Genomic DNA, 57,671 nt, shown 5'->3' on the forward strand with positions numbered 1-57,671 from the left:
TATTGGACTGCCATTGAAAGTCTGAGCAGGGATAGCATCTAGCGTTAAATCTTCGATTGATTTAGGTAGTATTTGGAACTCTGTTGAGATGGAACCAGTATAGTTGCCAGTTCCGGAGATAAGCACAGTCGCATTGCCTGCATTGGTATTATTGGAGAAGACGACAGTGAACTCTGTTCCGTTGTTCAATACCTTTTGCCCATCTCTGACAGTGATAGATGGTGTTATTGGACTGCCATTGAAAGTCTGAGCAGGGATAGCATCTAGCGTTAAATCTTCGATTGATTTAGGTAGTATTTGGAACTCNAGTGATAGATGGTGTTATTGGACTGCCATTGAAAGTTTGGGCAGGGATTGATTCTATTGGGAAATCTTTAATAGACTTGGGGAGGATGTTAAATGAAGTTTCAATTTCTCCAGAATAATCACCAATTCCATTAATTATGACAGTTGCTTTTCCTGCATTGATATTGTTTTTAAAATAAACTGTATAATCTGTATCTAAGGTAAGGACTAGACTTCCAGATTTAACAACCAGTGATGGTTCTATTTCTTTACCAGTAAATACTTGATCGTCAATCAAATCAACGTCGGTAATTTCTGGATCTGGAATCAATTCAAACCTAACTTTTACAGGTAAGTGATCTGATGTTGTAGTATTGTAATTAGGAATCAAATCATATGGGAAGTAGATGCGTTCAGAATTAAACAGCCAACTATCATTCATTTCATTGCTGATGATCATGTGATCGATAACATTTTCAAATGAAGGGAATGTTCTCAAACCAGCGTTACTCAAGGAAATGGTGATAGGGTTGTAGTTTTCAGGATCGTTGATGTAGTTGATGAAGGATGTCTCTGTAGTGCCTACAGTTGGCGCATTGGAATCTGCCACCGTTTCATCTAAGTCATCATTAAAGTCACCAAGAATGATCAATGGAACATCGGCAAATTGTGCATCCAAGGTATCTTTCAATACATTGACGTCAAATTTTCTCATGGCATACCGTGGGTTGGCTGCGGATTCTCCACCACCATTCGAACGAGTATGTACATTGATCATATTGATTGTTTTTCTCACCCCATTTTTCTTGGTTTGGATTTCCATCAAGAATGGTAGTCTACCGGATGCCCAGAATCTATTTGGCGTAGATGGATAATCTACCAAAAGATCAGGAGTCACACCTGTCAACAATACTTTGGTTTGTAGCGTGTCAATTGTCTCCAGTTTGAAGAGGTAAGTCAATTTTTGAGCTTCTTCTGCGAAATCTCCTCCCGCGGAAGCTGCTGGAGATACTACCCCTCCATATCCTGGAAGTGCATCCAATAGTTGATTAAATCTGCTTAAGGAAGCAATTTCTTGGAAGGCATAGATGTCAGCATCTAAGTCTTCGATGACTTTCTTCACATTCTCTAACTGAAGATTCACGTTGCTTGGTCCGTTGCTGGTAGAGCCAAACCATTCGATGTTCCAAGTGACTACATCTAAGGTCTTTGATTGTTCGACCGTTGCACCTGTTAGAAATCCTCTTCTTACTTGAATATCTCCTGAGTTGAAGAAAATCGGACTGCTAAATGCCCCTGCGCTCATAGGACTGAAGCGAATGGTTACGGTTTGTGTTTTGCCGCTTTCAGAAGGACTGTAAGTTAGGGAAGGGAAGAAGTTTACTCCATCTTTGGAGAATTCAAAACCTTCACCGGCAGTAATTGTCAAATCGTTTACTGCATCACTCAAAGAAAACTCGAAGCTACGTGTTTCAGTGGAAGTACTTCCAACAGGAAGGATGCCAAAATGCCAATAATCAACATTTCCAATGCTATTAGCCAAGAAAGGAGCTGGTGCAACATCAGAATTCCTCAAAGAGAAGTCATCCAAAGTCCAACGAGCAGCACCTGTTTCAGGCGAAGAAGTGTATACAAATGCAATTCGAACGTTAGTAGCTCTGAATTCTGAAAGGTTAATTTCTCCGGAACTAGTCCAAGCATCTGCCTGAGTAAATCTATCAGCCAATTCGGTCCAAGTAGCCAAGTTAGGATCCCCATCCACATAATCTGTGGAAACTTTCAGTTTCAAGCGAGGACCACCAAATGCAACTCTGCTCCAAAACTCTAATAATGGAATATCAAAAGCACTTAAATCATAGGCAGGAGAGATTAACCAATCTTCATTTAATCTCGCTGAACCAGCAGCAAAGCCATTGATTTGAACACCAAATGGTGCAGATGCCGTAGCAGAAGTTCCTGCCCTACCAAAATTGCTGCAAGACCAAATCTGATCACCTTCCACGCTGATTTGATTCCAGCCACCTACAATTGGGCTAAAATTCGCTACACAGATGCTATTGAAATCCTCTACAATATTGAATGGATCAAAGATAGTTGCTGTAGCTCCTAATGTCACTGGTAAAGTACCTTGAGTAGTGTGTACAATGGAAGCATTGATACTTCCAGCGTCAGCTGTTGACACTTGTACAAATACAGTGCTGGTAGTCATTACATCAGCAGCAGGGATGATAATTTCTTGTGAGAAGGTCGTGCCATCAAGGGAAACTTGGATGCCAGCTGGGGCAGTAACTGTTACTCCGCTGCTTAAGTTAGTTCCATTGATTTGATAGCTTAGGGTAGGGGAAGTGGTATTTAAGGTTACCTGTCCAAAATCTAAGTTTTCAACATCCAACTCAATTCTAGGAATAATAACCCCAGCTGCATCTTTTACAATTCCTACAAATCGGGTTGCGCCCGTGTTAACACCTTCAAAATAATTGGTAACTCTTGATGTTCCACCAGATGCAACTGTTCCTCCGTTTGCAGAAACTCCCGATGTGCTGATAATTCTGAATTCCACATCGCCTGAAAGATTTTGTAGCGATGAAAGGTCAATGATTTGATTCAAGAAAGTGTTGGGTTGTGTCCATTCTGCCAAAGTACTTGCAAAATTGTCACCACTGTACACAAGTGCCATATCCCGAGGGCCTGTATTGGAAGCACTCGTTCCAATTTGAAGTGCTGTTAAATCTACCAATTGACCTGGAGCTACTGTGAATCCAAAGGTGAAGAATCGATCATCTCCAGCGTTCCAGCCATTGGAGTTGATTGAGTTTACACCGGCAGCAGTGGCCAAACCTGCACCTCTGCTGATGCTTCTTCCTTCTACTCTTGGGTCAAGAGATATGCCAGGGGTCGATATTTGATTCCCTGGTTCTCCAGTAAAGCGGTATTCTATTAAAGATACTGGTGCCGGTGTTACTTTTACAGAAACGTCCGTAAGGCCGATCACTTTGCTTGCGCCAGTTGGACCACCCCTCTCAGAAGACCAGCTGATAGTAAATGTTTCATCAGGAGCTATTGAAACGTCAGGGACTGTTGCTGTAAGCGTTTGATCAACACTTTCCAGAGTTGAATAAGCCAGTTCAGGAATTTCAACCCCATTTAGTGTGACCGTGTAAGCTGGACTTCTTCCCTGAGTAGCTCTTTCGACTCTACCTACATAGGAAATATCCAAGCTTGTGATGATATTACCAGTATTGTTGACCAATGTCAAGGTTTTGATGAATGTACCTGTAGTTCCAGTATGCTGGTATCCAAGGACGTTATCATTACCTCTAAAGCCACCTGCTGTGAGCGTGCTCACAAAATTACCTGAATAATTAAGGTTTGAACCAGTGAAAGACCACTCCTCATCTGTTCCAAAAGTTGAAATGACGGTATTTGTAGGGAATACAAAATCTCCAAAATTTTGACTGTATGGCAGTGACGCAGCAGGAACTGCTGGCAGCTCAATGTTAAAAGTGGTAGTACTGATAGTACTCAAAGAAAATCCATCAGCCAATGCTACTGCTGCAATTGTACCGCTTTCTTCTAAAGTGATTGGACCAGTGTACAAGGTACTATTGATGGATGGCGTACTTCCATCGATTGTGAAGTAAATTGCGGCACCCTCTGTTGCAGAAGTAATGCTTACACTTGTTTGTCCGGAAAATGTTCCTCCATTTGGATCAAAAACCGGACTTGCAGTTGGATCGAGAGGGTTGGATGTATCTCCAAATGAATTCCAGGAAATATTATCGATTACTAATTGGCGGTTTTGTGTTCCTCCCAATAAGTGTCTAATCTCTAAAGTAAAGTCGCCTTCAATATTGATGTTTTCAACTTCAAATGAGAAAACCTCATCACTTCCTCCGGAAAAATTACCAAAAGTAATGGAGCTTGCTATTAACTGTTCATTGATAAATAAACCAATTTGTCTGTCACCTGCACCAGTAAATGCTTTTCGCATATCCACTTTGAAGTTTTGGATACCACCACTAATGACAGATGATTTGATAGAGCTATTTTCTCCTGATCTTCGAAGTAATATGCCTTCTTCGTTAATCGGATAAGTTTGTTCACCTGTGACATGAATGTATGTCCAAGTAATTCCCTTAACACCAACAAATGAACCATCCCTGTAGGAGTTTCCTGTCAGTCCAAGAGTTTCGAATGTCTCTACGAATTGATAAGCAGTAGAGCCTTGAGAAAAGGCATTGACCACCATCATCAAAAGGATACAGGCACTCAAAGTCATTTTGAGTAATGTGTGTTTCATGAAATATTTGATTAAGTATTTGATTGAAGACAATTTACTTAGGGTGAAATGTAAGTAAATGTAAATCATTTGCTCCAGTCTAACCAAATATTATTGTTAAATGATTGTTAATTGTGATGAAATATGGAATTTTGATATCAAAAAGAGGTTTTTTGTAAAATAAAATTTTAAAACCGCATAAATAAAAAAAGCAGCTGTAAAGCTGCTTAGTTGACCGACTAGGGCTCGAACCTAGACTCTTCTGAACCAAAATCAGACGTGTTGCCAGTTACACCATCGGTCAGTTTTTATCCCCTTTTTCTTAAGGTGTCACAAATGTAGGGGGTCTATTTTTTTTATGCAAATCTAGCCCCAAAGTTTTTTACACAAAAAATATAATTCACTTACTTTCAGTCGAAAAAAATCCATCATTTATCTCCTTTATGAAATGTCTAAACGGTTAGCATGCGCAAAATACCTATAAAATGACATACGGTGCCACCTAGTACAAACACATGCCAAATAGTATGGGCAAAACGCATCTGAGGTCGGGCGTAGAAAATTGTACCTAACGTGTAGGCAATTCCTCCTGCCGCAATCATGGTCAGGATAGTAATGTCCAAGGTTTCCATCAATGGTTTTACAAGAAAAACGCCCATCCAACCCATACCTAAATACAAGACTAATGACAACCGTTTGAATCTATGGGTGTAAAAAATTTTGTAGATCGTACCTATTAGCGTAAGGCCCCAAATAACCCCAAAGTAAATCCATCCTTTTGTGCCACCCACAGCTATTAATAAGAAAGGTGTGTAAGTGCCTGCAATTAGAAAATAAATACCAATGTGGTCAAAAGTCCGCAACCAAGATTTGACCTTCTCTTCTTGTACGGCATGATACAGCGTTGAAAATGTATAAAGGAGTAGGATAGAAGCTCCGAAAATGCTACAGCTTACAACATGTATTGTAGAGTCTTTTAAAATAGAGAAGGTTACCAAAAGAGCAATGGCCACAATACTAAAAAGAATGCCAAATCCATGGGTGATGCTATTAGCAAATTCCTCTTCTAAACTTTGTTTTCTGCTTACCATAATTTGAATTACTTGATTTTATAGGAAAATATCATTCGTTGGCTCCTGAAATTTTATTCTTTTTTGTTGAGCGAAATCGATTGAGCTTTAGTTTGCTTGTTATAATTCGCTGATTTTTTTGCATTTATAAAATTTAATCTTTTGTTTTGTTGCGTAAAAGTCAATGATTACGAAAAAAACAAACCAAACATACAAAATTATGTCAGTTAAAATTTCAGAAAAAACCATTGTTTCAACTCTTGAGAAACTTGAAAAGCTAAAGTTGGACGAAAAGCTTCATGCTGAATTATCTTGGTGCTGGAACAGCTTCCAGGCTGATCAAAATCCGGTAGGGGTAATCGAAAAAAGTAAACAAGCACTGGCGCTTTTTAAAGAGAAAAGAGAGCAAAATGCAAAAGCTGTTGCTAAAAAATTGATCGATGATCTAGAGAAAGTAGCAGCATTGTAATCCAACAAATGTTAGCCAACTCTTTTTGTTTATAAACCGGCTTTGCTAGTGATTTGAATGAAAAGAGTTGGTTTTTTTGTGCACAAAAAAACCGTCAACAAGTGACGGTTTTTTATTTTATGTAATGGGGATATTATTCTCCAACTACTACAAATTTGATTGCAGTTTTTACTTCTCTGTGTAGATCAGCTTCTGCTTCGAATTCTCCTGCAGTAGCGACTTCCATGTTGATGGAGATTTTCTTTCTGTCAAGAGTGATTCCTTTTTCTGCCAAGGCATCAGAAATCTGAAGTGTAGTAACTTTACCGAAGATTTTACCAGAGTCACCTACTTTAGCTTTGATTTCCAACGTTAAGTTTTCAAGCTGAGCAGCAATTTCTTCTGCATCCTTCTTGATTTTATCTGCTTTGTGAGCAGCTTGCTTGATGTTTTCTGCCAAGATTTTCTTGTTAGATGCTGTAGCAAGTACTGCATAGCCTTGAGGGATAAGGTAATTTCTACCATATCCTGGCTTTACTTCAACAAGGTCATTTTTATAACCTAGTCCTTTTATATCTGTTTTTAGAATAATTTCCATTGTCGTGCAATATTATTGATGATAGAACTGAACAATAACGGATTATTTCAAACCGTCAGTTACGAAAGGCAATAAAGCCAAATGTCTAGCCTTCTTGATTGCATTGGAAACTTTTCTCTGGAATTTTGCAGAGTTACCAGTCAATCTTCTTGGAAGGATTTTACCTTGCTCGTTTACAAATTTCAATAAGAAGTTAGGATCTTTGTAATCGATATACTTGATGCCATTCTTCTTGAATCTGCAATATTTTTTTCTGTTCTCAACTCTGTTGATAGGTTCGTTCTTAAGTGTCATTAGGCTTGCTCCTCCTTAGCTTCTGCTTTTTTGTTAAATTCACCTTTTCTTCTCTTGTCAGCATAAGCAACTGCATGCTTATCCAATACAGTAGTCAAGAAACGCATTACTTTTTCATCTCTTCTGTATTCTACTTCCAATTTCTTGATCAACGTAGGCAATGCCTTAAACTCAACCAATACGTAGAAGCCGGTGCTTTTTTTCTGGATAGGGTAAGCCATTTTTTTCAAACCCCAATTCTCAACGTTGATGACGTCTGCTCCCTCTTGTTTCAACAAGTTTACAAACTTGTCTACGGTATCCTTCATCTGAACATCAGACAAAACGGGAGTAAGGATGAATACCGTTTCATAATTTTTCTGGAACATGTGTTAAACTTTTTTTGTGTTTACAATAAACAGAGCGCAAAAGTAGAATATTATTTGGGTTTTTCCAAAGAAATGTCTCAATAAAAATCTCGCCTAGTTTAAACCATTTTTCGTGGAAAGCTATACAAAATGAGACAATTAATATTGTTTTGGTTTCAAAGTTCGTAAATCAGATAATTTGAATTATTTAACCTCAAATGTCTTGGTACCTACTAAATAATTATCGACATAAATACGGACTTCATGAATTCCAGACGCGTAATTACTCCCTTTTTCGTAGAAAAAACTTAAAGATTGCTTTGAATTCATAAAATTAATATCCCGATGTGCGGTGAAAAACTCTTCTTTTCCATTTAAATTAAATGTTCCTGAACCTTTCGCAATATCAAATATCGGTTGATTGTTTGGTGCGATCACTTGAACATATACATCTCTTGGGCCTGCCTCTGCAATTTTATTATCTGCAAAGTTGAATGTTACTTTTAATTTTTCAATTTGTCGGTTTCTGAAACCGTCTTCACGTTCCCGTCCTCTAGAGTTGACCGCCGCAATTACTATATTTTCAGCTTTTAACTGTGCTGCAATATCTATTTTTTGCTGAAGCTCCTCTTGACGAATATTTAATTGACTAACTTCATCTTGAATTTGAGCCTGTGTGTTTTTCAAGTCTTCATTTTCTAAATATAACTGTTGATTGATTTCTCTAAGACGAATTATTTCCTGATCTTTTTCATTGAGGGTTTTGGCGTAGTCATTGATTTGTCTATTCAAAGCAGCTATTTCATCGACGCTTCTTTTTCTGTCAATTGCACGCTCTCTAATCAATTGTTCCCGGATTTCATTCAATGAGCTAACCTCTCCTCCTAACCTTTCAATTTCAGTAATGCGTAGATCAAGTTGATAAGTCATCGAATCTAAGCGTTTATTAAGTTCATAGGTTTCCTCAGATAAAAGAATAATTTCTTCAGATTTTCTGTTTTTGTCTTTGCTGTCAGTGTATAATTTGATTCCACTTAAAAACACTAAAATTGCCAATACAATAATTAAAACATTTTTGTTTTTATCATTTCTTTTTGGCTGTTGGAATGGTTTATTTGCTTCCATTGTTTGGATAGAGTAAATAGAAATAAGTATTAAATGAAAACCTTTCTTTCTTCAGAATATTGGACAAACAGGTACCTCAACCAGCAAATTGGATGGGATGTGGGTACTCCTACGACACCTCTTAAGCAATATTTGGACCAAATTCTTGATAAAGACTTGAAGATTTTGATACCAGGTGCTGGCAATGCTTATGAGGCACAGTATGCATACGAATTAGGCTTTGAACAGGTTCATGTATTAGATTTTTCTGAAATCCCACTAAATCAATTCAAAGTAAACTCCCCAAAGTTCCCAATCTCTCAGTTACATTGTCAAGATTTTTTCGAACATGAAGGTAAATATGATCTAATTCTAGAGCAAACTTTTTTTTGTGCATTGAATCCTTCATTCAGGCAAGCCTATGTGAAGAAAATGCACAGCCTTCTTAAACCTTCAGGAAAACTAGTAGGGGTAATGTTCAGTAAAGAGTTTGAAATCCCAGGACCTCCATTTGGCGGATGGCCAGAGGATTATAAAGGGCTTTTCCAGGAATATTTTAATCACGTGAAAATCGAAGAATGCTATAACTCCATAACTCCTAGAATGGGATCAGAGGTCTTTGTATCTATTGCTTTACCTAAGTAGGTTAGATATCGAGTATATAGGATTCCTTTGGAAGATTAGGATCAAAGTAAAGTATTCCACATTCAAAAAAATCAAAAGATAAACTTACTTTAGGGTGGTTTATAAGTTTTACCCATGCACTTTCCATACACCTTGACCAGTGTATATCAGCTACAGCAATTATACTATGATTTTGTAGATAGGGTAATATACTCTCAAAATAATGCAAAGTGGCAGGTTCCGTGTGTGTGGCATCTAGCAAAGCAAAGTCAATATGTGAGGATTTTGCCAAAATAGCAGGCAAAGTTGTTTTAATCTCTCCAAGATTGAATTGTATGTTTTCAGACTTATGGTATTCTTTAGCTTTTTTCCATAAAGCCTCGCTCCCTTCAAATGAATGCACCACTCCTTTAGTGACTTTAGATAAGTAATGGGCGTTAAGGCCTGTGCATGTACCTAATTCCAATACATACTGTGCGGGTGTTTCCTGACAAAAGAATTGATAAAGTTTATTAAATTTTAGTTGACTTGTGCTGTATTTGGTAATGTCGGATATTTTCCGGGTATTTTTTTTTAATTTTTTTGAACCAGCTCCAAAGTCTTTTATGATTAATAGTTCTTCGTCTTGTAAAAGTTGTTGACGAATAAATTCAAGTTCAGCTTCATAAGAATGCTCTTCTTTCAAAAATCCCTTAAGTCTAGTGTAAATTTCGAAAACTTTCGGTGATTGAAGGGAGTATTGATCCAATTTAAAAAACCAGTATTTAAGATAAGGAAGTACCAAGTAAAATTAATTATCAAATATTGTTGCAATTAATTGGAATTCAGGAATTTGAACTTCAATTAGTTTGCCTGTTTTAAGAATTTCCATCAAATAAGTTCCTTTCATTTTACCTAAACCGGACTTTAAATTACATCCTGAAACATATTCGTGGTGTTGCCCTGACTCTAAGATTGGTTGACGCCCGACTACACCTTCACCTTGTACAATTTTTAAATCATCACCAGCATCATGAATTTCCCAATATCTTTTTAGTAACTTAACAGTTGTACTACTATGATTTTCTATAGTTACTTTGTAAGTGAAAACATAATGATGTTGCTGAGGATTTGAAAAATCAGCTTGATAAGTGGTGTCTACAGTCACCTTAACTCCTTCGGTCGTAGCAGATACCATTGTTTTTCTTATTTAATTAAATACATGTGACGAAATTATACATAAAATCTTTAATTGATACGGAATCATTAAAAAATGGATGTAAAAATTGAAAATAGTTGGAAAATTAAATTGAAAGAAGAGTTTGAAAAGCCCTACTTCAAGAACCTAACATCATTTGTCAAGATGGAATATCAATCACAATCGGTCTATCCTAAAGGAAAAGAGATTTTTAATGCATTTGATGCATGTCCTTGGGATGAAGTGAAAGTGGTTATCTTAGGCCAGGATCCCTATCATGGTCCCGGTCAAGCTCACGGGTTATCTTTTTCAGTCCGCGAAGGAATTCCTTTTCCCCCGAGTTTGCTTAATATATTTAAAGAAATCAATAAAGACTTGGGAAAATCTATACCTGCTCATGGTGATTTAAGCAGATGGGCAAAACAAGGGGTGCTGCTCTTAAATTCAACACTAACTGTCCGTGCTCATCATGCAGGATCCCATCAAGGTAGAGGTTGGGAAGAGTTTACAGATGTAGTTATTCAGCGCATTGCTTCTCAGAAGGAGCATGTGGTGTTTATGCTTTGGGGGGCTTATGCTCAGAAAAAAGGTGCATTTATTGATTCAAAAAAACATTGTGTTTTAAAAGCACCTCATCCCAGTCCATTGTCTGCTCATCGAGGATTTTTGGGGTGCGCTCATTTTTCTCAAGCAAATATGTATTTGAAAAATAATGGTAAAGCGGAAGTAGAGTGGTGAGCTAATTCTTCCAGACTTTAACTACCTACAAAACCTTCTCTTTTATACGTCGTTCCATTTAGTCAAAACAATATTTTATGTTCAAAAACATTATCGCCGTACTTATTTTTCTAAATGCAGTTTCAGTAGGTTCCTTTGCGCAAAAAGTGCTTCAGGATCGCTTGGAGCAGCATGTGGAAGTTTTAGCCTCAGATTCCTTAGAGGGAAGAGGTTTGGGGACAGAGGGCCATTACAAAGCTTTTCAATATATTCTTTCCCAAATGAAAGCCATTGGTTTGGAGCCATTCGAAGGAAATTCCTATGTACATGAATTTTTCTACAAAGCCCAGTTGGTTCATGTCAATGGAAAAAATATTGTCGGGATAATTCCAGGGTTTGATCCTCAACTCAAAGATGAAGTCATTGTCATTGGTGCACATTATGATCATGTAGGCTTTGAGATACTACCATCCGGGACAAAACGAATTTTTCCAGGTGCTGATGACAATGCATCAGGGGTGGCCGGCATGCTTGAAATTGCCAGGATGATTATTGAAGGGGAGGAGCGACCCAAGCGAACCTTGGTCTTTATCGCCTTTGATGCAGAAGAGTCTGGATTGATTGGAGCGGATCGTTTTGTGAAAGCTGATAAACCATTTGATAACTCCGCTATTAAGGCTATGTTCAGTTTGGATATGATCGGAATGCTGGGTAAGGCAAAGGGCTTAGAGTTGAAGGGATGGGAAACGCTTGCGGATGCGAAAGACCTCATGGCAAGAGCTCAGGCGAGAGAAGAAATGACTATCAAAAAAATGGATGCAAGCATTGAAATGCGTACCGATACTTGGCCTTTTGGCAAGATTGGTATTCCTGCCATTCATGTGTTTACAGGATTGATTTCTCCTTATCACAAACCAGAAGATACTGCTGATTTGTTGGATTATGAAGGCATGGCGAAGGTTACACGGTTCGTAACTGCCTTGACTTTGGAGGTGGCTAATACGGCAGAACTTTTACCAATCCCTTCCTTTAGTTTAGAAAAAGTTATTGGTGGCAAAGCGTTTCAGTTTGGTGCACAAATTGGTTTAGGGAATTCACACAACAGACATGTGCAAGAGTCCTTTCGTGCCAATGGTGTGTTTGCTTGGGAGGCAGGTCTATATGGAAACTGGAATATGACTAGGAATTTACAATTGGTTGTAAGCTCATTGATTGATTCCAATGGAAGCACTACTCCGTACTTTGAAGAGGATAGATTGAGAAGGTATTCTTTAACCATACCAGCTTTAATCCGTCTGACAACAGGCCCATCGGAAGATGGTGTTGGAAGGGCTTTCGTAGGCGCTGGGGCTTATTTTCGCCATCATTTAAGTCAAAGATTACCAGAATTTGCCGGTATTGATTTTGTTGGGCCCGCTTGGGAGTTTCCAGATCAGGAGTGGGGAATAAACTTGCAGTTTGGCTTCCAAGTAGAAAAGCTTACGCTCACTTTTGACTGGAGAAATGCCCTGACGCAGCCTTTCAGTCTCGAATCCAGACCGGATTTGGAAGTATATAATCGCAATTTCAGAGTTGGTTTAGCCTCTGCCTTCGGGAAGTAAGCAGTTGGCAGTGAATAGTGAGTAGTGAAGAGTGAGCAGTTAGCAGTGAACAGTGATTAAGTGATTAGTAATTAGTAAACAGTTAGTTGAAACTTTCGTTTGTGGGTTTTAACCCAGTAATGAATTGAATGTTATTGTCTCAAATTCAGAGGCTTTAAAAAGGAATCCGCCAATCAATTGCCGTGGCTTTCAAGCCCCGGCATTGGCAGGGAATAGTTGAATTGGGAATGAGGAATGAATAATTAAGAATGAATTGTTTAATCTTTCGTTCGTGGGTTTCAACCCAGTGATAAATTGACTGTTATTGTTTGAAATTCAGATGTTTTGAAAAAGAATCCGCCAATCAATTGCCGTGGCTTTCAAGCCCCGGCATTAAAGGAGGTATTAGTTTTGAAAAGTGAGTAAAAAACCTTCCTCCTTGTCTCTTCCTGAAAATACTTGACACTTTTTTAAAGCATAATTCTCTTATCTACAAGCCATCAATATTTTGCCGTAGGCATATTTCAACTTTATTTCGCGCAAGCATATTTCCTTTCACCCCTGTCTTGATTCTTGTGTCAATCGCTTCTGCTTGAGTCTAATCTCTCGCTTCTCGCTTCTAGATTCTATTGATCCTTCATCCTTCATCCCTCATCCTTCTTACCTTCACCCTTTCATTCCTCAAATCCCGGCTTGATATTTTCCCAAAAGCGGTCCAAGGCCATGATTCTTGGTTTGAGAAAGGAGATGATAGCTGGCCAATGGTCTTTGTTGAGTACGTTTAAATTTGCTTGATAGCATTGGATGTAGGAGTACGTTTGCCCAAAATCATCGCTTGCATGCAATTCCCAATCCCACACTTCTTGGGTTTCTGCTTCTAATAGTTTTCGAAACTGTTCGAATTGCTGAAAAAATAGCGCCTGCAATTCTTCGTCTTTATGGGTGATTTCTATGCCTATGGAAACAAACTCCCGTTCTGCCTTCATACGAAAATAGATGTCTTTGACACCTGTTTTGTAATTCTGCCAATTCATACGGCTGTGTCCAAATGCAGAAGGTACAGGTTTCATATACAGCCCAAATGTCGTCCAAAATTCCTTCCGTATGTTCGCTAACTCAGCTTTGGAATACATACTTGCTTAATAACTTTTGGGTATGTCTGTAGGTGTGACGATAATAAAGTCCGCACTTTGCCTAGTGCGCTCATCAATACTGGATAAATCAGCCTGTTCTACCGTATTGATGGTAAGGATTGGAAGGTTAGGAAATTGTTGGCGAACATACCAAACAATGCCTTCATAGAAATTGCTATGATAAGAGCCGTTTATATGCAAAACTTGATGCCCTTTTTCTAAATACTCTTGCATGGAATAAGCCATTGTCGCATCCTTGATAGCTTGGGCATCGATCATGAAGTCCAAATTCATAGAACTACCATGCATCATCTCCTTCATGGCAGCATAAGCAGGCAATGTCCTGTCCACTGTGACAGGAAGTGGCGCAATAAATCGTTTGGCATCTTCACTGAGTTTTTCCAGTCCTTCTAAACCTTCTCTGCTGACTAAAGAAGCATATTTTCTTGGTATGTTAGACGCAATAAATGGGATAGTATTGGTTTTGGCAAAAAGCATTAAGGGTTTGTAATCCGTCGCATAGTTATTCCATAGCTTGGATTCTGTTTCAAAGGTTTTGTCGGTCATCCATCCTGCCATCCACTCATCAATAGTCAATTGGTCATCCCGCTCAAAAAACTCCCCTGCAAGCATCAGTTTTTCGTTTTCTGGCTGTAATGCTTTCAGCAGTTGTAACTGAAGCCAATGGACCATGGTATTGTTATGCAGTTCGCCGAAAAATATCAATTGAGCAGATTTTGACTCCTCAATAATCGCTTCGAAGTTTACTTGTTCTCCCTTGTTATTGAACACAGTAAAAGGTGTAGTCTGTGCCTGCGTAGTCCAAATCGAAGCCATATAGGCCAAGAATATCATCGAAAATTTATGCATAGTCTTCTGGATACTGTACCGTTACGGAGGAAAAGTTGACCAAGCCTCCCACAGCGGGTTGTTGTTTTTTTATCGTGATAGCTATTGTTTGTATTTGGGGATATACTGCTACAGCATCTTCAATGATCAGATGTGCAAGATGCTCTAAAAGTTTGACAGGTGTTTGCATGCGTTTGGCAGTGATTTCATAGAGTTTACCGTAATCTACCGTGCCTTCCAAGTCATCCTCTGTCATAGCTTTTTTAAACTTATAGTTTACCGTGATGTCCACCAAAAAGAGATTGCCAAGTTTGTTCTCTTCTGGAAATACCCCGTGGTAAGCATAAAATGAAGCACCCTCTAAGCGTACAATTCCCATTAGTCAAACTGATCAAAGAATGATCCCCCTTTTTTCTTTTTATCCTCCGCTGGTTCAGACGGAACTTCCGCTATTGGCTCTTTTTTCTCTTCGGGCTCGAAATTCTCTTCCAGTTCCTCTGTAATGACCTCTTCGATTTCTTCTGTAATTGAATCTTCAGAAGCAGTTAATTCTTCTGTTTCTTCGGTAAGAGTTTCTGGCTGGTTTAGTTCCTCTTCCGAAAGCTCACTACTCACTTCCAAAGTTACTTCTTGTGAAACTTCCTCTTTTACAAAAACAACAACTTCCTCTTTTTCGACCAATGTTTCATCAGGTAGGATGATGGCCGTTTTTGGTTTAGCAAAGTTTTGGACCATTTCCTCGTAAACCGATAGATTTACTTTTTTAAAAGTCTCATTGGAAACTGTGATGTTATCTTGGATATCATCCGTGAGTTTGTGGAGGTTTCTTAAAATTAACTCACGCTGGCTTATCAAATGCTCATAATTACGTATGAGTCCAGTCACGTCTGCCTTGACTCCCTCCAAGATTTGCTTAGCTTTCTTTTCTGCTTCTTCTACGATTGTATGTGCTTTGCGTTGTGCATCGATGAGCATACCCTCAGAATTTTCTTTGGCAGCACCCATGATTTCGTCAGCAGCGCTCGTTGCTTCTTCAATGATACTGGCACCAGTGTCTTCAGCAGTTTTTAAGGTTCGGAAAAGGGATTCTTCCACCTGCTTGAGTTTATTGGCTTCCGCTTGAGCTTTGGCGAGTTCTCCTTCCAACTTGGATTTTTCTTCCAAAAGACTCTCGTAATCCTTTGCTACGATAGCTAAAAAGCTGCTTACTTCATCTTTATCGTATCCTCTGAAGATTTTTTCGAAGGTTTTATCTTTGATTTCGGCTGAGGTTATTTTCATGGTGTTTTTAAAGTTCTACTTGCCAGATTGAAATGGTGCGGTCATCGCTGATAGAGACGATGGATTGGTTGTAAGTACTCCAGAGTACTTTGTTGATCGATGTGCCATGTCCTGCATAGCGGGCTTTGTCAATCACTTTGAGTAATCGATGTGTTTCGGCATCCCATACTTTGATGGATTTGTCCATGCTACAGGTTACATAATACTTCCCATCTTCTCGGAAGGAAATGTAATTGATGGCGAACATATGGGCAACGATGGATTCTTGCAGATAATATTTTTCTGTATCCCAAATATTCATGTAAGCATCCCGTCCACCCGATACCAGCATGGGTTTATTCGGGGCATACGCTAATCCAAATACGGAATTATTATGCGCATCCAAGCTGTATATGGGGCTATGGTCAGCCAAATTGATGATTTTGATACTATGATCACTGAGTCCCGCGGCTAGTTGTCTCCTGCTTGGATCGATAGCCAATATACGAACACTTTTTTTGCTGATTTTTATATGTTTTTTTACAGCACGCTGCTCTATATCAATAATATGAATAATCCCATCACCTGTTCCGACATAGAGTTCATTTCCAATAGCTTTGATATCAAATATGGATTGATCGGTCATTTTGAGGGACCATAATTCTTTGCTGTTTTCCAGGTCTATGACATGTATTCCTTCAAAATTATGGCCTATAAACAACAGGTTACGTTCTTTATCAATCTCCAGAGCATACACAGAATGCCCTACTTTTGCCATCAATTTTCCGTCTCTAGGATTATCTAGATCCCATTCCACGACCATTCCATCCCCCGAACCCGTGTAAAAGAATCGCGGATCGGGTCCTTCCGTCAGTGCGTAGATACAATCATTGTGACCGGTGAGGCTATGGAGTTTATTAACTTGAATTTTTAACATAAATTGCAACGATATGTAAACAACCCCGCAAGGGCCTATGCAAACAAAAATAGAAAAAATAAGTCCTTTATCAGCCTATGCTGTAAAGAATATTGAAGATATATCTGATAATGGAATGGATTTTTTGAGTTTCAGAGAAAAGCTTTCAATGGCCAATATATCCCGAGACTCCAAAAGAATGGAATGGAAAAGTGCCAGAATGGCCGTCAAAGAGGCATTAGATGGTATTTCTATGCCTTACCCTGGATTTTTTAAAGATGAATTTGGAAAATCTCACCCAATGGATGGGTATGGGTATGTTTCCCTAACGCATACCAAAAATCTTGCTGCGGCCATTTTTCACCGAGATATGCCTGTGGGAATTGATCTGGATTATATCCGGCCTAAAATTGTTCGTCTAGCGCCCAAATTCCTGTGTGAACAGGAGATGGACTTTTTGGGTAAAGATGAACTTTTGCACACCATTGCCTGGTCAGCCAAAGAGTCTATTTTCAAATGTCAGGGAAAAAGAGGAGTAAGTCTGAAGGATAATATTGTTTTGGAACCATTTGAAGTAACCTCTGAAATCATCAAGGGCAGGATTGTGGGCACGGAATTTTCAGACCATCATTATACTGTCAAAATGATCCAAGAAGGGGAGTTTGTACTGACTTATACAGTTTGGTAGTATATTTGTTCATACCAAAATAAAGACCCAAACAATGAAGCGATACCTTGTAATTGTAACCTTATTCCTGCTAGCGCTTACAACAGCCAAAGCCCAGCGAGTGGATGATTTTACACTGATCAATGCTGTGGATGGTCAGGAGTATACTCTTGAGCAGTTCAATAAGCAAACTGCATTGGTATTGGTTTTTACAGGATTGAATTGTCCATTTAGTCGCTTGTATGAAGATCGCTTAATCGCACTTCACAATACCTTCTCAGCCCAAAATATTTCATTTGTCTTGATCAATCCTTTGGTGGGTTTTGATGAAGAGGAATCGGAAGAGAAAATCAAACAGCGGGTTGAGTCCAAAGGAATGAAGTTCCCATTTTTGATGGATGTCAGTCAGGAAGTCAGCCGTTCCTTTGAAATCACTAAATTACCTGAAGTAGTGGTAATTACCTTCAGTCCAACTGGTGCGTCCATAGCCTACAGAGGAGCGATTGATAATAATCCTCAGGTAGCAGCTAATGCAAACTTGAAGTATTTGGAAAACGCACTTACATCTATTACCAACCGCAGAAATCCAAGTCCTGCATCTAGTAGGCCTGTAGGTTGTAACGTTCGATACGTGGGCTTTTAAGTGCTTAATCTTCCAGAATTTCGGTAAGCTCCTTTATTTCCTGCATTTTTTCGCTTTCCCCAAACTTTTCAAACGTCAAATACAAGTTTCTCAAAAACCGTTTGATAATAGCCATATTGCTACATGGTTCATAGAATGCCTCTTCCGGAGCTATATTCAAATGCTCCAAGTAGTTAGTGATGTCTTTTTTGGTAAAAACCACCCCTTTGTTAAAAGCATTGATGTAAAAGCGGACTTCTTCTGTTTTGTAGGTAAGAATAAATAAGTTGGGGAGGTTCACTCCATAGATGGGGATACCCAGTTTTTGGGCAACCAATAGGTAGATGCAGCAAAGCGAAATGGGGTTGCCTTTCTTTGTTTCCAAGACAGCCGAAAGCATGCTGTTAGCAGGGGAGTGGAAGTTTTTGGTATTTGCTGAGAACTTAAAATGGTTGAACAAGATGGAATTCATGATTTTTACCTGTTCGTAGGGCTGCAAATCATTTTTGAAAGCAGTCCATACTTCGAAGTAAATCTGATTCATTTCGGTTTGAAGCTTTTTAAACTCCAAATCGGGGTACTGATAGGTATTGATCAGCCAAAGTCCTGTAAGCAGGTCCTGATCAGGGCTGTTTTTCCAATTCAGTAGCCGGGTCTTTAATTGAGAAAACTGTAAGGTATGCACTAACTCCTCAATTTCTCGCTGCAGTTCTGGATTGAAGCAATCTTCCCATTTCTTTTCCAAGAATGGGATCACCTCCTGCCCAATGGACACGAGGCGATCTTTTACATGGGATTTTACTTCCCAATCCGTATCATCCAATAATGAAACAAGGGCATGCAGTTCGCTATCGGTAAGTTTGTCCATGAATTCTTGATTACTCAGATAATATACGCAAAAGCGCTTATAAACTTTTAACCAAAAGCCATAAAATTAAGTTTGGATCACGCCTACATTGAATCGTTCGGTGATAGGGGCATGATTGGCTGCTTCAATTCCCATGCTGATGACTTTTCGGGTCTCCAAAGGATCAATCACGCCATCCACCCAAAGCCTAGATGCTGCATAATAAGGACTCAGCTCCTCATTGTATTTGGCGGTAATTTCCTGAAGTAATTGCTGTTCGGCTTCTGGAGTGATTTCCTGACCTGATTTTTTCAAGGATGCCACTTTAATTTGAAGCAGTGTTTTGGCAGCAGATGCTCCGCTCATGACAGCCATCTGAGCTGTAGGCCAACTGTAAATCAATCGTGGGTCATACGCCTTTCCGCACATGGCATAGTTTCCTGCTCCATAGGAGTTTCCTACGATGATGGTAAACTTAGGAACTACAGAGTTGGCCATGGCATTCACCATTTTAGCTCCATCTTTAATGATGCCTCCATGCTCTGCCTTACTGCCGACCATAAATCCTGAAACATCCTGCACAAAAACCAAAGGAATGCGGCGTTGATTGCAGTTCATGATGAAGCGGGCCGCTTTGTCAGCAGAATCTGAATAAATCACGCCACCCATCTGCATCTCGCCTTTTTTGTTTTTCACAATCTTCCGCTGATTGGCGATGATTCCAACTGCCCAACCGTCAATTCTTGCGGTGGCACAGATCAATGTTTTGCCGTAATCTTTTTTGTATTCCTCCAGTTCCGAATTGTCAACGATTCGCTTCAATACATCAAGCATATCGTATGGTTTTACTCTGTCTGCTGGGAAAACACCATATAGCTCTTTTTCGTCTAAAGCTGGTTTTTGAGCTTCAATGCGGTCAAATCCAGCTTTCTCGAAATGACCAATCTTATTGAAAATGTTTTTGATAGCATCCAAACACTCTTGGTCACTATCATATTTGTTATCCGTTACACCAGATATTTCACAGTGGGTAGTCGCTCCACCTAAGGTTTCATTGTCAACCACCTCACCGATTGCTGCCCGCACCAAGTATGAACCGGCAAGGAAAATAGACCCTGTTTTATCCACAATCATGGCTTCATCGGACATGATCGGTAGATACGCACCACCTGCCACACAACTTCCCATAATTGCAGCTACCTGAATGATCCCCATGGCAGACATTTTAGCATTATTTCTAAATTGTCGTCCAAAATGCTCTTTATCAGGAAAAATTTCATTTTGCATAGGTAAAAATACACCTGCACTATCTACCAAATAAATGATAGGCAGCCTGTTTTCCATGGCGATTTCCTGAGCTCGTAGGTTCTTTTTGGCAGTCATAGGAAACCATGCACCTGCCTTCACAGTAGCATCATTAGCTACGACCATACACATTCTCCCTTGTACATAACCAATCACAGATACTACACCGGCTGAGGGGCAACCGCCTTCCTCTTCATACATGCCGTCTGCTGCGAAAGCCCCAACCTCTAAATGTTCAGTTCCTTCATCCAATAAGTAGGTGATTCTTTCTCGTGCTGTTAGTTTTCCTTTTTCGTGCTCTTTGGCTATCCGGGATTTGCCACCACCGAGTTTGACCACTTCTGTCTTATGCTGTAGCTTAAAAAGTAATTGCTTGATTTGATCTTCATTTTGGTTAAATGCGATATCCATAAAGTCTTTTGGGTTTAGTTTTCTGACTGCTAATAAACTGATAAACCACTAAATCGACAAATGGAATTTGAATATCGGTAAGGGTAATAAAAAAGAGGCTCATTTGAGCCTCTTTCACTTATTACAATAGAATCGTTTTACTTCTACCTGCAGTATCTCTCAATGATATCGCTAAACCTGATGGATCTACATTTCTTAAATGGTAAATTCTACTGAATCCCTCTGGATGATCTACAAATTCACTGTGTACATTCCTTCCAAATGCATCTGTGATTCGGATTGACACCCCTGGCTCTTCAAGACCAATTACTTTCAATCTGACTGAGTTATCGTCCAATATTCTACCAAAAGCAACTAATGGATTTGGAGCAGGCAGGGGAGCCTTATTGACTATGGTATGGATCAACTTCTCCTCCGGATTATCTGCTCTTCTGATTTTTACCTGATATTCACCCTCTGGTAACTGTGAAAGATTGAATGGTTGCTTCAGATCTTTATCTGCTTTCACACGCTTTTGATATAAATAACGACCGTTTTCATCGAGAATACTAATTCTTACTTTTCCAGCTCCTTCTCTAAGGGCTACTTTCACACGCTGATCTTTGGCACTCACATTGGTTAATGCACGCAACTCGTCTTCTGACGCATGCACCATTCCGGTGCTCAAGATTGCGCAAATGGCTGTGGTGAGTAATGCTTTCATAATCTTGGTTATTTAAGTTGGTTTGTTGTTTGGTGATACGGTATCAGTGGTTTTAGGTTTAAAATTGAATAATTTTTATACCCGATTAAACTATGAAAGTTTTTTATGGATAAAATGTATTTAATTTATGGATTGACTTAAGCTATTGTGGGAGGATTGTATTGCATACTTATAGCTATGTTGAATTTTGTTAAAACGAAATAAAATTTTGATTTTGGTCCATTGATCGTGTTTAATGGTTTTAATTATTTTGATTGATTCGGTGGGGCAAATTTTCTTTTAAAATTTACCGCTAAAAGTTAGACCATTTCTCAAATCCCAAATATTCTTCCGTATTTCAAGGGGATGGGATTTTAATTATTGGTTTTGTATCGTTGGGCGACTTTTCTTGTAATAATTTTAAAAAAAATATTCGAAAATAAATTTGTTTTTAAAAATCAGTCGCCTACATTTGAAACATGTTAATCGCAGCACTTACATATTTTACTTTCTTTTACTTTTATTTTCGTCTGGAAAGTCGAATCGGAGCTGCTTATTGCTTGGTAAAAAACTAAAAAGAAATATAACCACAAAAAAAGCCCGATTCGAAAGAGTCGGGCTTTTTGCATTAAACACCAATTCATCATGAGTGACCACTTACAAATCAAAGACTGGGGATTAGGCTTAAGCGGCCATACCATCATCGCAGGGCCTTGCAGTGCCGAGACACCTGAACAAATTGAAAAAGTTTGTTTGGAAATGAAAAATCAAAATACTGTCCCGGACATCTTCCGTGCAGGTATTTGGAAACCTCGTACGAGACCGGGATTGTTTGAAGGTATTGGAGAAGAGGGATTGACCTGGATGGAAATTGTACGCAATATTTTGAATATTCCAATTACCACAGAGGTTGGAAATGCCGCACACGTAGAAATGGCTTTGAAGCATAAGGTGGATGTCTTGTGGGTAGGCGCAAGAACTACCGTCAATCCTTTTGCAGTACAGGAGATCGCAGATGCCTTACGTGGTGTGGATATCCCTGTAATGGTCAAAAACCCCATGAATCCTGATTTACAGTTGTGGTTAGGGGCCTTGGAGCGCTTCCATAAAGTAGGTATCAACAAGTTGGCAGGTATTCATAGAGGTTTTTCCGATTCTTACGACAAGCGCTTCCGTAACAAACCAAATTGGTCTATGCCTATACACTTGAAGCGGGAGTGGCCAGGAATGCAAGTAATCAATGATCCATCCCATATTGTGGGCAACAGAGAAGGTATTTTGGAAACAGCTCAGCGGGCAATCAATTTTGGTTTGGATGGTTTGATGATCGAAACGCATCATGACCCGGACAATGCCTGGTCTGATGCCAAACAGCAGGTGACTCCAGCCCGATTAAAGGAAATCTTATCGCAAATAGATTTCATTGATAATACGGTAGAAATCAATCCAGACGAACATTTAAATGATTTGAGAAATGCAGTTGATCACTTGGATGATCAATTGTTGGATATCTTGCAAGAGCGATTCTCTATGATAGATCAGATCGGGGCTTACAAAAGAGAGCGACATCTGACTGTATTCCAGTCTGATCGATGGAAATATGTCATGGAGTCACGTACCAAAAAGGGAGTAGCCAAAAACCTCAGTGAAAAGTTTATGAAAGAATTGCTTTACTGTATTCACGAAGAGTCTGTCAAAAGACAAGAAAAGCAAATCAGAGAGGCCGAACCCGTAAAAAAAGCGTAAATTCGTCCAACAAAAAGAGTAATCTTATCAATCTTCAGGGTCAGTCAATCGAGCAATTGTATGTGTTGAGCTGATCCTGAGGGTTCTTTCTTGTTCCAACTAATTCATAAATCTTGAAATCCGTTCATTTTTCTCAAAACCCTGCGGCTGATTTACAGTACTTGATTCAATCGTTTGGCTATTCAAGTCTTGGGGTAATTACTGATAGCAATACCGTGCTTCATTGTTATCCTCTCGTCAAGGAGTCCTTGCCTACACATGCGCTTATCAGTTTCCAAGCAGGAGAAACCCATAAAAACCTCGAAACCTGTACCAAGATATGGGAGTGGATGACAAATGAGGGTTTTGATAGAAAATCTTTGATTATCAATCTTGGTGGGGGTGTTGTTGGAGATATGGGGGGATTTTGTGCCGCTACTTACAAGAGAGGAATCCGCTTCATCAATGTACCTACTACCTTGTTGTCCCAAGTGGATGCTAGTGTAGGAGGGAAGTTGGGAATAGATTTTCAGGGCTATAAAAACCATATTGGTGTATTTACCGAGCCTGAAACAGTAGTGGTTTCAGATGTTTTTTTGAAAACACTTGCTCCAGAAGAACTCCGATCAGGATATGCAGAAGTACTGAAACATGGATTGATCGCCAATAGCAATTATTTCCAATCCTTGAAAATAGCTGACTGGGAAAGCCAAGAGTGGAGAACGATTATAGAGAAATCGGTCTCGATCAAACGGGATGTGGTTGAAAAAGACCCGAAAGAATCTGGTCTCCGCAAAATTCTTAATTATGGGCATACTATTGGACATGCTTTCGAGTCTTTTTATTTGGATGGCCCTAAGCATTTATTACACGGGGAAGCGATAGCGGCGGGGATGATTGCAGAAGCCTTCTTATCACATCAAAAAGCCGGGTTGTCGTTGGAAGAACTGCAAGCCATCATCGATCGACTGAAAACTATATTCGGATTGATTTTAGTTGAGGAGCAAGAAATAGACGAAATTGTTGCTCTATGCAAGCAGGATAAGAAAAATGTTGGCAGTAGTGTTCGTTTTTCTCTCTTGAGAAAGATAGGTGCATGCGATTATGACATTGCTGTCAGCAGCGAAGAAATTAAAGAAGCTATCACCAGTTACAGAAGTTTAGTATAAACCTCCTATGAATTCAAAGCAAAGTACCCATTCATCCGTTCTGTTGCCACAGTTAGAAGAGTTTGCTTATACAGAAATCCCTTTACCCTCTTCCAAAAGTGAAAGTAATCGGGCCTTGATTATAGATGCCTTAACGGAGGGTGATAATCAATTGAGTAATCTTGCAGAAGCAAGGGACACCCAGACGATGATCAGACTGTTGAAAGAAAACCCTCCCGTGTGGGATGTATTGGATGCAGGTACGACAATGCGTTTTTTGACTGCTTACGCAGCAGCTACCAATCAATACAAGGTCATGACCGGAACGGCACGTATGTGTCAACGCCCTATCGGAATATTGGTGGATGCTTTGCGGACAATAGGCGCGGAAATTCACTACATGAATGAAGAAGGGTTCCCTCCTCTAGCTGTTCATGGAATGCAGACACAAGTTTCCCGAAAGGTTTCTATCCGTGGAGATGTCAGCAGTCAGTATATCTCTGCCCTGCTGATGATAGCTCCCACGCTTCCACAAGGTTTAGAGTTGACCTTGGAGGGAAAAGTTGGATCTCGTACGTATATCGAGATGACCTTACAATTGATGGAGCAATTTGGAATTACCTACACTTGGGTAGATAATGTAATTAAAGTAACTCCTCAAACATATTCTCCGACAACTTTCGCTGTCGAGTCGGATTGGTCTGGAGCTAGTTATTGGTTTAGTTTATTGGCCTGTGCAGATAAAGGAGAGTTATTCCTGAAAGGGCTGAAAGAAAAAAGTTTGCAAGGAGACGCTGCCATCGTAGGGATTATGGATGCCTTGGGTGTCAAAAGTGAATTTGTAGCTGATGGGGTCAAATTGACCAAACAAGCAGTCAAAGGACTGCCTGCATTTGATTTTACCCATTGCCCGGATTTGGCTCAGACGGTTGCAGTAACTTGCGCGATTATTGGACAAAAATCTGTATTTACAGGGTTGGAAAGTCTTCGCATCAAAGAGACTGATCGGATTTTTGCTCTGCAACAAGAGCTTGCCAAATTCAATGCTTCCTTAGTGGAGGAGTTCGAAGGTGCTTTCACAGTAATTCCATCGGTAGAGATGCCAATCGAAGTGAGTATTGCTACCTATGATGATCACCGCATGGCAATGGCTTTTATGCCCTTGATGACCAAAACGCGCGTAAGCATAGAAGATCCTGAGGTGGTCAATAAATCCTATCCAAGTTTTTGGAAGCATGTATCCCTCATCAACTCTATTTTCTGAATGAAATGAAAGTAGCGATTCAAGGTATTCAGGGATCTTTTCATCATCAAGTTGCCATGCAGGTTTTTGGGGCTGAGGTGCTGATACAGGAGTTCAAAACCTTTGAAGAGGTAGCAAAATCACTTGCCAAAGGCGAGGTCGATTTTAGTGTGATGGCAATTGAAAACTCCATTGCAGGGGCCATCTTGCCCAATTATGAATTATTGGATCGGTATGGGTTATATATCCAACAGGAGTATTATTTGCCTATTGCACATCAGTTACTCGTGTTGCCAGGTCAGGGAATAAAAGAGTTGGTAGAGGTTCGCTCGCATCCTATGGCTTTGTTGCAGTGCAAGCAGTTTTTTCAGCAATATCCACAAATCCAATTGATAGATGATATTGATACTGCAACGGTAGCTAGAAGGATAGCCCACGAAGGGCTTACAGGAGTAGGAGCAATTGCGAGTAAGGTGGCTGCTGAGATTTACGGTTTGGATATTCTGGCAGCGGATATCCAAACAGTTAAAAATAACTTTACCCGCTTTATTATATTGGAGAAAAAAGCCCCGACTTGGAACTCAGCGGTTACCAAAGCCTCTATGAAAATCACCATTTCCAATCAAAAAGGAAGTTTGGCTCGTTTGCTCAGTCGATTTGCTGAAGCAGGCTTGGATTTGAGTAAAATACAATCCGTCCCGGTCATTGATCAGCCTTGGAATTATTCCTTTTTTATTGATACTGTTTTTGAAAGACAGGAGGATTTTGAACAGGCAATAGCACAAGTTCAGTCTGAAATGGAGGCTTTTTTATTGGTTGGACTGTATTCAAATCAACGGGTATGAAAGGGTTTGCAGAGCGATTGAAACATACGGAAGAGTACTATTTTTCCAAAAAACTGAAAGAAGTACAAGGCTTGATTGCCGCTGGAAAGCCAATCATTCACATGGGGATTGGTAGTCCCGATGGTATGCCTGATGCAAGTGTGATTCAAGCAATCACGCAAAGTGTTGAGAATCCTGCAAATCATGGCTATCAGGCCTATCAGGGTATTCCGGCTTTGAGACTAGCAATGGCTGATTTTTACCAAAGTCAATATGGAGTTACAGTAGACCACACGAGCGAAGTCCTGCCCTTAATGGGCTCCAAAGAAGGGATCATGCATGCAAGTTTGGCTTTTTTGAACCCTGGAGATCAGGTGCTAATCCCTAATCCTGGATATCCAACTTATAGTTCGGTGGCAAGGCTGCTTCAGGCGGAACCTGTACCTTATGCTTTGAAAGTAAGTCATAAGTACTGGCCGGATTTTGATGCACTCGAAGCGCTTGATTTGAGTAAGGTCAAAATTATGTTTGCCAACTATCCGCATATGCCAACGGGTGCCAAAGCTGATTTGCAGTTGTTTGAAACTTTACTTGCCTTTTGCCAAAAGCATCAAATAGTCTTGATTCATGACAACCCCTATAGCCATGTCTTGGAAGAGCAGCCCAAAAGCATATTTCAGCTAGAAGGAGCTAAAAAAGTAGCGCTTGAGCTCAACTCTTTGAGCAAGTCAAGTAATATGGCCGGTTGGAGAGTGGGTATGCTGGTAGGAAAGCATGAATGGATTCAGGCAATCGCTACTGTCAAATCCAATATGGATTCAGGAATGTTAAAAGGGGTCCAAGAAGGTGCTGTGCAAGCGCTTGGGTTGGGAAAAGACTGGTATCAAGAATTAAATGCTCAATACGGAGCTCGCAAAAAGCTCATTTTTCAGTTGCTCGACAAATTGGGCTGGGGATATAGCAGAGATACAGCTGGGCTTTTTGTTTGGGCTCAATTACCACAGGGAGTTGCAGCAACAAAAGCTTGTGATCAGCTTTTGTATGAGAAAAATATTTTCACCACCCCAGGAACAGTCTTTGGGTCAGAAGGGGAAGGCTATGTGCGCTTTTCCTTATGTGTGACGGAAGAAAAAATTCAAGAAGCAATCAATCGATTATAGATAACCATTACAAGCATGAAAAAAGTACACATTATAGGTTTGGGATTATTAGGAGGCTCTTTTGCCTTAGGATTACGTAAGTCCAAACCAGAAATTTCCATCACTGGATTTGATATTGATACTCAAAATCAAAAAGATGCCCTCACCTTAGGAATCATTGATAAAGTTCAAGAAAAGGCAGATGCAGATACTGATTTAGTCATTTTGGCAACTCCAGCAAATACCTTGGCGAAGATTTTAATCCAAACTTTGGATGAAGTTGGTCCAGAGACACTGGTGGTGGATTTTGGGTCTACCAAAGAAGCATTGTGCAAAGCCGTGGCAAATCATCCCAAGCGTGCGCAGTTTTTAGCAGGACACCCCATAGCAGGTACAGAGTACAGTGGTCCTAAAGCTGCTTTTGATAGTTTATTGGACAGAAAAGTCTTTATCATTTGTGAAATGGAAAAGACAGATATCCACCTGAAGGCGAAAGCGTATGATGCCTTGGAGGCTTTGAATATGAAAATCCGCTTTATGGACCCTGAGGAGCATGATAGACAATTGGCATTTGTTTCTCATCTATCCCATATTTCCTCCTTTATGTTGGGGAAAACGGTGTTAGACAAAATGGAAGATGATCGTAACATCTTTGATATGGCAGGATCAGGTTTTGCTTCTACCGTACGGTTGGCAAAAAGTTCTCCCGCTATGTGGGCTCCCATCGTTTTAGAAAATAAAGGAAATGTATTGGAAGCCTTAGGGAAATACATTGACTGCTTGCAAGGATTCAAACAAAAAATTGAATCAGAGGATTTTGATGGATTGTATCGGGAGATGCAGGAAATCAATCAGATACGGGATGTGTTGGACTTGGGAGGAAAGAGCTGATTTCTTAAGACATGTTAAATATTCTTGGTAATTTGCTGCATGGACCACTTTTTGAATTTGGTCTATCAGTTAAACCAACAAGACTATGAGAAAGCTTCTTTTGACCATCGCTGGGATGTTCCTATTATTGGGAGCAATGGCACAGCAGATTCCTTTAATTGAGGTTGAAGGGAAAAGTGAAATCAGTATTCAACCGGATGAAGTATTGATTTATCTGAATATGTCCCAAAAAGGGAAGACTTCCGCCGAAGCTACCAATGAATTGAACAAGCGCATGCGTACGCTGGAGCAGGCCTTGAAAAAGACGGGTGTACAGACACACGAACTGTTTGTCGAAAATTACACTGTCAATTTGGATAGAATTTACAAAGATGGCACTTATCAGGATATTGGGTTTATCGCATCTCAAATGGCTCGTGTGCGCGTTTCTGATACGCAAAAAGACCTTGCCAAAGTAATTGAAGCCTTGCATACTTCGGTAGAGTCCGGATTTAATTTACAGTTTCAGGTTTCTGAAAAAGCCATGAAAGCTTTGCAGGAGCAATTACTGCAAATGGCCTTGAAAGATGCGCGGGCCAAGGCAGAAATCATCGCTAAGACCATGGGGATCGAAGAGATCAAGGTGTTCAAAGTGCAATATTCCACTCAGGATAAAGCTTTTTCTCCAGTCATTCGCTTAAGAGGCATGGCCATGGATGCAACTGCTGCTTACGAAGAACCCGTATTGCAGACAGAGGCCAAGAAAATTACAGATTCAGTGTTGGTTTCTTTTGCTTTTATGAACTAATGAAAAGTTGGTGTGAATACTGCAATTGAATAGGTGTTCACACCAACTATCTATTTCCTTCGCCTTTAATAATTTTTTGACTTGCTATTGCAGCATGCTTGCTTAACTTCATCATTAAAACCTTTATTGATGAAGACACCTTTCCTACTGATCGCTTTATCCATTCTTTTATCTTGGAATGGTTTGGCACAACAAACATCCGCTCCAGATATTCATCAACTTACCAATAAACATTTTCTTCGTGGTATTGGAATTTTGAATGAATTGCTGTCCATTCCCAATGATTCTCATTACCCTGAGCAATTGTGGCCCAATTTGGAATGGTGTGAGCGAAATTTTCAAGCCCGTCAATGGGAGGTGGAACGATTAGGTACAGATGGTTTTCCATTATTACTTGCTTCCAAGATCCATTCCACAGCTAGCAAGACAGTGTTGTTTTATTTCCATATGGATGGACAAGCGGTATTTCCTGAGCAGTGGGATCAGCCATCACCATTTACACCTACGTTGAAAAAAAGGAATGTGAATGGTAGTTGGGAGACGATACCCATGAGTACCTTAGAGAATGATTATGATCCGGAATGGAGAGTCTTTGCCCGCTCCGCATCCGACGATAAAGGGCCTCTAGCGATGTTTTTGACTGCTTGGGATGCTATTTCAGAAGTAGGTTTTAGTCCTGATTATTCCATCAAAGTTGTCTTAGATTTTGAAGAGGAGATTGGTTCTCCGAATTTGGCATCAGCGGTGGTGAAAAATGCAGCGAAATTGCAGGCTGATATGATGTTGATTATGGATGGCCCTCGTCATGTGAGTAATGAACCAACCCTGAGTTTTGGAGCTAGGGGAATATCGGAAATTACCTTGACCATGTATGGGCCACGGGCAGATCAGCACAGTGGTCATTATGGTAATTATGCGCCGAATCCAGCTTTTAGATTAGCCCAATTGCTAAGCAGCATGAAAGATGAACAAGGAAGGGTGATTATACCAGGTTTTTACGATGGGATTATTTTGACGGATGCTGAAAAGGAAATTTTACGGCAAGTACCTGATATTGATGAAGAGATTATGCGAAAAATCGGGATTGCCGAATTCGATAAAGTAGGAGAGACCTATCAAGAATCCATCCAATACCCAAGTTTAAATATCCGTGGGTTTTCTTCAGGCTCTGTAGGTATGGAAGCAAGAACAATTGTCCCGGCAGAGGCAATAGCAGAGATTGATGTACGATTGGTTCCCGAATCCGATCCTGAGCGTCTATTTGCGCTTATTCGTCAACACATCCAAGACCAGGGATACCACATATTAGATAAAGACCCCACAGAAGAAGAACGGATCACTTATCCAAAGCTTATCAAATGGGAGGGAAGCATTTCGTATAAAGCCTTCCGAACTCCTTTTGATTCTGAGCCAGGTATTTGGTTAAACCAAGCTATGGTGAAAGCTTTTGGCAAAGAACCTATTCGCAAACGTATCAGTGGGGGTTCACTCCCCATAGCGCCATTTGTGGATGCATTGAATAATATTCCAGCAGTTACAGTAGTGACTGTAAATGCTGATAACAATCAGCATGGACCAAATGAAAACCTACGATTGGGAAATTTTAAAGAAGGGATACTGACTGCTTTGGCGATTTTAACAGGACCTCTGTATGTTGACTAATTTGCGGTGATTTAACACATTGTTAATTAATATAAGGTATATCCCTTACAAGCGTTTTTTTGAATTCTTTAAATTGAATTATGGAGGTTAGTTGTTTTCAATAAATGATTTTTTTTACTTTATAAATTAAGGCAAAAGCTTACCTTTTCAAGTTTCAAAATGAGCCTAATTGGCTTTGTTTGTTTTCTTCTACAAATTCAAGACTAAAAACCTTTTTACTTACTATTTTTTTCCTTGTGAATCATATTTTATACCCACTAGTACGGATAAGAATATGCCATAGCAAGGGGATTGAATAAAGATGGCAAACTTATCAACTTTGAATAAAAAGCCATGAAAAATTTATCCCTAACACTCCTACTATTAATTGTTTTCCTAACACCCTCATTCTCTCAAAATTGGGTCACTTATGAGAGCAAAGAATTCGGGATTAAAGCAGAGTTTCCTGGAGCAGTACGTGATACAGTCAAGCCAACAGGCTCGAATACAAATCTGCAGATTGTTCATAATGAAGTGGATCTGGTGCTTTTTAGTCTTACAGTTTATCAAGAACCTGTACGGGAAGGTATAGAAGCAGATGTTATTGTGGGTGCCTTGCAGGAGGGTGATCGGGTAGTCGGTACAGGTAAAACTTGGGAACATGGTGGTAAATCATGGTTATCGGCGGTAATTTACAGTTCAAACATGGGTGGGTATTTACATCGCCGTGTATTGATTGATGGGAATAAATTATTCAATGTAACTTACATCAGTGACTCAGAAAGTTCTGAGGGTAACGTTGATAGGTTCTATAATTCGATAATATTTTAGAAATGAAAAAAGCCCTAACAATCATGAAAAGAGTTTTTGTAATTTACCTCATGCTCTGTCTATTCAACTCCTCCTTGTTGAACGCAGCTGTAACTCACGCATGGAATACCCATTATCAAAACATAGGCGTTAGGTTTAATCCTGATAAAAGTCAATTTGTCGTTTTTTCTCATGATAGAATTACCAAATGGGACATGGAAACAGGTAAGCTCTTGGCATCTTTTGATACGTATATGAGTGATTTTAAGAGGTACCCACATAGGAATTCTAAATTGATTGATGTAGATGATTATTTATTGGAGTTGGTTTTTTCTGATGGGGATGGGTCCATTCATCGGTTTTCATTATTACAAGGTCAATATATTAATTTCCCAAAATTCAATCATGGGCTGCGTATTTTTCACGGGTATGTGGATGGTAATAAGATGGTCTATACCACAACAGGGGATTACAATGTTTCAATTTATGATCAAAATACAAGTAAAGATAAAATTGTACATGAAAAGTATTTTGGGTTTATCCAAGTGCCTGTTTTTCATAAAGTAGTTATTATCAAGGATAAGGGTGAGTTTTTATTTGTTGATGGGAGTACCTACAAGAAGAAAAAATTGGGTGTAAAAAATACGTACAGTTATATCCATAATATGCCAGATGATTGGATGGAGGCCTATTCTGGAGGAAGAGATACAAGAGAAACTGTTCAATTTGTGAATTTGGTTACAGGGAAAAAAGAAGCATACAAAGGAGAAGAAGCGAAAAAGCTCTATTATCCTAAGTCTGTTCCACAACCAAAAACAGAATTTATTAGGACTATTGTTCGCTCGGACGACAAATACTACTATCAATTTTACAATTCAGGAAACTATGAAGACGGAAAACAAACATATTATAAATATGGAATTCGTAAAGTAGAACAAGTAACAGGGAAGATAATTAGAGAGGTAGATATTTCAAGTTCCCAAGATGATTTTTTAGCTGTTCTGGAAAGAGTCAAGCAAAATGAACAAGTTGCTTTTAAGGAATTTAAAATCAATTTTAATCAATTACCTCTCCCATATTCATTTGATTATAATTCAGCGAGTGCAAGAGAAATCCAAACGATACCATTTGTGAAATTCGGAAGTCATCCATCAGTAGGGTCTAAGGAATTTGCGATTGGGAAGATTATGGATTGTTATGATGGTGGTGTAATTGTCCTTACCATGAGTTTTACTCAAGGGGCTAGTTCTCAAACCTCTCATTTTTATATCCGACAGTATGACAAATATGGACTGTTGATAGATTCCAAGGATTTGGGAAAAACGATTAAACAAGGTGGAGGCTTTGATCAAATCACCCGATTCACTATTGAGCCCATGAATAGGGGCTATTCTGCTGTCGCGAGATGGGAAATGGGTAAAGGGGTACAGCAGAAGAATTATGCCGGAGGCTGTAACGATTAATTTGACGACTTATGAAAAATATTCAATTTATTCTTGCTTTAATAATCTGTTGCTTCAGCAGTGCTACATTTGCTCAAAAACCTCATTTATGGAAGCTTTCAAGTGAAAAGCCACAAGTAAGGATCAGTCAGGACTTAACAAAAGCAGTAGTCTTTACCTTTGATAGGATTTCAACTTGGAACTTGGAGACAGGGGAGCTAATTAAAATGTACTCAACCTACATTGATTCAGAAGAACGATGGCCTACAAGTACTGCTAAATTAATTGATGCAGACGCTTCATTAAATGAATTGATTTTTTTGGATAATGATAAGTATTACCGGTTCCTAATGTTTATGGATGCGTATTCTGCTTTTCCACAAAGCTCTGTTAAAATCCAAAGGTACCATGGTTATGTCAATGGAAATGATTTGGTAGTTCAATATCGGGAAAGCATTAAAAAACCAAGTATTATTGGCATTCAAAAGCAAGTAAATCCTATTCCAACAAAAATTTATTCACCAAAAAAATTCTTATCACAGGTGGCTGTTACGCTAGATAAAAAGGCTATTGTTTTTAGGGATACAGAAAAGTATCAGGTTTATGACGTTTCTAATAGCAAAGTGTCAAATCTTCCAATCAAAGGAACCAAACTGGAATTTGAAACAATGCCAGATGGTTGGATTGGAGCATATGGTGCTAACAGGTTTGAGTTGGGTTTTGTCAACTATCTGACGGGAGAAAAGGAGTTCTATAAAAAGAGTGAGGGTGCCAATGTATTTCAACCAAAGGCCTTCAGTTTGCCTAAGATTGTTCCACAATTCTTGGTAAGAGCAAATGAGTCAAAGGTTGTAGAGTTGGTATATTTTGATAATTTGGTTGATAGGAATAAGACCTACTATGCTTTTGGTTTTTGGGTTTACAACAAAAAAGGTAGTCAGGAATTAGTTAAAATTAATTTTTCACAGAGTTTGTCAGATTTTCAGGAATTTAGAAGTGAAATAAATAAAAACAAGTTGGTTGATTTTAAGGAATACAAACTCAATTTCAATAAATTACCTTCCAACTTTAAGTTTGATTATAATCAAGCTCAAGCTCGGGATATTACCAATCTAAGGTTTGTACAATCGGGAGAACACCCCATGCTAGGAGAAACAGAGTTTGCCATTGGAAGTCTTGGAGTTTGCTTGAATGGAGAGGAATTCTTATTGGTAATGGGCTTTACCGATAAAGGTGGAGTACAAACATCCAGTTTTGCTGTTCTTCATTATGATGAGTCAGGAAATTTGCTTGATTGGCGGGATTTGGGTAAGACTATTCGTTCCTCTACAGGCGTTATTCAGGTAACTAATTTTGAAATAAAAAGTAGTCTTAATTTTCATAATATCTATGCTAAAATAGAAGCAGTTGGTAAGGCTCCTATAGTAAGAAATTATGCTATGGGGTGTGGGAATTAATTAGATACCAATATGAAAAAGATAATTCTGAGTATATCTATTCTTCTATTTCTCTTCATGCTAGTCGGTCGTACCGCTTTTGCCCAAGCTGACTTAAATACCTATTTGAACAAGTATTCCAAAGCATTTGAGCAGAAAAACCCGACAGCGATGGCAGCTGCTTGTGAAGAAATGATTCAAGCTTTTCCTGACACCCATTGGGGTTATGTTTTGATGTCTTATTCCCAATTGATGTTGAAAGACAAGGAAAAAGCCATGAACTATTGGTTGAACGGGGTCAACTTGGCTCCCTTGGATTATCATGCATTAGCAGTAGGAGCTTGCAATTTTGCAGTTCATGGCAAACTTGATGATGCGAAAAGTTACATGCATTTTGCCTATCAGGTTAATGGGAATCCAGATGCTCCAAAATTACTTGAAGAAGATCTGGCCCTGTTGAATAAGTATTTGACATTACCTTTAAGCGAGTTGGTTTCTGAAAGTCGGAGGATTGCCCCTATTTATAGCAATAATGGGTTCTTTTTTCAGGATATGGGTGAATGTTTTAATCTTTGGACCCAAGGAAAACCATGCAACAGAAAACATGGGTTAATTCAGCGAATGAAAGCATGGCCTGTTCCAATTCCATATTTTGAAAATTCAGTACAGTTTTTCGAAGCTCAAGGAGTGTTAGAGGCTGGAGATTACAAAAATGGTATTCCTCTAATGACCTCATTCATTAATAGTGCTTCTCAAGATATACATTTACAGCATTTTAAAGCTTCTGGTTATTATTACATGTCTGTTTATGATTTAAGTGAGTTTAATTATGGCGAATCCTTAGTAAATGCTGAACTAGGTTTAAGGGCACATGATCAAATACCCATAGTTTTTCCCAATACGTACTCTTTGTATTTGCAGGATAGAAAAATAATGGCCCTTAATCTTCTAGAGAGGCCTAGGGAAAAGTCCAAGGAAGCAATGGAGCTATTGACAGTAGCAGAACTGATGAATAATCGTGAATTTCAGGTCAAATCCTATAATTATTTGGTATCTGATCTATTGATGACCACCAATCAAGATGATTATAGATTGATGAACCAATTATTTCAAAAAGCGAATTCATTAGCTAAGGGGGATCCTAACTTGGAAGATATTATTGGAGGGAATTATGCATCATTTTTATATAGGGAAAAGAAACCTAAAGAAGCTAAACAGCTCTTACTTGCATTAGCAGAAAAGAGGTTACGGGCAGGTCAGATTTCTGATGCTCAATTATTGTACAATAATGCTGGCTTTTTGGCAAATTATGAAAGTCAATATTTGGAGTCGGTTGATTTGTTTAAAAGGTCCATTGCCATTACAGAAAGTTATCGAGGAAAACTTTCTCCCACACAACAATTGACGATGATGGACGCCCAAAGTTCGGCTTATGGTGGGTTGATCTTGAGTTATGAGCGGTTAAAAGATTCAGAAGGATTGTTTCAGGCCCAGGAACAAAATAGGAGCCGTTTTTTGAGAGAACGCTTAAATCCAGCCGCCAAACCGCTTAAACTTCAAGAAGCACAAGCCCTCTTGAGACCTGAAGAAGCTTTGATTTATTATTCCACAGGAAATAGACCAGGAGATGTTATTATCCATGTGATTACCAAGGAGCGATCAAGCATTCATCAACACTATCCGATTGATGAATGGCTAACGCTCAAGAAGCAATTTCTCAATCGTTTTTTTGGAAGACCCGATGCGCTGAACGGGGTAAAAGCAGGGCCTTTGGAAGACGTGGTGAACGGAAGCCTAGTTCAATATGCTTCCAAAGAACAGGCTTTTACCTCTCAGCACTTTGAAGAAGCATTTGAAGTGACGCGAGAGTTGCTCAAATCCTATGAACAAGAGTTAATTCCCGTGAGGAATGAAATTCTTTCTTTTTGGCATCAGTTTTTGATTGCTCCAATATTGCCACAGCTTCAAGGGAAAATTTCATTGATTATCAGTGCGGAAGAGCATTTGAGTTTGCTGCCTTTTGAGTCTTTTATCTCTCGGGATGGACACTACCTGATTGAAGAGTTTGAAGTTGCTTATACTCCTTCTATGACTGTGTTGAATGAAGTTAGAAAAAGAAATTATTCAACTAATCGTAAACCAGTGATCGCTATGGGAGGTGCAACCTATCAGGGGAGATCTCCACAGGTAGGTTCTGTAGAGAGAGGATTACTTGGATTTCTCCAAGTCCAGGCAGATGTACAGAAAAAATTGAGTCAAGGGAGCAATATATCCATAGAGTTGGCAAAATTAGGGTTTGGTCTGCAGGCAGATTACCTAGCGGGAACACTCCGGGAAGTTCAAATGATTCAACAAATGATCCCAGAAGCGACAATATTGATTGATCGTGATATGCGAGAATCTGTGGTCAAATCTCTTGATAAAAGTGGGGAATTGGCTAATTATCGTTTCATTCACATTGCGACTCACGGGTTTGCGTATGAAGCTATTCCCGAACTCGCCGGCCTGATGATGACATCTCCTCCGGAGGGTGATGCAATAGAGGACACTTTTTTGATAGCTCCAGAGATAGCCAATATGAATTTAAAAGCAGACTTGGCAATTCTTAGTGCTTGTGATACAGGAACGGGAAAATATTATAGAGGCGAAGGGATCAATGGATTAAATTCGGCTTTGATGATAGCAGGTGCTAACGGAACATTACTTTCTTTGTGGCCTGTCAGTGATCAAGGAACAATGGTTTTGATGGCATTATTATATGAATTAGTTTTTTTACAAGATATCCCAGCAGACAAAGCCTTGAATGCAGTCAAAAGACATATGATATCTGGTGCTATGGGTGAGTTTTATCAAGATCCTGTGATTTGGGCTCCTTTTATTTATAGTGGAAAATAAAATTTTGTTGGATCTGGTGTATATTTTATATTATAAAATTGAATATTAGCAGATCATAGTATGTGTAAACCCGTGGTGAAAATGATATAATTTTATATATACTAGATTATTTGGAGTAGAATTTTACCGTTTGTAAATAATTTTAGATCGAATAAGTTTTGTATAATTATCTTGTACTTTAATTATTTGTTGATTCCCAAACAAAGTTCTATGAAAAAATTTTACAAATTCAGTATGGCCATACTGCTGCTGTTGGTGACAACAGGTTGGAGTTTGGCGCAGTATACCGTGTCGGGTACTGTACGAGATGATCGGTCAGGGGAGCCTTTGATAGGTGCAACCATTTTGGTCCGAAATACCACCCAAGGGTCAGTGACCGATTTGGATGGTAGGTTTACGATCAGCATCAGTGGCAATACTAGTGCTGTTTTGGTGGTGTCTTCTTTAGGGTATGTGAGCCAGTCCATTCCCGTCAATGAAAACACGGGTTCCATTACTGTTTCTTTGAAGCAGGATGCTACCAATTTGGAGGAAGTGATTGTAACTGGTCTGGCATCTTCTGTCAAACGAAGTAACTTGGCAAATGCAGTTTCTTCCGTATCATCCAAGGAATTAACTGGAACGACAACGATTCAAACCGCAGATGGTGCCTTGTACGGTAAAATTGCTGGTGCGACTATTCGATCCAATTCCGGTGCACCTGGAGGAGGTGTATCTATCCAATTAAGAGGTATTTCTACCTTGACAGGAGCCTCCCAGCCTTTGATTATCTTGGATGGTGTCTACATCAATAACTCTTTTCAACGAACTGGTAGAGCTTCTGTGTCAGGGGCTGGAGGTTCTAATCAAGATGATGGGGCCAATCGTTTAGCTGATTTGAATCCAAATGATATTGAGTCCATTGAAGTATTGAAAGGACCATCAGCAGCTGCGATCTATGGTACACGTGCTAACGCAGGGGTAATCATCATTACTACCAAGCGTGGAGCTGAAGGGAAAACCAAGGTGTCTTTCTCACAAGATATTGGTTCCGCCACACCATTAAGATTATTAGGTGTGGATGATTGGTCTGAGGAAAAAATTAATTTCTTTTTCCCGGAAGCCAGAAGACCTGTAGAATTGGAGCGATTTAGAAATGCTGTAGCAACCAATACTTTCGTAGATTATGAGGATTACTTTTATAACAATCCTGCTTTATTGTTAAATAGTAGAGTGACTATTTCAGGAGGAACGGATAAGACGAAATTCTTTGTGTCAGGAAATATTGCGGATGAAGGAGGTACAGTGAGAAATACTGGGTTCCAGCGTTATTCTGTAAGAGCAAACATTGATCATAAGATTTCAGATGTATTTAAATTAAGTGTTTCTTCTAACTATATCCGAAGTAATACAGATAGAGGTTTTACAGGTAACCAAAATAACACAGGTGCTTCGATCGGTTACAATATTGCATATGTTCCTAACTATTGGGACTTAAGAAGAAATGCCGATGGCACCTATCCTTTAAATCCATATTTCGCGGAGAATCCTGTGGCAGTTACTGACCATGGGATCAACAATTCTGTTGTCAATAGATTTGTACAAGCATTTACGTTGGACGTTAATATCTTAAAAACGGCTAATAGCTTCCTTACACTTCAATTAGGCGGAGGTTTGGATTTCTTGCAAAATACTTCACTAGTATATCTTCCTGAATTCCTTCAATTCCAGAGAGCGCAAGCTAACCCTGGAGATGTCTTATGGGGGAAACAAGAAAGCTTCAATACCAATTTCCAAGGGGTATTAGTTTACAACTGGAACCTAGGTAAGGTAAACATGAATTCTCAGGCAGGTTTGGTTCGGTTGGATTTTGAAAACAACAATTTATTCAACAGAGGAAGGGGATTAGCTCCAGGTCAATTGAATATTCAACAAGCGACTGTTCAACAAGTAGAAAGTCAGTTTTTCTCTACGATTCAGGAAGCAGGTATTTTCTTGCAGCAAGAAGCTAATTTTGAGGATAAAATCATTGGTACAGTAGGTATTCGATGGGATAAATCGACCTTAAATGGTGATCCAAATAAGTTCTTTGCATTCCCAAGAGCATCGGTTGCTGTTAACTTGGCTAATTTCGATTTTTGGACCAATAAGTCCACAGTATCCGCATTGAAGCCAAGAATTGCTTATGGTGAAACTGCCGGCCCTGTTAACTTTGGGACTACCTTTACTCCTTTGGGAGGCTCTAATATCGGTGGTTTGCTAGGATCTGTTGTTTCTGCTCAAATTGGTAATAGACAGATTATCCCTGAGACAGCAACCGAATTGGAGATGGGTATAGATGCAGGTTTCTTTAATAACCGTATAGGTTTGGAAGCTACCTATTACATCAAAAGGACCCAAAATAATCTTCAAAACCTTTCTTTATCACCTTCAACTGGTGTGACTACTACGCCAAGTAATGAAGCTGAATTGGAAAATAAAGGAGTTGAATTAGCCTTATTTGGTTCGGTGATACAAAAGCCTAATTTTAGTTGGAATACCCGTGTAATGTATTGGCATAACCGATTGACCATGACAAGACTTGGTATCCCTACCTATTTTGCAGGTGGATTTGGTGCAGCTTTAGGTACATTTTTGTATGCTGAAGGGTTTTCTCCTACAACTATCATTGGAACACCTGCTGATCCAAATAATCCAGGAGGATTTACCATTTGGGGAGATGCTCAGCCACGATACAATATGTCTATGGTCAACAACTTCACCTTTGCTAAAAACTTTGAGTTTTCCTTCCTGATGGAATATAGACACAGAGGAGACAATATCAACTTAAGTACCTTCTTGACAGACTCAGGTGGTACTACACCTGGATGGTTTGATGATGATAATGGTGATGGTATTCCGAATGGTAGACAAAGACCACCTGCACCATTTAACAATGCAGGAAGATGGGTGCAGGATGCTACTTTCTTGAAAATCCGTGAAATAGGCTTGTATTACAATGTTCCAAAAGCTAAAATCAATGAAGTCTTTGGTAACTCTGTGGAAAATATCCGAGTAGGTACATCTATCAACAATGCTTTCCTTTTCACCAATTACTTTGGTTATGATCCTGAAACATCCACTTTTGGAGCTCAGGCGGTAGGGAATAACGTGGATATTACCCCATACCCAACTCCAAGAAGAATCTTCTTCCACTTGACCATTGACTTCTAAAACCTAACGCTAAGAACAATGAAAAAATTAAATAAATATATAGGATTAGCAGCGGTAGTAGCAAGTACATTTATGGCTTGTAACCCCTTGCAATTGGACGAAATCATTGATCCAAACAATCCTTCTGTAGAATCCGTCAGTAACAACGCTTCCAATGAGCAGATACAATTCTTATTGACTGGCTTGGAAGCGAGACATAGAGGCTATGTTACCAACGTATCCCAAGCTTGGAATACCTTCGGTCGAGAGATTTGGTACTTAAATGGATCTGATCCTCGTTTCCAAACAGATTGGTTGGGACAAGCAGGAAGGGTTCCTGATCGTGCGTATTTTGGTTTTGGAGCTACTGGTGGAGGCTCTTGGGCAGCACCTTTTCAGGCAATCAAACAAGCTGACGTATTGATTAATGCTGCTAATAATGCGGCAACGCTTAATGAAACATCTAAGAGAGCCGTAGCAGGATTTGCTAAAACCATCAAAGGATATCAATTTATGATTCCTGCAAATTTTGTTTATCAAAATGGAATCAGAATTGACATTGCGGATCCACTGAATCCAGGTCCATTTGTAAGTTATGACGAAGCTTTGAATCACATAAGAGCAATCCTAGATGAAGCTGATCAGGATTTGGTTGCAGCTGGTGGTGGAAATTTCCCATTGCGATTAACAGCTGGATTTAACGGTTTCAATACGAATGCAGGCATCAGACAAATTAACAGGGCTATCACGGCACGACTAAATGCCTATAGAAAAGACTGGAATGGGGTATTGACTGCTTTAGAAGCTTCCTTTATGAATTTGAATGGAAACCTCAATGCTGGTCCTGCGCATCCCTATGGAGCTCCACCAGATATATTCAATCCGCTCTTCTATGTTCCAGATGCTATTGTGAATACGATGATTGTGGTGCACCCATCCGTCATCAGAGATGCTACACCAGGAGATTTACGGGTGACTAATAAGTTTTTCCAGCGTACAAATCCTCCGATCACAGTTTCTACTGACTTTGGTACCTTGGAAGGTAGATTTCAAGACAGAAGATGGCCTTTAAATACCTCTTCTATTCCATTTATACGTAACGAAGAATTGATTCTCTTAAAAGCAGAAGCACATGCTAATTTGGGACAAACTGCTCAAGCCATAGAAGCTATTAACATCATCAGGAATGCTGCAAATATAGGGGCTTATACTGGGGCTACTACCCAAGCAGCCTTGATTGATGAGATCTTGTATCAAAGAAGATACTCTCTTTGGGCGGAACCTTGGGGACATCGTTGGATCGATGCCAGAAGGTATGATAAACTCAATGAAATCGATACTTCCTTTGATGGTGGTACTGTATTCACCCAATTCCCTCATCCACAAGCAGAGTTAAACTGGGATGCTTACGTCAATCGTTAAGATTGTTTAAGTGGATATATTAAAAAAAAGGAGCGAAAAATCGCTCCTTTTTTTATCTTTTGTAAATGATTCGGGTGGAAACCTGTCAGGTTTTGGCTAGATTAGTTGGATTTAATTAACGCCCTCTTTCTCTTAAACCTGACAGGTTTTTTACTTGTTCCCAATTATATTTCAACTTTATTTCCACCTTATTTCAACTTTATTTCACCCTCCTAAATGCTCATTAAAAAAGCTTACAGTCCTTTTCCATGCTAATTCAGCCGCTTCTTTGTCATAGCGAGGAGTGGAGTGGTTGTGGAATCCATGGTTTACTTCTGGGTAGAAATGCACCTCATACGATTTGTTATGTTTTTTCAATTCCACTTCATAAGCAGCCCAACCTTCATTGACACGTGTGTCCAAATCTGCATAGTGTAATTGAATCGGTGCTTGGATGTTGGGGACCTCTTCTAAAATCGCTTGCCCACCATAGTAAGGAACCGCTGCTTTCAAATCTGCAACTCTACATGCCATCATATTGGATATCCAACCTCCAAAACAAAAGCCGACCACACCTATGTTACCTGTACAGTTTTCCTGATTTTTCAAAAACTCATAGCCTGCAATAAAATCTTCCAGCATTTCAAATCTATCCCGCTTGGCCTGCATGGTGCGTCCCTCGTCGTCTGTACCCGGATATCCTCCAAAAGGAGTGAGCATATCAGGTGCAAAAGCAATAAATCCATCCAAAGCCGCTTGCTTGGCCGTATCTTCAATGTAAGGATTCAGTCCTCGGTTTTCATGGACAACCAATACTCCTGGTGCAGTTCCCTGAAGATTAGCGGGAATACAGAGTAGGCCCTTTATCTTGCCGCCACCCTTAGGAGATTCATATTCAACATAATAACTATCCACTCGAGTATCGTCAGCTCCGAATCTTAACGTACCTGCATAATTGGGCATCAAGTACGAGAGGATAGCCGAAACCGTCAATCCTCCAACTGCATATTTGGAAAGTTTGTCTACAAATTGCCTTCTATTGATTTGCCCATGTACATAGTAATCGTACATGTCAAAAATCTCCTGGGATAATTCTTCTTTTTGTATCTCTTTCATGTGGTTAGTAGTTGAAAATAAAAAACCGAATCCCTACCAAGATAAAGATTCGGTTAAACTCTTTATAGAGTTTTTAACTCAATGGGGAATAGAATGGTTTATCGGTTTGAACTTGTAGTCAGATGAGACAGGTTTAGACCCAGCAGGTTTTTAAAACCTGCCGGGTCTGCCTTTTCCAAGGTTTAGAACTTTGGAAAAGTTAGCTTTTACTCAACCTTAATTAGTAATCGAAATATTCCCCGACACAATCGTTCCTTTGATTTCATAGGCAGCACCATTGTTGATCAGGGTGTTTTTATTTCCCCTAGTTCCTCCTATCGTAATATTCCCTGAACTTGCGCGCATATTATAGTTGAAGTCCTGAAGATTGGAATAGGTCTGTATTGTAAAATTACCAGAGGTTCCTGAGATTCGGGTGTCTTGCCCTAATCCTACTTTACTGGCAGTCAAATTACCGGAAGTTAGGGATAAGTCTCCCAGAGCCGTTACATTTTCCAATTTGGCATTTCCCGAGGTAAGGCGTAGATTAACCTTCCCATCGATATCCTTGACAGTAATTCCTCCACTTGAAGAAGCATACTCAACGTTACCGACAACATCGGAAATTTTCGCATTACCTGAACCCACTTTTCCGGAAATATTTCCATTGATTTTCTCCAAGGTAATGCTTCCAGAACCCGCAGATGCTAAAATGTCTCCATTCACTTTGCTTGCTTTAATTGAACCGGAACCTACTGTCAACCTTGTTTCTTCTGAAATCAGGTTATCTACTGAAATCGAACCTGATCCACCGCTCATTTCAAGCACCAATTCACTTGGTCCTGTTATTCTAATATATCCTTTTGTTCGGACGTTTCCCCAATTGGTTTGGTTTACTTTATGAGAGATTTTTAGAACATTACCCACACTGACAAAAACAATGTCTTGATTGGGGTTGGTGGACTCCAAGAAGGCTTCAACACTGATGTCTTTTTGATTACTCCCAGTAAATTGAATTTCCAAGGCTCCTCCAGAAACTTCGATTTTTTGGATATTGGAGAAGTTTTTTTGGACATCTACCAGTGTTTTCATCTGGGCGCTAGCCGAGCTAACGATGCCTATACAAGCAATCGTGAAAATTGAAATAAATTTAGTTAATGTGTTCATGGTTGTGCTGATTTATAAAATGATACCAAAACTGATGGTGTTTACCTGAGGTCCTTTGGTTGATTGGAAATATTCGTTGAGGTCATAGTTGATAAATAAATCTAAACTTCCAACGCCGATTTCACCTCTTATGCCGTAGCGTAGATCATTGGCGAACATATTGACGCGCTGAAATTCTTTATTTTGGCGATTGTTCTCATCGCGATAAACAAATTTTCCACGACCTCCTAAGCGTAAACCAGCATATGGTCCAACTCCGAAACGGAAATTGTCATTTTTACTATGGAAGTAATTCATGAGTGTAAGGTTGGCATAGGATGCTGAAATCTTGGATTTGGTACCTCCCCCTGACTGAAATTCTTCAAAAAGAATTCCATCTGGACCTCTGAAGGCTTGCAGATTTCTGTCTTCAAACTTGAAGTTATACCAGTTGACTCCAAGTAAAGGTTTGATGGAGAAATGATTACCAATTTTTCTTCGGACACCATAGTTGATTCCAAAAGCCCAGCTTCCCCACGGCTTTACCTGAGGAGCGGACTCTTGTTCAATCCATTGATTGATTCCAAGGTCAAAATTTAATGAGGACTCTATTTTTCTTTTCTTTTTCCCATCGATAACAACATCTTCATCCAAGCTTTTAAAAGACCAAAAGCCATCCTCATATTTTTTGTATAACCATTCATTGCCAAAAAACTTGTAATTTTTTTCTTTTAAAACGGCCTTGGAATCATTTGCAGTAGAGTCTTGGGCAGAGATAATCCCTACCCAAGAAAACATACATAGTAATAGTAGTAAATAGTTGGTTTTAGTAAGTTTCATAGTGTTGTTAGATCAAAAGACAATACCGAATGTAATTGGATTTAATTCAGGTCCAGCTCCATTTTGGAAGAGGGTATTCAGGTCATAAGTTGAGAAGAATTTTAAGCGACCCACACCAACTTCCCCACGAACGCCATATCTGAAGTTGTTGAGATAGATTCCTGTAGGAAGGTGTTCTTTTCTACGACCACCACCATCCAAAGGACGGTACACATACTTGCTTCGTCCTCCTAGGCGGTAACCGGCATAAGGTCCTACGGCTACATTGATACCTCTTTTTCCATTATCATTCATTTTACCAAAATCCAAGCGGAACAAACTCTGGGCAGTCAGATAAGAGGCAGAAATCTTACTTTTGAAACCTGCTACATCGGTACGCTGGATAAAGTCTATTTCTCCATCACCTCTTACGGCTTGGAAGTCGCGGTTTTCGAATTTGAAATTGTACCACTGTACGCCCAAGCCTAAATCCCAATAAAAGCCTTTGGTGATGCGTTGAGAAGCCATCCAATTCAATCCTACGTTCCAGCTGCCCCAACCACGGACCGCATATGGTGAAGAGGAGGTGGGGAAGCTGCCTTCTGAATTTAAGTAACTGTTGATTCCCAAATCCAGGTTGAAATAGGTTCTGAATGGGGGGTCTGATTTTTTGCGGGTACCTGTTTCAACTTTTACCTTGGTTTCAGCTCCTCGCTCATCCACACTGATGCGGATACCTCCCACATTGACTTCCGTTTCCATTCCATTTTCTGAAACTCGGACTACTTCTTTGGTGCCTTTCTTGTTTTGAATTTCTACCACTACCAATTCGCCAGTTTTTTCATCCACAGCCAAGTCAAGCTCAGAGATGATTTGGTTGACATTCATCTTTTTGAGACGCTCAAAATCTTCTTTATTGTCAACGATCACCATGATTTTCCCGGACTTTCCAAATTCCACTATGATGGTGTCTTGGGGTGCTTTAAATTCCTCTGAAAAGCTTGCGAATTTCTCTGGCGTATTCCCAAAGGCCATTTTTACTAAGGCCATAAAGCAAATCACTAAGATATATTTTTTCATGTGTTGATGATTTTCAGTTTGTGTTGGTTTCTTTTCTTTTAGGGGTATTGAGGGCAAATAAGTTGGACTTGGCATCCTGCAGGTCTGCAAATCCACGGCTGATAAAGCCCCCGATTTTATCTACTTTGTTTTCTAATTCATCGATTAAGTTGTCTTTGGGCGCTTCGGCTTTTATTCCCGAGGAACGGATAGTTACTGTGTAGGAAGGCTCCTCATCGACTGCATTGGTGATTGTCGGCTCTACCAATGCAATTGTTTGATCCAGTGCTAATTCTGGGAGTTTTAATTCAGGAAGAGCAATGACATCTTCTTTTACTTCCCGCTGGGCGATGGTTTGAGAGATTGTTTCAATAGCAGGAGCTTTTTCGTTCACCACTTGCGGTCTGGATGCTTTGCTTGTTTCAATAGACTTGATTTCCGTAGTTGGCTCTGAAGAAGGTGGAGTAATTACAGAGGTAGGCTCAGTTGAATCAAAAGTAGTTTCATCCACATTGCTCAGCTCTTCCAATTGTTGCGATACCAGATTTTCTTCCATCAAGGTACCATCCATAGATCCTTGTCTCAGCAGGAGATAACCTAGTCCCAACAGCAGCACCAAAGACGCAGCTACGTACCATCCGATAAATGCTTTTTTCTTGGGCTTTCCCAATCCATCTTCAATCCGTTCCCAAGCAAGTTGGGAAGGACGTTCGGTGTGGTTTTCAAGTTTTTGCTTGAAAAATGAGTCGAATTGATGTTGTTCCTTAGCCATTGATGCTCCTTTCCTTCAGTTGTTGACCTGCAATTTTTTCTTTCAATACTCCTCTTGCTCTGTTTAATTGGGATTTGGAGGTTGATTCCGTGATTCCCAGGAGGCTTGCAATTTCCTGATGGGAATATCCTTCAATTGCATAGAGGTTGAATACCGTTCGATAGCCCACAGGTAATTCAGCTATCAGTGCCAGTAAATCTTCTGCTTCCAAGTGGTTGATTTCATAGCTGCTGCCGTCTTGCTGCCAATTTTCATCGATCAGCACCTCCATGTTGAGGTGTTTGTTAGATCGAAGTTTCAACAATGCCTGTGTCACCATGATTTTTTTCATCCAGCCTTCAAAGCTTCCTTTGTTTTCAAACTGATGTAGTCTTTCGAAAATCTTCATAAACCCTTCTACCAGGACATCTTCTGCTACAAAGTGATCTTTGGTATAGCGAAGACAGATGGCAAAGAATCTCGAAGAATAGCGCTCATACAGGGCTCGTTGGGCCTTTTTGTCGCCATTTTGGCAACCTTCCAAGAGTTCGTCTTCTGTATGGTAGCTTTTTCGAAAAAACATAATGGTTTGCGTTCAATTAGGTAGATACAGAAGTTGGAAAGAAGGTTGCATGGGAATGTTAAAAATTCTGAAATTTTTTTTCAAGATAGATTAAAATGCTTTTAATCAGAATGATAGCAGGGTGTTTTGTGCTAATTAATTTTTTTAAAGCCTCATACTAACAACTTTTCTGAAAAGATACGGGCAAATTTTGAAGCTTTTTGGTTGGGATTGGTGAATATTGATTTTAAACAGTATATTTAGTCGATTTTAATTGTTTTGATAATGGTGAATCGGTTGAGAGTATCTTTTATCGTGGTTTTGCTAGGAGTTTTTATAACCGCTTGTAAGGAGTTTGAAAACAATAACTTCACCACGTTTTTGGGTGCGATTGTGGATGCGGATGGAAGGCCCCTTGCTGGCGTGGAATTGTTTTTTGTAGAAAATCCTGATTGGTGGAACAGTGAAGAGGAATCGAAATTCGATCGAATAATTTACGAACAGCGAACAAATGCGCTTGGGGAATTTAGATTTGTTGTACCAAGAAGGAATTTTGATGCTTTTTATGGAATTAAAGTATCGGAACCTAATTTACTTCTATTTGAACAATTTGACCAAGAGTTTACCCAATCTATTTACCCTGTAAGTGATGGACAGAGGAGTGCAGATGGGGTGGTCAATGTAGGATTAATCCAATTACTGAGACCATGAAGCGTTTTTTACTTTTCTTAAGCGTTTGTATTTGCTTGACAGGTCAAGTTTTACATGCTCAGACTACAGAAACTAACCAAAGGAAACCTGCTGTCTTGTTTGGTTTTGCTGTGGATGGGATTTATAGAAATTTTATCAGTGGAAGCTATCTGGCTGATACCTATCAAATCAACCCTGGTTATCAACTTAAAATGACATTTGGTTTTGAAGGCTATCCAGGGATTGGCCTATATGCAGGTGCTCAAGGAGCCAGGATTTTGGATAATCAGTTTCTTGGGGGATTCTTTGAACGTACGCGCTTTCGGGATTCGGGGATATTTATTTTTTATGATATTCCTATTGTTGAAAAACTTCAAGTTCGAACAGATATAGGGTATGGTGCACTAGTGGTGGTGCATGGAGAAAGTCCTCAACGCTTTTTGCTGGATTATCAGCATTTTTATGGGAATATTGGAGTCAAATATCGGCTCTTTCATGAGCCTCAAATTCACCGAGTATATCTTACAGGAGCGGTTGGTTCAGGAATCTTTCGGGGAAATCAGCTTGTCATCAATGCATTTGACAGGCCTTATTTGGAGCGAGCAACTGATGTAAGAATCAGTATTGGGATTTTATTAGAGTTGTATTAAATAAAAACTTCTATGCGCTTACATCCCTTATTGGGTTCCTTTTTTTAACCATATAAGAAATATAAGTAAATAGAAGAGGGGCTTAAAAACTAAGATATTCCTAGACCGCTTATCTGGGAGAGGAGCAATGAACTCCTCAGTATGGTCATACAATTTTATTGGTAGAAGTTTTGTTTTTATAATTTATCCAATAATTGAAAATGTGCGAGAAAGCTACAATTGAGGTAGCTTCCATCCATTATGATACTCAGCCTTAATTAGTGTGTTGGCTTCGGTATTGGTGAATAAGGATTTTTCCTGATCCCAATAAATTTTCTGACCTGTCTTAAAGGCAATGTTGCCCATGTGCGCATTAATGGCAGCTATACTTCCTGTTTCTACACCACAATTTAAGAGAGAAGCATCATTGCTTTTGATCGCTTGTACAAAGTTTGCCATATGATTTTCCAAAGCATTGCCTTCGGGTCTCACTTTTTGAATAGCTTCTGTTCGAGCTACTCCATTATCTTTTTCAGAAATAACCTCCCAGCCCCCTCTATTGACAACCAATGTGGCGTTGTTACCGATAAATGCAATGCCTTCTCCATAGCCATAATTTCCACCATCAATACCTGTGGCATGTTCCCATAGAAGATTGAAACCATCGTATTCATAGACAGCTTGCAGGGTATCGGGAGTTTCGGAAGCATCATCTGGGTAGGCGAGTTTACCACCGGAAGCCATTACTGACTTAGGAGCGGATGCGCCCATCGCAAAGAGGGCAATATCTAGTTCATGAACACCCCAATCAGTCATTAATCCACCTGCATAATCCCAAAACCAACGGAAATTGAAATGAAAGCGATTTTCATTGAAAGCACGCTTGGGGGCAGGGCCTAGCCACATATTATAGTCGACTCCTGCAGGGATAGCGCTGTCATTTTTGATCGGAACAGGCTTCATCCAGCCTTGATAGGCCCAGCATTTGACGAGTCGAATATTCCCCAATTGACCAGACTTGACAAAATCGATGGCTTGGCTGTATTGAGAGCCACTGCGTTGCCACTGCCCAACTTGTACCATTTTCCCATATTTCTCAGTGGCCTTTACCATGAGTTGACACTCTTCAATGGAATTGGCAAGAGGTTTTTCTACATAAGCATGCTTGCCTGCTTCCAAGCTATCGATGAGGTTTAGACAATGCCAATGGTCTGGCGTGCCAATGACGACCACATCAATGTCCTTATTTTCCAACATTTTGCGATAATCCTTATACAGGGTAGGTTTCTTGCCTCTTGCTTTTACTACGTCTCCTGAGCGTTGATCCAATACTTGCTGATCAATATCAGCCAAGGCAATGCAGTTAACCGCTGGATTTTTCAACAAGGCACTCATATTGGACCAGCCCATGCCTTTACAGCCAATGACTCCCACATTCAATTGGTCACTGGCTGGTATGCGGCCATAGCTTCTGAAAAATTCTTCTGCTGTCACTAAGGTAGGCATGCTTAGGCCTGCGGTGGCCAGTAGGCTTTTTTGCAAAAATTTTCTTCTGGTGTTCATAGGTTTGAAGGTTAGGTTTATTGAGATTCTTGACTAAACCGCTTTTTCTTTCAAGCGGTAATTTCAAGTGTAAAATATACGCTTTTAATGAAAAGAACAATCATAAGCTAAAAAAACCCTGAAGTATTTCAAATGGCAACTCAAGTTTTACTTACAGGTATTTATCCACCATTTCTCTGATTTTTCCAGATGGTCTATCTGCTGAGGGATCAATTACATTTCCTTCTTTGTCCAATAATAAGAATCTTGGAATAGCATTGACCATAAAGTGTTGGGCAATGTCAGATTTCCAGGCATTTTCTGCAAACCACTGCAAGCCTTCCATATTCTTGGCGTTGACCATTTTTTCCCAAGGTTCTTTGCTATTGTCTATGGATACTGTCAGAAAAGAAATAGACTTATCCTTGTATTCCTCTTTCATTTTATCCCAATGCGGGTGTTCCGCGATGCATGGTCCGCACCAAGTGGCCCATATATCGATGTAAACAAGGTTTCCTTTGAGGTCACTTAGCTTGACAGGTTCACCTTCGATGTTCACAAAATTGAAGTCAGGAACTTCCTTTCCGGGCATAATCGGTTCCCATTTTTGCTTGATTTCATCGAGTTTGGCTAGGAGTTTGGGACTTTGATTTTCTACTTCAAACTTTTCAAGCGAAGACTTTACATGCACGGGCCCTCTATATTCAAGATTGGATTTGATGAAATCAAAAAGCAGTTGGTCTTTAATAGCTTGATTTTTGAGTAAATTATCCATGGCTATAAATCTAGCTTTCTCATAACCTTCCTCGCTGCCTTTCAGGGTGGAGTCTTGCTTCATTAATTGGCTGACTTCTTCATTGATTCTGCTGTCAATGAGAGATTTATAAACCCCTGATTTGAGTAAATCTTCGCGTGAGAGGTCAAGCTGACGGAGTTTTTCTTTCACTTCATCCATAGGGAAGTCAACAGAATCACGTGGAATTTTCCTGATGTAGGCGTGGTACATGGGATATTGGTTGTCCATGTACAGCGGTTGATAGCTAATAAATGCCTCCTCTAGTTTGATAAATTTTTTGTTTACAGTTTCTTCCGTTTTTAAAACATCCAATGTTGATGAGAGCTTGCTAAAAAATTCATCCTTTTTGGTAAAATACGCATCCTTGTTCAGTGCCATAAGCTCAATAGGATTATTTATACCGCTCTCTTTGGAGTATTTGTCCTTTTCGAAAAGGTAGGTGTTTTCTGCTGCAAGGTCTCCATGAAGTTTGAATGTGTCGTCCAATGATTCCAAGCTTGCCTCCACAAAAATGCTATCCCCAGGACTTAGAAAAAGGGAGAAGGCTTCCTCTCCTGTGCTGATGTAATAATATTCGGATTCCTCTGCTTCAAATGTAATTCTGAAATTGCCATCCTCTGATATCGTCGTTTTGGCAATTTCTTGTTCCAAATAGACCGTAATTTCTTTGTCATTGCTGTTTGAAAGTGTACCTGCAATGATGATCGTAGGGTTGAATTTTTCGGGCTGATTGCAACTTAACATCACAAGTGTAGCCAAAAGAATTATTGTAGATGATTGTCTCATGGTGAAGGTTTTAAGAAATAGAGCCTTAAAATTTAGTAAATTTTGATGAAAGCACAAAAATTAAGGCCTTAATTAGTTCCAGGAATAATATGTATAATTCCACTCTGCCTTCATCTGCTAAGATAAAAAGTTCTTGTGCGTCTTTAAAAAAATCTTCTCGATTTTGAAGAAGGTCTAGCACAATGTTGGTGTCTACAAAAAGCCTTTCCATTAGGAGTATTTCTTTTCTAAATAGTCATAACACTCCTCTTTATCTTTGTTTTCATCCGAGTTCTGAATCACTCCAGTTAGACTTTCAACCAGATGACTAATCTTTCTATCTTTTTCTTGTCTTTGAGTTAAGCTATGTAAATAGTCTTCGATTAGACTTGAAAGGCTTACTTTTTGATTTTTGGCATAACTTCAGGAAGATTATCCAACTGTTTCTTTACTTGTGACTTTGTTAACATGGGTATAGTTTTTAGGTAATTTAGTCTTTTTTTAATATTCCAACAAATCCTCATCCACCATCTCCGGTAGCGTAACCTTTAATCCTGGAGTCCTTTCCATTTCCCGTTTGATCGCAAACAAGGCCTCCTCGTTTCTGGCCCAGGCCCTGCGGGAAATGCCGTTGTTGACGTCATAGAACAACATGGATTGGAGTCTGCGATTGGCTTCTTCGGTACCATCGAGTAGCATTCCAAAACCTCCATTCATTACTTCACCCCAGCCTACACCGCCTCCATTGTGGATGGAAACCCATGTTGCACCACGAAAACTGTCACCGATTACATTGTGAATAGCCATGTCGGCAGTAAACTTGCTACCATCGTAGATATTGCTCGTTTCCCGGAAAGGGGAGTCTGTGCCGCTGACATCATGATGATCCCTTCCCAAAACAATGGGAGCAGAGAGTTCTCCTGACTTTACGGCTTTGTTGAAGGCTTCTGCGATTTTGATCCGACCTTCTGCATCGGCGTAGAGGATACGTGCCTGTGAACCCACTACCAGCTTATTTTTACCAGCTTCTTCTATCCATTGAATATTGTCCTGCATCTGTTGTTGGATTTCGATAGGGGCTGAAGCTTTAATCTCCCTCATGACTTCCAGTGCTATGTGATCGGTTTTCTCTAGGTCTTCCGCTTTGCCAGAAGTACATACCCAACGGAACGGGCCAAAACCATAATCAAAACACATGGGTCCCAAAATATCCTGCACATAGGAAGGATAGCGGAAATCAATACCATTTTCGGCCATTACCTCAGCCCCGGCACGGGATGCTTCTAATAGAAACGCATTGCCGTAGTCGAAAAAGTAAGTTCCTTTGGCCACATGTTTATTTACAGTAGCAGCGTGTCGACGGAGTGAATCTTGAACTTTTATTTTAAAAGTATCCGGGTCATTGGCCATCATGATGTTGGCTTCTTCGAAACTCAAACCCACAGGATAATACCCGCCCGCCCATGGATTGTGAAGGGAGGTCTGATCCGAACCGAGTTCTACGGTGATATTTTCCTCGTCAAACTTCTCCCATACATCCACTATATTTCCTAAATAAGCGATGGATACCACCTCTTCGTTTACTTGGGCCTTTCTTACTCTTGCAACCAATCCATCCAAATCATCCAGCAGTTCATCCACCCAGCCTTGTTCATGTCTTTTGTGAGCGGCTTTGGGGTTAACTTCTGCACAGACCGTGATGCAGCCTGCGATACTCCCTGCTTTGGGTTGGGCGCCTGACATGCCTCCCAAACCTGCGGTCAGGAAAACCTTTCCTTTGGGGTTGACGGCTACCCCTAATTTTTTTCTGAAGGCATTCATCACCGTGATGGTCGTGCCGTGCACAATCCCTTGGGGGCCAATGTACATATACGAACCTGCGGTCATCTGTCCATACTGGGTGACGCCGAGTGCATTGTATTTCTCCCAATCATCCGGCTTGGAATAGTTCGGGATCATCATGCCGTTAGTCACCACAACCCTTGGCGCATCCTTGGATGAAGGGAAAAGGCCCATGGGATGACCAGAGTACATGTGGAGGGTTTGCTCATCTGTCATTTCGGATAAGTATTGCATGGTGAGCAGGTACTGGGCCCAGTTTTGGAATACGGCCCCGTTTCCCCCGTAGGTAATCAGTTCCTGCGGATGTTGGGCCACAGCTGGGTCCAGGTTGTTTTGGATCATGAGCATGATGGCAGCTGCCTGTTGGCTTTTGGCAGGATATTCCGAAATCGGCCTTGCATACATCTCATAGTCCGGTATAAACCGGTACATATAGATCCTTCCATATTCCTGTAATTCTTCAAAAAACTCCTTTGCCAATTCCGCATGCCAAGCCTTCGGGAAATATCTCAGGGCATTCCTCACCGCCAACTTTTTTTCCTCCACACTCAAGATATCCTTACGCTTGGGCGCATGTGAAAAATCAGGGTTAGGCTGTTTTTTTGAAGGTAGGGTGGAGGGGATGCCTTGGGTTATATATTCTCTGAATGTCATTTTTGAAAGTTTAGTTATTTTGGGTTTTTATCCGGAAACAAGGTAGAAATATGCTTCGTGAGATAAAGAGGAAGTATACATTAGAAACTAAATTAGAAATATGCTGGATCAAATTCTAGTATGCTTCTAAAATTATCAAAAATATAGTATTTGCCTGAACTCCTTACACTAAGCAAAGGTCTAAAGGTAGGAGAGATGTGTAGAGGCATAGGAGTTATTATTACTTCAAACGTCTGTAAATCAATAGCAACAGATTGATTTCGAGTATTATAATAGATTTTGGATCCAATGACCGTCAGGTCATTGGTTACAGGAAGATTTGGTATAGATAAAGTACTTATAGTCGTCCAGGTTTCAGTAGATTCATTAAATGTTGCTAAGAAGCCTTGTTCAGATGTTTCGCTCCTACCCAATAGCCAGAGTTTTCCTTCGAACTGGAAGGTCAAATGCCGTTTAATAACACTTTCTGGAATGGATTTATTGGATTGTTCCGCCCAAGTATTCGATTGGATTGAATATCTCCACCGTGAACTGGATTCAGTACCGGTAGGGCTAAACCCTCCCTCCACGTACAAATATTGGGGTGTGGCATAAACTACCTTTGGAAAATTAAGGATAACCGGCAGGTTGGCCAATCGGCTGATACGTTTGGAAATGGGATCAAATTGAAAGAAATCCATATTGGTTCTGCCCTGTTCTTGATTGTTTCCGGCCATGTAAATCCTGCCATTTGGAGCACCTAGTGCAAAAGTATTTGCTAAGTGTCCATTAAAATTATCGGTCAAAAGCAAATGGAAATTGTTGGTTTCAGGTTCAAATGTGAAGATTTTATTTTGATTGAAAAAGTAGCCTACACCACCTAAGGTGGTAGAGTTTCCCCCATTTATTGGCGCGCTGAAAAAATCCGGATGTACTATAGCTACTGGAATGAATTGATCAGTGAATGTGAGGTCTACTGCATGGGTAGATGGCTCACCAAACGTTTCCATAAATATTTTCATGTTTCTAGATACAACCCGGGCACCGAAAGCAGGTTCAATATGAACATATACACGATTAGAGAGGTTGGTGTCTTCGTAAAGTTCTAGGTGAGTCAACGGGTTGGAAGCAATGGCTTTATTGAAATAAATACCATGTGGATTAAGGTTAGAAACCTGAACTGTAAACATTTCTGTTAACCCTACCTCGATGGATTGATTTGGCTCTAGTTGGGTAGGATTTAGTTTAAACCCATTTTCTACGATATACCTTTCCCCACGAATCGACACTTCCAGCGTTGGATTGGGTTTATCAAATCTGGCCGCTGGTAAAAATCTAATATAATCTTTGAAAATTCCCCGAAGAGGTAAAGAAAACTCACTCTCCCCATTTTTGTAAACAATTTTCAGATTCACATCTTCTAAATAATCACCCTCTAGTATTATGGTTTGATTGAAATTGCTTCCCGGACCGGAGTAATTCTTAAAGGTTGGTTTTCTGAAATTGAATGGTTTAGAAATGTAAAAGGTCTTTCCGTCAATTTGAAAATTATATTGAAAAGTATGCTCCCTATATTGAAAGGGTTCAAAGTTGATATCTTTTGGTACTAAAAATTGGAAGAATGTATCAGTTGTTTTAATCACATTAGCGATTTGTCCTTCTATATAAATAGAATAATTGGTGGGTAATCGACTGATGTTTTTCCCGAATACAGTAATGGTGTCTCCAAAGTATAGTGGATCGGGAATAGTTATGTTTTCAAAAATAAAACCATCTGAACCTTGGCTGGTAAACTCAAACCCTTCGGAATAAACTGTGTTGGATTTGGTAATCATATACGCTGCTACATAGTACTTTTCTAAATTTTTCATTCCATGGGCTGCATCTAAAGAGAAAAAAGCATCCGGTTTTCCTCCTTGTTTTACAAATTCAGAGCTGCCTTTTCTTGGATTGGGATCTGTTCCAAAGGCAAATCCGAATTCAAGGATTTCTTCGGAACCGTAATCAAAGACATTGGCAGCAAATTGTACCCGGTTGGCATCAATGTCTTGGACAAAGGCTACAGAAAACCGGGGGTGACTTAAGGGGACAGGTTCTTCATTGTGACAGGAAATCAGTCCTGTGCAAAGAGAAATCAGTACGAATAGATAAGAAAAGGACTTCATACAATCAATGGGTTAAAAACGGATGCCGATGAGAAAGGAATTGTTGATTTCACTGAAGACAGAAATTTTGTCTTCGATAGGAATAGAAAAATTGCGGGGCGAATAGGTCGCTTGGTATTCCAGTAAGAATCCAATTTTACCCCTAGGCTTTAGGTGAGTTCCTATTTTGAAAGCAGGATTGGTAATGACACGTTTTCGGTCTACAAAAGTCTCCTCTTTCAAGGTAATGATAGAAGAAAAACTTTGTCGATGGTCCATCACGGCAAAGTCCTCTTGGAGAAAACTATAGCCTAACCAAGTTCCAATTCCCATATAAAGTTCCATTGATTGGTTTTTGGTTAAGGTATAATTGAAGAAGGCTGGTAAAACCAGATTTATTGAACGGAACTCCTGAGTACCGCTGATTTGGCTGGAAGGATTGCTCTGCACAGTATTTACTTGATATTTTTGAAAAACAACCCCTAACCCGACATCATACCCAGATCTCGGTCTGTTTCGGATTTGATGTCCTTTGATTCCTATGATGAAAGTAGGTGTCATGCCCGTCACAAAAGCATCTATTCTCTCAGCATCTCTAAAATTTAACAGTTGGTTAGATTGACCTACACCCGCAATCACATAGGGGGAGATGATTTTTTTGACGATTCTATCTATTATTATGTCATAAGGGATATTTTCGCAAGTATGGTAACGGCTAAGGACATCCAAAAAATCTTGCTCTAAGTACCTGGTAGAAGCAATTAATTCTTGAAGTTTGACTCCACAGTTTCCCGAAGTGAGAATATTTAATATAGCAATGTGTGGGTATTTTTTAGAAATCGAGAACTTTCTTGAATTGGAAAGCTCTTTTTTGTCCGCTTTGGGCAATAGAATCAGTTCTTCTCCATTGTCGACATAGAAAAGTTCTTGTAGCCTTAAAAGGCTGAGCCTTCCTTGAAGGAGTAGTTGATAGAAGGCCTGACTGTTGGTGTTAGGCCATGGTTTACTTACAAAAATACGTCCATTGGCTAACCCAAAACCTTGAACTTCGTCGGCTGTATACTCTTTGGTAGTTCCGGAAATATTTGTAAATCGAATAAAGGGATAATCTTGTAGATCAAATTTGGACTCTATTTTTCCAAATTCTTTTGAACCGCTTGGAAGAATGATAAAATCTTGGGTTGTTGATTCACTTTGAGCTTTGGTTGTTCCAAATAAAAACAGCAACAGACTAGTACTAAGGATTAATTTGAAAGAGTTCATAGATTGAAAGCTAGGAAAAGGAATACTAAGAATGAATGATGGTAAAAAAAATACCCCATTCATCGAACCAATTAATCATTTAACAAAAAGATTACCTTTAACTGATGGTCTTTTCGAACAAAATGTGCAATTGCGTTTATACAAAAATAAAAATTAATTTTTTAATT

General features: G+C 39.7%; 51 protein-coding genes, 1 tRNA gene and 1 pseudogene (1 of these 53 running past the window's edge). 22 read left to right on the forward strand and 31 right to left on the reverse strand.

All coding sequences use genetic code 11. The annotated features are described in order from the left end of the window. The 4 genes from IE080_RS19555 to trhA all read right to left on the reverse strand — a co-directional run. Window positions 1–189, reverse strand: a 189-nt coding sequence (locus IE080_RS19555) for a hypothetical protein (protein ID WP_229800709.1), incomplete at its 3' end; no start/stop codon positions are given. Between the two features lie 97 nt (window positions 190–286). Continuing rightward, window positions 287–4,654, reverse strand: coding sequence for a chitobiase/beta-hexosaminidase C-terminal domain-containing protein (locus tag IE080_RS17275; protein ID WP_444543308.1), 4,368 nt, complete (start codon window positions 4,652–4,654; stop codon window positions 287–289). A 141-nt stretch (window positions 4,655–4,795) separates the two neighbouring features. Continuing rightward, window positions 4,796–4,868 (reverse strand) — tRNA-Gln (locus IE080_RS17280). A gap of 148 nt (window positions 4,869–5,016) precedes the next feature. Then, the gene (trhA, locus tag IE080_RS17285; RefSeq protein ID WP_189585712.1) at window positions 5,017–5,655 is read right to left on the reverse strand and encodes a PAQR family membrane homeostasis protein TrhA; all 639 of its coding nucleotides are present in this window, start codon (window positions 5,653–5,655) and stop codon (window positions 5,017–5,019) included. Window positions 5,656–5,854: 199 nt separating this feature from the next. Between trhA and IE080_RS17290 the strand changes: the two genes are divergently transcribed. Continuing rightward, on the forward strand, window positions 5,855–6,103 hold the full coding sequence (locus IE080_RS17290; RefSeq protein WP_189585715.1) for a hypothetical protein: 249 nt from the start codon (window positions 5,855–5,857) through the stop codon (window positions 6,101–6,103). 133 nt (window positions 6,104–6,236) lie between these two features. Here the strand turns inward: IE080_RS17290 and rplI are convergent, their stop codons facing one another. From rplI to IE080_RS17310, 4 genes are all read right to left on the reverse strand, one after another. Further along, window positions 6,237–6,680: a 50S ribosomal protein L9 gene (gene rplI, locus IE080_RS17295; RefSeq protein ID WP_189585718.1), complete on the reverse strand. Its 444-nt coding sequence runs from the start codon at window positions 6,678–6,680 to the stop codon at window positions 6,237–6,239. A 42-nt stretch (window positions 6,681–6,722) separates the two neighbouring features. Beyond that, entirely contained in the window at window positions 6,723–6,974 is a 252-nt protein-coding gene (gene rpsR / locus IE080_RS17300) for a 30S ribosomal protein S18 (RefSeq protein ID WP_189585721.1), read from the reverse strand. Further along, window positions 6,974–7,342: a 30S ribosomal protein S6 gene (gene rpsF, locus IE080_RS17305; protein ID WP_189585724.1), complete on the reverse strand. Its 369-nt coding sequence runs from the start codon at window positions 7,340–7,342 to the stop codon at window positions 6,974–6,976. Before rpsF ends, rpsR begins: the two co-directional genes overlap by 1 nt. Window positions 7,343–7,525: 183 nt before the next feature. Continuing rightward, window positions 7,526–8,446, reverse strand: a complete 921-nt coding sequence (locus IE080_RS17310) for a DUF8428 domain-containing protein (protein WP_189585727.1) — start codon at window positions 8,444–8,446, stop codon at window positions 7,526–7,528. A gap of 33 nt (window positions 8,447–8,479) precedes the next feature. Between IE080_RS17310 and IE080_RS17315 the strand changes: the two genes are divergently transcribed. Further along, complete coding sequence (locus tag IE080_RS17315) at window positions 8,480–9,070, forward strand: methyltransferase domain-containing protein (protein ID WP_189585729.1); 591 nt, start codon at window positions 8,480–8,482, stop codon at window positions 9,068–9,070. A gap of 1 nt (window position 9,071) precedes the next feature. On the opposite strand, the gene IE080_RS17320 is transcribed toward IE080_RS17315, so the two are convergent. Beyond that, window positions 9,072–9,734, reverse strand: a complete 663-nt coding sequence (locus IE080_RS17320) for an O-methyltransferase (protein WP_229800711.1) — start codon at window positions 9,732–9,734, stop codon at window positions 9,072–9,074. 105 nt (window positions 9,735–9,839) lie between these two features. Next, a complete protein-coding gene (gene apaG, locus IE080_RS17325) occupies window positions 9,840–10,226 on the reverse strand; it encodes a Co2+/Mg2+ efflux facilitator ApaG/CorD (RefSeq protein ID WP_189585735.1) in 387 nt (128 codons plus the stop codon). Window positions 10,227–10,301: 75 nt separating this feature from the next. Here apaG and ung point away from each other — a divergent pair, with 75 nt between their 5' ends. After that, the gene (ung, locus tag IE080_RS17330; RefSeq protein WP_189585738.1) at window positions 10,302–10,964 is read left to right on the forward strand and encodes a uracil-DNA glycosylase; all 663 of its coding nucleotides are present in this window, start codon (window positions 10,302–10,304) and stop codon (window positions 10,962–10,964) included. A 77-nt stretch (window positions 10,965–11,041) separates the two neighbouring features. Then, window positions 11,042–12,544, forward strand: coding sequence for a M28 family metallopeptidase (locus IE080_RS17335; RefSeq protein WP_189585741.1), 1,503 nt, complete (start codon window positions 11,042–11,044; stop codon window positions 12,542–12,544). Between the two features lie 653 nt (window positions 12,545–13,197). Here IE080_RS17335 and IE080_RS17340 read toward each other — a convergent pair. The 5 genes from IE080_RS17340 to IE080_RS17360 are packed head-to-tail and all read right to left on the reverse strand — an operon-like array spanning window position 13,198 to window position 16,702. Further along, window positions 13,198–13,656 (reverse strand): DUF4268 domain-containing protein, encoded by a 459-nt coding sequence (locus tag IE080_RS17340; protein ID WP_189585744.1) that lies wholly within the window; start codon window positions 13,654–13,656, stop codon window positions 13,198–13,200. A gap of 6 nt (window positions 13,657–13,662) precedes the next feature. Then, window positions 13,663–14,526: a ChaN family lipoprotein gene (locus IE080_RS17345; RefSeq protein WP_229800713.1), complete on the reverse strand. Its 864-nt coding sequence runs from the start codon at window positions 14,524–14,526 to the stop codon at window positions 13,663–13,665. Beyond that, entirely contained in the window at window positions 14,519–14,884 is a 366-nt protein-coding gene (gene folB / locus IE080_RS17350) for a dihydroneopterin aldolase (RefSeq protein WP_189585747.1), read from the reverse strand. Before folB ends, IE080_RS17345 begins: the two co-directional genes overlap by 8 nt. Then, entirely contained in the window at window positions 14,884–15,786 is a 903-nt protein-coding gene (locus IE080_RS17355) for a DivIVA domain-containing protein (protein WP_189585751.1), read from the reverse strand. The genes folB and IE080_RS17355 overlap by 1 nt, the downstream gene beginning before the upstream one ends. Before the next feature lie 7 nt (window positions 15,787–15,793). Next, window positions 15,794–16,702 (reverse strand): WD40 repeat domain-containing protein, encoded by a 909-nt coding sequence (locus IE080_RS17360; RefSeq protein WP_189585754.1) that lies wholly within the window; start codon window positions 16,700–16,702, stop codon window positions 15,794–15,796. A 37-nt stretch (window positions 16,703–16,739) separates the two neighbouring features. Here IE080_RS17360 and IE080_RS17365 point away from each other — a divergent pair, with 37 nt between their 5' ends. Together IE080_RS17365 and IE080_RS17370 are read left to right on the forward strand one after the other, a co-directional pair. Then, window positions 16,740–17,369 (forward strand): 4'-phosphopantetheinyl transferase family protein, encoded by a 630-nt coding sequence (locus IE080_RS17365; protein ID WP_189585757.1) that lies wholly within the window; start codon window positions 16,740–16,742, stop codon window positions 17,367–17,369. A gap of 34 nt (window positions 17,370–17,403) precedes the next feature. Next, window positions 17,404–17,991: a redoxin domain-containing protein gene (locus IE080_RS17370; protein ID WP_189585761.1), complete on the forward strand. Its 588-nt coding sequence runs from the start codon at window positions 17,404–17,406 to the stop codon at window positions 17,989–17,991. A gap of 4 nt (window positions 17,992–17,995) precedes the next feature. On the opposite strand, the gene IE080_RS17375 is transcribed toward IE080_RS17370, so the two are convergent. The 3 genes from IE080_RS17375 to IE080_RS17385 all read right to left on the reverse strand — a co-directional run bounded on the left by IE080_RS17375 (window position 17,996) and on the right by IE080_RS17385 (window position 21,236). Beyond that, window positions 17,996–18,838 carry a transglutaminase-like domain-containing protein gene (locus IE080_RS17375; RefSeq protein ID WP_189585764.1) on the reverse strand — a complete coding sequence of 281 codons (843 nt, stop codon included), beginning with the start codon at window positions 18,836–18,838 and terminating at the stop codon, window positions 17,996–17,998. Between the two features lie 66 nt (window positions 18,839–18,904). After that, on the reverse strand, window positions 18,905–20,533 hold the full coding sequence (locus tag IE080_RS17380) for an acyl-CoA carboxylase subunit beta (protein WP_189585767.1): 1,629 nt from the start codon (window positions 20,531–20,533) through the stop codon (window positions 18,905–18,907). A 121-nt stretch (window positions 20,534–20,654) separates the two neighbouring features. After that, window positions 20,655–21,236, reverse strand: coding sequence for a T9SS type A sorting domain-containing protein (locus IE080_RS17385; RefSeq protein ID WP_189585770.1), 582 nt, complete (start codon window positions 21,234–21,236; stop codon window positions 20,655–20,657). 624 nt (window positions 21,237–21,860) lie between these two features. Between IE080_RS17385 and IE080_RS17390 the strand changes: the two genes are divergently transcribed. From IE080_RS17390 to IE080_RS17455, 14 genes are all read left to right on the forward strand, one after another. Beyond that, window positions 21,861–22,961, forward strand: coding sequence for a chorismate mutase (locus IE080_RS17390; protein ID WP_189585772.1), 1,101 nt, complete (start codon window positions 21,861–21,863; stop codon window positions 22,959–22,961). 113 nt (window positions 22,962–23,074) lie between these two features. Next, window positions 23,075–24,109, forward strand: a complete 1,035-nt coding sequence (gene aroB, locus IE080_RS17395) for a 3-dehydroquinate synthase (RefSeq protein ID WP_189585775.1) — start codon at window positions 23,075–23,077, stop codon at window positions 24,107–24,109. Between the two features lie 7 nt (window positions 24,110–24,116). Beyond that, on the forward strand, window positions 24,117–25,352 hold the full coding sequence (locus tag IE080_RS17400; protein WP_189585777.1) for a 3-phosphoshikimate 1-carboxyvinyltransferase: 1,236 nt from the start codon (window positions 24,117–24,119) through the stop codon (window positions 25,350–25,352). Window positions 25,353–25,357: 5 nt separating this feature from the next. Further along, a complete protein-coding gene (locus IE080_RS17405) occupies window positions 25,358–26,176 on the forward strand; it encodes a prephenate dehydratase (RefSeq protein ID WP_189585780.1) in 819 nt (272 codons plus the stop codon). After that, entirely contained in the window at window positions 26,173–27,315 is a 1,143-nt protein-coding gene (locus tag IE080_RS17410) for a pyridoxal phosphate-dependent aminotransferase (RefSeq protein WP_189585784.1), read from the forward strand. The genes IE080_RS17405 and IE080_RS17410 overlap by 4 nt, the downstream gene beginning before the upstream one ends. 15 nt (window positions 27,316–27,330) lie before the next feature. After that, window positions 27,331–28,185, forward strand: coding sequence for a prephenate dehydrogenase (locus IE080_RS17415; protein ID WP_189585787.1), 855 nt, complete (start codon window positions 27,331–27,333; stop codon window positions 28,183–28,185). 85 nt (window positions 28,186–28,270) lie between these two features. Then, complete coding sequence (locus IE080_RS17420) at window positions 28,271–28,972, forward strand: SIMPL domain-containing protein (RefSeq protein ID WP_189585790.1); 702 nt, start codon at window positions 28,271–28,273, stop codon at window positions 28,970–28,972. A 129-nt stretch (window positions 28,973–29,101) separates the two neighbouring features. Next, on the forward strand, window positions 29,102–30,634 hold the full coding sequence (locus tag IE080_RS17425) for a M20/M25/M40 family metallo-hydrolase (RefSeq protein WP_189585793.1): 1,533 nt from the start codon (window positions 29,102–29,104) through the stop codon (window positions 30,632–30,634). Between the two features lie 333 nt (window positions 30,635–30,967). Then, window positions 30,968–31,444, forward strand: coding sequence for a hypothetical protein (locus IE080_RS17430; RefSeq protein ID WP_189585796.1), 477 nt, complete (start codon window positions 30,968–30,970; stop codon window positions 31,442–31,444). 23 nt (window positions 31,445–31,467) lie between these two features. Further along, window positions 31,468–32,886 carry a WD40 repeat domain-containing protein gene (locus tag IE080_RS17435; protein WP_189585799.1) on the forward strand — a complete coding sequence of 473 codons (1,419 nt, stop codon included), beginning with the start codon at window positions 31,468–31,470 and terminating at the stop codon, window positions 32,884–32,886. Window positions 32,887–32,897: 11 nt separating this feature from the next. Next, window positions 32,898–34,322: a hypothetical protein gene (locus tag IE080_RS17440; protein ID WP_189585802.1), complete on the forward strand. Its 1,425-nt coding sequence runs from the start codon at window positions 32,898–32,900 to the stop codon at window positions 34,320–34,322. A 12-nt stretch (window positions 34,323–34,334) separates the two neighbouring features. Next, window positions 34,335–37,196 carry a CHAT domain-containing protein gene (locus IE080_RS17445; protein WP_189585805.1) on the forward strand — a complete coding sequence of 954 codons (2,862 nt, stop codon included), beginning with the start codon at window positions 34,335–34,337 and terminating at the stop codon, window positions 37,194–37,196. 210 nt (window positions 37,197–37,406) lie between these two features. After that, window positions 37,407–40,388, forward strand: a complete 2,982-nt coding sequence (locus IE080_RS17450; RefSeq protein ID WP_189585807.1) for a SusC/RagA family TonB-linked outer membrane protein — start codon at window positions 37,407–37,409, stop codon at window positions 40,386–40,388. An 18-nt stretch (window positions 40,389–40,406) separates the two neighbouring features. Next, a complete protein-coding gene (locus IE080_RS17455) occupies window positions 40,407–41,789 on the forward strand; it encodes a RagB/SusD family nutrient uptake outer membrane protein (RefSeq protein ID WP_189585810.1) in 1,383 nt (460 codons plus the stop codon). A 204-nt stretch (window positions 41,790–41,993) separates the two neighbouring features. Here the strand turns inward: IE080_RS17455 and IE080_RS17460 are convergent, their stop codons facing one another. From IE080_RS17460 to IE080_RS17485, 6 genes are all read right to left on the reverse strand, one after another. Next, window positions 41,994–42,884 carry a dienelactone hydrolase family protein gene (locus IE080_RS17460; RefSeq protein WP_189585813.1) on the reverse strand — a complete coding sequence of 297 codons (891 nt, stop codon included), beginning with the start codon at window positions 42,882–42,884 and terminating at the stop codon, window positions 41,994–41,996. Between the two features lie 216 nt (window positions 42,885–43,100). After that, entirely contained in the window at window positions 43,101–44,030 is a 930-nt protein-coding gene (locus tag IE080_RS17465; protein WP_189585816.1) for a DUF4097 family beta strand repeat-containing protein, read from the reverse strand. A gap of 12 nt (window positions 44,031–44,042) precedes the next feature. Continuing rightward, on the reverse strand, window positions 44,043–44,849 hold the full coding sequence (locus IE080_RS17470) for an outer membrane beta-barrel protein (protein WP_189585819.1): 807 nt from the start codon (window positions 44,847–44,849) through the stop codon (window positions 44,043–44,045). Between the two features lie 12 nt (window positions 44,850–44,861). After that, a complete protein-coding gene (locus IE080_RS17475) occupies window positions 44,862–45,908 on the reverse strand; it encodes a hypothetical protein (protein ID WP_189585822.1) in 1,047 nt (348 codons plus the stop codon). Between the two features lie 13 nt (window positions 45,909–45,921). Next, window positions 45,922–46,659: a hypothetical protein gene (locus IE080_RS17480; RefSeq protein WP_189585825.1), complete on the reverse strand. Its 738-nt coding sequence runs from the start codon at window positions 46,657–46,659 to the stop codon at window positions 45,922–45,924. Further along, window positions 46,652–47,221: an RNA polymerase sigma factor gene (locus tag IE080_RS17485; protein ID WP_189585827.1), complete on the reverse strand. Its 570-nt coding sequence runs from the start codon at window positions 47,219–47,221 to the stop codon at window positions 46,652–46,654. The genes IE080_RS17480 and IE080_RS17485 overlap by 8 nt, the downstream gene beginning before the upstream one ends. A 264-nt stretch (window positions 47,222–47,485) precedes the next feature. On the opposite strand from IE080_RS17485, the gene IE080_RS17490 reads away from it, so the two are divergent. Continuing rightward, window positions 47,486–47,911, forward strand: a complete 426-nt coding sequence (locus IE080_RS17490) for a hypothetical protein (RefSeq protein ID WP_189585830.1) — start codon at window positions 47,486–47,488, stop codon at window positions 47,909–47,911. Beyond that, window positions 47,908–48,540, forward strand: coding sequence for a hypothetical protein (locus tag IE080_RS17495; RefSeq protein WP_189585833.1), 633 nt, complete (start codon window positions 47,908–47,910; stop codon window positions 48,538–48,540). Before IE080_RS17490 ends, IE080_RS17495 begins: the two co-directional genes overlap by 4 nt. A gap of 213 nt (window positions 48,541–48,753) precedes the next feature. On the opposite strand, the gene IE080_RS17500 is transcribed toward IE080_RS17495, so the two are convergent. The 7 genes and pseudogenes from IE080_RS17500 to IE080_RS17525 form a co-directional block, all read right to left on the reverse strand. Continuing rightward, window positions 48,754–50,082 (reverse strand): Gfo/Idh/MocA family protein, encoded by a 1,329-nt coding sequence (locus IE080_RS17500; RefSeq protein ID WP_189585835.1) that lies wholly within the window; start codon window positions 50,080–50,082, stop codon window positions 48,754–48,756. A gap of 151 nt (window positions 50,083–50,233) precedes the next feature. Continuing rightward, on the reverse strand, window positions 50,234–51,643 hold the full coding sequence (locus IE080_RS17505) for a TlpA family protein disulfide reductase (protein ID WP_189585838.1): 1,410 nt from the start codon (window positions 51,641–51,643) through the stop codon (window positions 50,234–50,236). Window positions 51,644–51,853: 210 nt separating this feature from the next. Then, window positions 51,854–52,033 (reverse strand): annotated as a pseudogene (locus tag IE080_RS19560) (DUF6364 family protein); the annotation flags it as partial. Window positions 52,034–52,123: 90 nt separating this feature from the next. Beyond that, on the reverse strand, window positions 52,124–54,118 hold the full coding sequence (gene hutU, locus IE080_RS17510) for a urocanate hydratase (RefSeq protein ID WP_189585841.1): 1,995 nt from the start codon (window positions 54,116–54,118) through the stop codon (window positions 52,124–52,126). 92 nt (window positions 54,119–54,210) lie between these two features. Further along, a complete protein-coding gene (locus tag IE080_RS17515) occupies window positions 54,211–56,262 on the reverse strand; it encodes a Kelch repeat-containing protein (protein ID WP_189585843.1) in 2,052 nt (683 codons plus the stop codon). Window positions 56,263–56,274: 12 nt separating this feature from the next. Next, the gene (locus IE080_RS17520; RefSeq protein WP_189585846.1) at window positions 56,275–57,504 is read right to left on the reverse strand and encodes a hypothetical protein; all 1,230 of its coding nucleotides are present in this window, start codon (window positions 57,502–57,504) and stop codon (window positions 56,275–56,277) included. Window positions 57,505–57,665: 161 nt separating this feature from the next. Continuing rightward, on the reverse strand, window positions 57,666–57,671 hold the 3' end of the coding sequence (locus IE080_RS17525) for a nucleotidyltransferase family protein (RefSeq protein WP_189585849.1). It continues 156 nt past the right edge of the window; only the last 6 of its 162 coding nucleotides appear in the window; its start codon lies beyond the right edge, outside the window — the gene reads right to left on this strand; it ends in the stop codon at window positions 57,666–57,668.

This window comes from Mongoliitalea lutea, from assembly GCF_014652135.1.
GTDB classification, from domain to species: domain Bacteria; phylum Bacteroidota; class Bacteroidia; order Cytophagales; family Cyclobacteriaceae; genus Mongoliitalea; species Mongoliitalea lutea.

Bases quoted from the DNA above. Each gene is read 5' to 3' on its own strand.
- trhA (WP_189585712.1), bottom strand. From the start codon at position 5,655: ATGGTAAGCAGAAAACAAAGTTTAGAAGAGGAATTTGCTAATAGCATC.
- IE080_RS17290 (WP_189585715.1), top strand. From the start codon at position 5,855: ATGTCAGTTAAAATTTCAGAAAAAACCATTGTTTCAACTCTTGAGAAA.
- rplI (WP_189585718.1), bottom strand. From the start codon at position 6,680: ATGGAAATTATTCTAAAAACAGATATAAAAGGACTAGGTTATAAAAAT.
- rpsR (WP_189585721.1), bottom strand. From the start codon at position 6,974: ATGACACTTAAGAACGAACCTATCAACAGAGTTGAGAACAGAAAAAAA.
- rpsF (WP_189585724.1), bottom strand. From the start codon at position 7,342: ATGTTCCAGAAAAATTATGAAACGGTATTCATCCTTACTCCCGTTTTG.
- IE080_RS17310 (WP_189585727.1), bottom strand. From the start codon at position 8,446: ATGGAAGCAAATAAACCATTCCAACAGCCAAAAAGAAATGATAAAAAC.
- IE080_RS17315 (WP_189585729.1), top strand. From the start codon at position 8,480: ATGAAAACCTTTCTTTCTTCAGAATATTGGACAAACAGGTACCTCAAC.
- apaG (WP_189585735.1), bottom strand. From the start codon at position 10,226: ATGGTATCTGCTACGACCGAAGGAGTTAAGGTGACTGTAGACACCACT.
- ung (WP_189585738.1), top strand. From the start codon at position 10,302: ATGGATGTAAAAATTGAAAATAGTTGGAAAATTAAATTGAAAGAAGAG.
- IE080_RS17335 (WP_189585741.1), top strand. From the start codon at position 11,042: ATGTTCAAAAACATTATCGCCGTACTTATTTTTCTAAATGCAGTTTCA.
- IE080_RS17340 (WP_189585744.1), bottom strand. From the start codon at position 13,656: ATGTATTCCAAAGCTGAGTTAGCGAACATACGGAAGGAATTTTGGACG.
- IE080_RS17345 (WP_229800713.1), bottom strand. From the start codon at position 14,526: ATGCATAAATTTTCGATGATATTCTTGGCCTATATGGCTTCGATTTGG.
- folB (WP_189585747.1), bottom strand. From the start codon at position 14,884: ATGGGAATTGTACGCTTAGAGGGTGCTTCATTTTATGCTTACCACGGG.
- IE080_RS17355 (WP_189585751.1), bottom strand. From the start codon at position 15,786: ATGAAAATAACCTCAGCCGAAATCAAAGATAAAACCTTCGAAAAAATC.
- IE080_RS17360 (WP_189585754.1), bottom strand. From the start codon at position 16,702: ATGTTAAAAATTCAAGTTAATAAACTCCATAGCCTCACCGGTCACAAT.
- IE080_RS17365 (WP_189585757.1), top strand. From the start codon at position 16,740: ATGCAAACAAAAATAGAAAAAATAAGTCCTTTATCAGCCTATGCTGTA.
- IE080_RS17370 (WP_189585761.1), top strand. From the start codon at position 17,404: ATGAAGCGATACCTTGTAATTGTAACCTTATTCCTGCTAGCGCTTACA.
- IE080_RS17375 (WP_189585764.1), bottom strand. From the start codon at position 18,838: ATGGACAAACTTACCGATAGCGAACTGCATGCCCTTGTTTCATTATTG.
- IE080_RS17380 (WP_189585767.1), bottom strand. From the start codon at position 20,533: ATGGATATCGCATTTAACCAAAATGAAGATCAAATCAAGCAATTACTT.
- IE080_RS17385 (WP_189585770.1), bottom strand. From the start codon at position 21,236: ATGAAAGCATTACTCACCACAGCCATTTGCGCAATCTTGAGCACCGGA.
- IE080_RS17390 (WP_189585772.1), top strand. From the start codon at position 21,861: ATGAGTGACCACTTACAAATCAAAGACTGGGGATTAGGCTTAAGCGGC.
- IE080_RS17400 (WP_189585777.1), top strand. From the start codon at position 24,117: ATGAATTCAAAGCAAAGTACCCATTCATCCGTTCTGTTGCCACAGTTA.
- IE080_RS17405 (WP_189585780.1), top strand. From the start codon at position 25,358: ATGAAAGTAGCGATTCAAGGTATTCAGGGATCTTTTCATCATCAAGTT.
- IE080_RS17410 (WP_189585784.1), top strand. From the start codon at position 26,173: ATGAAAGGGTTTGCAGAGCGATTGAAACATACGGAAGAGTACTATTTT.
- IE080_RS17415 (WP_189585787.1), top strand. From the start codon at position 27,331: ATGAAAAAAGTACACATTATAGGTTTGGGATTATTAGGAGGCTCTTTT.
- IE080_RS17420 (WP_189585790.1), top strand. From the start codon at position 28,271: ATGAGAAAGCTTCTTTTGACCATCGCTGGGATGTTCCTATTATTGGGA.
- IE080_RS17425 (WP_189585793.1), top strand. From the start codon at position 29,102: ATGAAGACACCTTTCCTACTGATCGCTTTATCCATTCTTTTATCTTGG.
- IE080_RS17430 (WP_189585796.1), top strand. From the start codon at position 30,968: ATGAAAAATTTATCCCTAACACTCCTACTATTAATTGTTTTCCTAACA.
- IE080_RS17435 (WP_189585799.1), top strand. From the start codon at position 31,468: ATGAAAAGAGTTTTTGTAATTTACCTCATGCTCTGTCTATTCAACTCC.
- IE080_RS17440 (WP_189585802.1), top strand. From the start codon at position 32,898: ATGAAAAATATTCAATTTATTCTTGCTTTAATAATCTGTTGCTTCAGC.
- IE080_RS17445 (WP_189585805.1), top strand. From the start codon at position 34,335: ATGAAAAAGATAATTCTGAGTATATCTATTCTTCTATTTCTCTTCATG.
- IE080_RS17450 (WP_189585807.1), top strand. From the start codon at position 37,407: ATGAAAAAATTTTACAAATTCAGTATGGCCATACTGCTGCTGTTGGTG.
- IE080_RS17455 (WP_189585810.1), top strand. From the start codon at position 40,407: ATGAAAAAATTAAATAAATATATAGGATTAGCAGCGGTAGTAGCAAGT.
- IE080_RS17460 (WP_189585813.1), bottom strand. From the start codon at position 42,884: ATGAAAGAGATACAAAAAGAAGAATTATCCCAGGAGATTTTTGACATG.
- IE080_RS17465 (WP_189585816.1), bottom strand. From the start codon at position 44,030: ATGAACACATTAACTAAATTTATTTCAATTTTCACGATTGCTTGTATA.
- IE080_RS17470 (WP_189585819.1), bottom strand. From the start codon at position 44,849: ATGAAACTTACTAAAACCAACTATTTACTACTATTACTATGTATGTTT.
- IE080_RS17475 (WP_189585822.1), bottom strand. From the start codon at position 45,908: ATGAAAAAATATATCTTAGTGATTTGCTTTATGGCCTTAGTAAAAATG.
- IE080_RS17480 (WP_189585825.1), bottom strand. From the start codon at position 46,659: ATGGCTAAGGAACAACATCAATTCGACTCATTTTTCAAGCAAAAACTT.
- IE080_RS17485 (WP_189585827.1), bottom strand. From the start codon at position 47,221: ATGTTTTTTCGAAAAAGCTACCATACAGAAGACGAACTCTTGGAAGGT.
- IE080_RS17490 (WP_189585830.1), top strand. From the start codon at position 47,486: ATGGTGAATCGGTTGAGAGTATCTTTTATCGTGGTTTTGCTAGGAGTT.
- IE080_RS17495 (WP_189585833.1), top strand. From the start codon at position 47,908: ATGAAGCGTTTTTTACTTTTCTTAAGCGTTTGTATTTGCTTGACAGGT.
- IE080_RS17500 (WP_189585835.1), bottom strand. From the start codon at position 50,082: ATGAACACCAGAAGAAAATTTTTGCAAAAAAGCCTACTGGCCACCGCA.
- IE080_RS17505 (WP_189585838.1), bottom strand. From the start codon at position 51,643: ATGAGACAATCATCTACAATAATTCTTTTGGCTACACTTGTGATGTTA.
- hutU (WP_189585841.1), bottom strand. From the start codon at position 54,118: ATGACATTCAGAGAATATATAACCCAAGGCATCCCCTCCACCCTACCT.
- IE080_RS17515 (WP_189585843.1), bottom strand. From the start codon at position 56,262: ATGAAGTCCTTTTCTTATCTATTCGTACTGATTTCTCTTTGCACAGGA.
- IE080_RS17520 (WP_189585846.1), bottom strand. From the start codon at position 57,504: ATGAACTCTTTCAAATTAATCCTTAGTACTAGTCTGTTGCTGTTTTTA.